The sequence below is a fragment of the Streptomyces sp. NPDC001536 genome (assembly GCF_042894505.1).
Lineage (GTDB): Bacteria > Actinomycetota > Actinomycetes > Streptomycetales > Streptomycetaceae > Streptomyces.
In genome coordinates this window covers 57,672-110,960 of record NZ_JBIAVQ010000021.1, presented here as the reverse complement: position 1 = coordinate 110,960, position 53,289 = coordinate 57,672, and the positions used below count along the sequence as shown (strand labels likewise).

General features: G+C 69.7%; 72 protein-coding genes (1 of these 72 cut by a window edge). 49 read left to right on the top strand and 23 right to left on the bottom strand.

Features of this window, described 5'->3' with window-relative positions:
* The 11 genes from ACFY0U_RS40725 to ACFY0U_RS40675 all read right to left on the bottom strand — a co-directional run.
* On the bottom strand, positions 1–236 hold the start of the coding sequence (locus tag ACFY0U_RS40725; RefSeq protein ID WP_388644915.1) for a hypothetical protein. It extends 739 nt beyond the left edge of the window; only the first 236 of its 975 coding nucleotides appear in the window; its start codon is at positions 234–236; its stop codon lies off the left edge, out of view.
* A 72-nt stretch (positions 237–308) separates the two neighbouring features.
* The gene (locus ACFY0U_RS40720) at positions 309–1,097 is read right to left on the bottom strand and encodes a hypothetical protein (RefSeq protein WP_388644913.1); all 789 of its coding nucleotides are present in this window, start codon (positions 1,095–1,097) and stop codon (positions 309–311) included.
* Positions 1,098–1,131: 34 nt separating this feature from the next.
* Positions 1,132–1,617, bottom strand: coding sequence for a hypothetical protein (locus ACFY0U_RS40715; RefSeq protein ID WP_388644912.1), 486 nt, complete (start codon positions 1,615–1,617; stop codon positions 1,132–1,134).
* Positions 1,618–1,706: 89 nt separating this feature from the next.
* The gene (locus ACFY0U_RS40710; RefSeq protein WP_388644910.1) at positions 1,707–2,093 is read right to left on the bottom strand and encodes a hypothetical protein; all 387 of its coding nucleotides are present in this window, start codon (positions 2,091–2,093) and stop codon (positions 1,707–1,709) included.
* A 62-nt stretch (positions 2,094–2,155) separates the two neighbouring features.
* Positions 2,156–2,932 (bottom strand): hypothetical protein, encoded by a 777-nt coding sequence (locus ACFY0U_RS40705; RefSeq protein WP_388644908.1) that lies wholly within the window; start codon positions 2,930–2,932, stop codon positions 2,156–2,158.
* A 173-nt stretch (positions 2,933–3,105) separates the two neighbouring features.
* The gene (locus ACFY0U_RS40700; protein WP_388644906.1) at positions 3,106–5,283 is read right to left on the bottom strand and encodes a hypothetical protein; all 2,178 of its coding nucleotides are present in this window, start codon (positions 5,281–5,283) and stop codon (positions 3,106–3,108) included.
* Positions 5,284–5,400: 117 nt separating this feature from the next.
* Positions 5,401–5,940 (bottom strand): hypothetical protein, encoded by a 540-nt coding sequence (locus tag ACFY0U_RS40695; protein WP_388644904.1) that lies wholly within the window; start codon positions 5,938–5,940, stop codon positions 5,401–5,403.
* A 30-nt stretch (positions 5,941–5,970) separates the two neighbouring features.
* Entirely contained in the window at positions 5,971–6,225 is a 255-nt protein-coding gene (locus tag ACFY0U_RS40690) for a hypothetical protein (protein WP_388644903.1), read from the bottom strand.
* Positions 6,226–6,378: 153 nt separating this feature from the next.
* A complete protein-coding gene (locus tag ACFY0U_RS40685; protein WP_388644901.1) occupies positions 6,379–7,650 on the bottom strand; it encodes a hypothetical protein in 1,272 nt (423 codons plus the stop codon).
* 103 nt (positions 7,651–7,753) lie between these two features.
* On the bottom strand, positions 7,754–8,479 hold the full coding sequence (locus ACFY0U_RS40680; protein ID WP_388644899.1) for a hypothetical protein: 726 nt from the start codon (positions 8,477–8,479) through the stop codon (positions 7,754–7,756).
* Positions 8,480–8,628: 149 nt separating this feature from the next.
* A complete protein-coding gene (locus ACFY0U_RS40675) occupies positions 8,629–9,129 on the bottom strand; it encodes a hypothetical protein (RefSeq protein WP_388644898.1) in 501 nt (166 codons plus the stop codon).
* Between the two features lie 264 nt (positions 9,130–9,393).
* Between ACFY0U_RS40675 and ACFY0U_RS40670 the strand changes: the two genes are divergently transcribed.
* The 17 genes from ACFY0U_RS40670 (at position 9,394) to ACFY0U_RS40590 (ending at position 18,734) form a co-directional block, all read left to right on the top strand.
* The gene (locus tag ACFY0U_RS40670; protein ID WP_388644897.1) at positions 9,394–9,774 is read left to right on the top strand and encodes a hypothetical protein; all 381 of its coding nucleotides are present in this window, start codon (positions 9,394–9,396) and stop codon (positions 9,772–9,774) included.
* Positions 9,775–9,930: 156 nt separating this feature from the next.
* Positions 9,931–10,533, top strand: a complete 603-nt coding sequence (locus tag ACFY0U_RS40665) for a hypothetical protein (protein ID WP_388644895.1) — start codon at positions 9,931–9,933, stop codon at positions 10,531–10,533.
* A gap of 174 nt (positions 10,534–10,707) precedes the next feature.
* Positions 10,708–11,154 (top strand): hypothetical protein, encoded by a 447-nt coding sequence (locus tag ACFY0U_RS40660; protein WP_388644894.1) that lies wholly within the window; start codon positions 10,708–10,710, stop codon positions 11,152–11,154.
* Between the two features lie 66 nt (positions 11,155–11,220).
* Positions 11,221–11,949 carry a hypothetical protein gene (locus tag ACFY0U_RS40655; protein ID WP_388644892.1) on the top strand — a complete coding sequence of 243 codons (729 nt, stop codon included), beginning with the start codon at positions 11,221–11,223 and terminating at the stop codon, positions 11,947–11,949.
* A gap of 85 nt (positions 11,950–12,034) precedes the next feature.
* Positions 12,035–12,490, top strand: a complete 456-nt coding sequence (locus tag ACFY0U_RS40650; protein WP_388644890.1) for a hypothetical protein — start codon at positions 12,035–12,037, stop codon at positions 12,488–12,490.
* 52 nt (positions 12,491–12,542) lie between these two features.
* On the top strand, positions 12,543–12,785 hold the full coding sequence (locus ACFY0U_RS40645; protein ID WP_388644888.1) for a hypothetical protein: 243 nt from the start codon (positions 12,543–12,545) through the stop codon (positions 12,783–12,785).
* Between the two features lie 36 nt (positions 12,786–12,821).
* Entirely contained in the window at positions 12,822–13,127 is a 306-nt protein-coding gene (locus ACFY0U_RS40640) for a hypothetical protein (protein ID WP_388644886.1), read from the top strand.
* A gap of 137 nt (positions 13,128–13,264) precedes the next feature.
* Positions 13,265–13,603, top strand: a complete 339-nt coding sequence (locus ACFY0U_RS40635) for a hypothetical protein (RefSeq protein WP_388644885.1) — start codon at positions 13,265–13,267, stop codon at positions 13,601–13,603.
* A gap of 94 nt (positions 13,604–13,697) precedes the next feature.
* Positions 13,698–14,282 (top strand): hypothetical protein, encoded by a 585-nt coding sequence (locus ACFY0U_RS40630; RefSeq protein ID WP_388644884.1) that lies wholly within the window; start codon positions 13,698–13,700, stop codon positions 14,280–14,282.
* Positions 14,283–14,606: 324 nt separating this feature from the next.
* Positions 14,607–14,786 carry a hypothetical protein gene (locus ACFY0U_RS40625; RefSeq protein WP_388644883.1) on the top strand — a complete coding sequence of 60 codons (180 nt, stop codon included), beginning with the start codon at positions 14,607–14,609 and terminating at the stop codon, positions 14,784–14,786.
* Positions 14,787–14,866: 80 nt separating this feature from the next.
* On the top strand, positions 14,867–15,709 hold the full coding sequence (locus tag ACFY0U_RS40620) for a hypothetical protein (RefSeq protein ID WP_388644882.1): 843 nt from the start codon (positions 14,867–14,869) through the stop codon (positions 15,707–15,709).
* A gap of 57 nt (positions 15,710–15,766) precedes the next feature.
* On the top strand, positions 15,767–16,327 hold the full coding sequence (locus ACFY0U_RS40615; RefSeq protein ID WP_388644881.1) for a hypothetical protein: 561 nt from the start codon (positions 15,767–15,769) through the stop codon (positions 16,325–16,327).
* A gap of 126 nt (positions 16,328–16,453) precedes the next feature.
* Positions 16,454–17,005: a hypothetical protein gene (locus ACFY0U_RS40610; RefSeq protein ID WP_388644880.1), complete on the top strand. Its 552-nt coding sequence runs from the start codon at positions 16,454–16,456 to the stop codon at positions 17,003–17,005.
* Complete coding sequence (locus ACFY0U_RS40605; protein ID WP_388644879.1) at positions 17,002–17,349, top strand: hypothetical protein; 348 nt, start codon at positions 17,002–17,004, stop codon at positions 17,347–17,349. Before ACFY0U_RS40610 ends, ACFY0U_RS40605 begins: the two co-directional genes overlap by 4 nt.
* Complete coding sequence (locus tag ACFY0U_RS40600) at positions 17,346–17,768, top strand: DUF4262 domain-containing protein (protein WP_388644878.1); 423 nt, start codon at positions 17,346–17,348, stop codon at positions 17,766–17,768. Before ACFY0U_RS40605 ends, ACFY0U_RS40600 begins: the two co-directional genes overlap by 4 nt.
* A 29-nt stretch (positions 17,769–17,797) precedes the next feature.
* Positions 17,798–18,184 (top strand): hypothetical protein, encoded by a 387-nt coding sequence (locus tag ACFY0U_RS40595; protein WP_388644877.1) that lies wholly within the window; start codon positions 17,798–17,800, stop codon positions 18,182–18,184.
* 115 nt (positions 18,185–18,299) lie between these two features.
* On the top strand, positions 18,300–18,734 hold the full coding sequence (locus tag ACFY0U_RS40590; protein ID WP_388644876.1) for a hypothetical protein: 435 nt from the start codon (positions 18,300–18,302) through the stop codon (positions 18,732–18,734).
* Here the strand turns inward: ACFY0U_RS40590 and ACFY0U_RS40585 are convergent.
* A complete protein-coding gene (locus tag ACFY0U_RS40585) occupies positions 18,703–19,056 on the bottom strand; it encodes a hypothetical protein (protein ID WP_388644875.1) in 354 nt (117 codons plus the stop codon). The genes ACFY0U_RS40590 and ACFY0U_RS40585 overlap by 32 nt on opposite strands.
* 120 nt (positions 19,057–19,176) lie before the next feature.
* Between ACFY0U_RS40585 and ACFY0U_RS40580 the strand changes: the two genes are divergently transcribed.
* The 4 genes from ACFY0U_RS40580 (at position 19,177) to ACFY0U_RS40565 (ending at position 21,104) form a co-directional block, all read left to right on the top strand.
* Positions 19,177–19,548 (top strand): hypothetical protein, encoded by a 372-nt coding sequence (locus ACFY0U_RS40580; RefSeq protein ID WP_388644874.1) that lies wholly within the window; start codon positions 19,177–19,179, stop codon positions 19,546–19,548.
* Between the two features lie 95 nt (positions 19,549–19,643).
* Positions 19,644–20,171, top strand: a complete 528-nt coding sequence (locus ACFY0U_RS40575; protein WP_388644873.1) for a hypothetical protein — start codon at positions 19,644–19,646, stop codon at positions 20,169–20,171.
* A gap of 11 nt (positions 20,172–20,182) precedes the next feature.
* Positions 20,183–20,557 (top strand): hypothetical protein, encoded by a 375-nt coding sequence (locus tag ACFY0U_RS40570; protein WP_388644872.1) that lies wholly within the window; start codon positions 20,183–20,185, stop codon positions 20,555–20,557.
* A 67-nt stretch (positions 20,558–20,624) separates the two neighbouring features.
* Positions 20,625–21,104 (top strand): hypothetical protein, encoded by a 480-nt coding sequence (locus tag ACFY0U_RS40565; RefSeq protein WP_388644870.1) that lies wholly within the window; start codon positions 20,625–20,627, stop codon positions 21,102–21,104.
* A 2-nt stretch (positions 21,105–21,106) separates the two neighbouring features.
* Here ACFY0U_RS40565 and ACFY0U_RS40560 read toward each other — a convergent pair whose 3' ends face one another.
* The 3 genes from ACFY0U_RS40560 to ACFY0U_RS40550 all read right to left on the bottom strand — a co-directional run bounded on the left by ACFY0U_RS40560 (position 21,107) and on the right by ACFY0U_RS40550 (position 22,550).
* Positions 21,107–21,499 carry a DUF3307 domain-containing protein gene (locus tag ACFY0U_RS40560; RefSeq protein ID WP_388644868.1) on the bottom strand — a complete coding sequence of 131 codons (393 nt, stop codon included), beginning with the start codon at positions 21,497–21,499 and terminating at the stop codon, positions 21,107–21,109.
* 188 nt (positions 21,500–21,687) lie between these two features.
* Complete coding sequence (locus ACFY0U_RS40555; RefSeq protein WP_388644867.1) at positions 21,688–22,158, bottom strand: XF1762 family protein; 471 nt, start codon at positions 22,156–22,158, stop codon at positions 21,688–21,690.
* Positions 22,155–22,550, bottom strand: a complete 396-nt coding sequence (locus ACFY0U_RS40550; RefSeq protein WP_388644865.1) for a hypothetical protein — start codon at positions 22,548–22,550, stop codon at positions 22,155–22,157. Before ACFY0U_RS40550 ends, ACFY0U_RS40555 begins: the two co-directional genes overlap by 4 nt.
* A gap of 214 nt (positions 22,551–22,764) precedes the next feature.
* Between ACFY0U_RS40550 and ACFY0U_RS40545 the strand changes: the two genes are divergently transcribed.
* The 6 genes from ACFY0U_RS40545 to ACFY0U_RS40520 all read left to right on the top strand — a co-directional run bounded on the left by ACFY0U_RS40545 (position 22,765) and on the right by ACFY0U_RS40520 (position 28,378).
* The gene (locus tag ACFY0U_RS40545) at positions 22,765–23,274 is read left to right on the top strand and encodes a hypothetical protein (RefSeq protein WP_388644863.1); all 510 of its coding nucleotides are present in this window, start codon (positions 22,765–22,767) and stop codon (positions 23,272–23,274) included.
* Positions 23,271–23,774 (top strand): hypothetical protein, encoded by a 504-nt coding sequence (locus ACFY0U_RS40540; protein WP_388644861.1) that lies wholly within the window; start codon positions 23,271–23,273, stop codon positions 23,772–23,774. The genes ACFY0U_RS40545 and ACFY0U_RS40540 overlap by 4 nt, the downstream gene beginning before the upstream one ends.
* A 94-nt stretch (positions 23,775–23,868) precedes the next feature.
* Positions 23,869–24,252 (top strand): hypothetical protein, encoded by a 384-nt coding sequence (locus ACFY0U_RS40535; RefSeq protein WP_388644859.1) that lies wholly within the window; start codon positions 23,869–23,871, stop codon positions 24,250–24,252.
* 565 nt (positions 24,253–24,817) lie between these two features.
* Positions 24,818–25,843, top strand: coding sequence for a hypothetical protein (locus ACFY0U_RS40530; protein ID WP_388644858.1), 1,026 nt, complete (start codon positions 24,818–24,820; stop codon positions 25,841–25,843).
* Between the two features lie 496 nt (positions 25,844–26,339).
* The gene (locus tag ACFY0U_RS40525) at positions 26,340–28,085 is read left to right on the top strand and encodes a hypothetical protein (RefSeq protein ID WP_388644856.1); all 1,746 of its coding nucleotides are present in this window, start codon (positions 26,340–26,342) and stop codon (positions 28,083–28,085) included.
* Between the two features lie 23 nt (positions 28,086–28,108).
* The gene (locus ACFY0U_RS40520) at positions 28,109–28,378 is read left to right on the top strand and encodes a hypothetical protein (RefSeq protein WP_388644855.1); all 270 of its coding nucleotides are present in this window, start codon (positions 28,109–28,111) and stop codon (positions 28,376–28,378) included.
* Here the strand turns inward: ACFY0U_RS40520 and ACFY0U_RS40515 are convergent.
* A complete protein-coding gene (locus tag ACFY0U_RS40515; protein ID WP_388644853.1) occupies positions 28,372–28,500 on the bottom strand; it encodes a hypothetical protein in 129 nt (42 codons plus the stop codon). The two genes, ACFY0U_RS40520 and ACFY0U_RS40515, sit on opposite strands and share 7 nt — an antisense overlap.
* Before the next feature lie 109 nt (positions 28,501–28,609).
* Between ACFY0U_RS40515 and ACFY0U_RS40510 the strand changes: the two genes are divergently transcribed.
* Positions 28,610–29,179, top strand: coding sequence for a hypothetical protein (locus ACFY0U_RS40510; RefSeq protein ID WP_388644851.1), 570 nt, complete (start codon positions 28,610–28,612; stop codon positions 29,177–29,179).
* A 3-nt stretch (positions 29,180–29,182) separates the two neighbouring features.
* On the opposite strand, the gene ACFY0U_RS40505 is transcribed toward ACFY0U_RS40510, so the two are convergent.
* Positions 29,183–29,395: a hypothetical protein gene (locus ACFY0U_RS40505; RefSeq protein WP_388644849.1), complete on the bottom strand. Its 213-nt coding sequence runs from the start codon at positions 29,393–29,395 to the stop codon at positions 29,183–29,185.
* A gap of 455 nt (positions 29,396–29,850) precedes the next feature.
* On the opposite strand from ACFY0U_RS40505, the gene ACFY0U_RS40500 reads away from it, so the two are divergent.
* Positions 29,851–30,699: a hypothetical protein gene (locus ACFY0U_RS40500; protein ID WP_388644847.1), complete on the top strand. Its 849-nt coding sequence runs from the start codon at positions 29,851–29,853 to the stop codon at positions 30,697–30,699.
* Positions 30,700–30,723: 24 nt separating this feature from the next.
* Here ACFY0U_RS40500 and ACFY0U_RS40495 read toward each other — a convergent pair whose 3' ends face one another.
* A complete protein-coding gene (locus ACFY0U_RS40495) occupies positions 30,724–31,353 on the bottom strand; it encodes a hypothetical protein (RefSeq protein ID WP_388644845.1) in 630 nt (209 codons plus the stop codon).
* Between the two features lie 122 nt (positions 31,354–31,475).
* Between ACFY0U_RS40495 and ACFY0U_RS40490 the strand changes: the two genes are divergently transcribed.
* On the top strand, positions 31,476–31,658 hold the full coding sequence (locus ACFY0U_RS40490; RefSeq protein ID WP_388644843.1) for a hypothetical protein: 183 nt from the start codon (positions 31,476–31,478) through the stop codon (positions 31,656–31,658).
* Positions 31,659–31,739: 81 nt separating this feature from the next.
* Positions 31,740–32,360 carry a hypothetical protein gene (locus ACFY0U_RS40485; protein ID WP_388644842.1) on the top strand — a complete coding sequence of 207 codons (621 nt, stop codon included), beginning with the start codon at positions 31,740–31,742 and terminating at the stop codon, positions 32,358–32,360.
* 57 nt (positions 32,361–32,417) lie between these two features.
* Here the strand turns inward: ACFY0U_RS40485 and ACFY0U_RS40480 are convergent, their stop codons facing one another.
* Positions 32,418–33,779, bottom strand: a complete 1,362-nt coding sequence (locus ACFY0U_RS40480; RefSeq protein ID WP_388644840.1) for a hypothetical protein — start codon at positions 33,777–33,779, stop codon at positions 32,418–32,420.
* A gap of 441 nt (positions 33,780–34,220) precedes the next feature.
* On the opposite strand from ACFY0U_RS40480, the gene ACFY0U_RS40475 reads away from it, so the two are divergent.
* Genes ACFY0U_RS40475 through ACFY0U_RS40460 form a run of 4 tightly spaced genes read left to right on the top strand, consistent with a single transcriptional unit; the run spans position 34,221 to position 37,257 of the window.
* Complete coding sequence (locus tag ACFY0U_RS40475) at positions 34,221–35,228, top strand: hypothetical protein (RefSeq protein WP_388644839.1); 1,008 nt, start codon at positions 34,221–34,223, stop codon at positions 35,226–35,228.
* A 32-nt stretch (positions 35,229–35,260) separates the two neighbouring features.
* A complete protein-coding gene (locus ACFY0U_RS40470) occupies positions 35,261–35,815 on the top strand; it encodes a hypothetical protein (RefSeq protein WP_388644837.1) in 555 nt (184 codons plus the stop codon).
* A 27-nt stretch (positions 35,816–35,842) separates the two neighbouring features.
* Entirely contained in the window at positions 35,843–36,532 is a 690-nt protein-coding gene (locus tag ACFY0U_RS40465) for a hypothetical protein (protein ID WP_388644836.1), read from the top strand.
* A gap of 59 nt (positions 36,533–36,591) precedes the next feature.
* Positions 36,592–37,257 carry a hypothetical protein gene (locus ACFY0U_RS40460; RefSeq protein ID WP_388644834.1) on the top strand — a complete coding sequence of 222 codons (666 nt, stop codon included), beginning with the start codon at positions 36,592–36,594 and terminating at the stop codon, positions 37,255–37,257.
* 7 nt (positions 37,258–37,264) lie between these two features.
* Here ACFY0U_RS40460 and ACFY0U_RS40455 read toward each other — a convergent pair whose 3' ends face one another.
* From ACFY0U_RS40455 to ACFY0U_RS40445, 3 genes are all read right to left on the bottom strand, one after another.
* Positions 37,265–37,717 (bottom strand): hypothetical protein, encoded by a 453-nt coding sequence (locus tag ACFY0U_RS40455; protein ID WP_388644832.1) that lies wholly within the window; start codon positions 37,715–37,717, stop codon positions 37,265–37,267.
* Between the two features lie 49 nt (positions 37,718–37,766).
* The gene (locus tag ACFY0U_RS40450) at positions 37,767–39,722 is read right to left on the bottom strand and encodes an FtsK/SpoIIIE domain-containing protein (RefSeq protein ID WP_388644830.1); all 1,956 of its coding nucleotides are present in this window, start codon (positions 39,720–39,722) and stop codon (positions 37,767–37,769) included.
* A 559-nt stretch (positions 39,723–40,281) separates the two neighbouring features.
* Positions 40,282–40,506: a hypothetical protein gene (locus ACFY0U_RS40445; protein ID WP_388644828.1), complete on the bottom strand. Its 225-nt coding sequence runs from the start codon at positions 40,504–40,506 to the stop codon at positions 40,282–40,284.
* A 214-nt stretch (positions 40,507–40,720) separates the two neighbouring features.
* Here ACFY0U_RS40445 and ACFY0U_RS40440 point away from each other — a divergent pair, with 214 nt between their 5' ends.
* The 8 genes from ACFY0U_RS40440 (at position 40,721) to ACFY0U_RS40405 (ending at position 47,481) form a co-directional block, all read left to right on the top strand.
* Positions 40,721–41,260, top strand: coding sequence for an RNA polymerase sigma factor (locus ACFY0U_RS40440; protein ID WP_388644825.1), 540 nt, complete (start codon positions 40,721–40,723; stop codon positions 41,258–41,260).
* Entirely contained in the window at positions 41,257–42,339 is a 1,083-nt protein-coding gene (locus tag ACFY0U_RS40435; RefSeq protein WP_388644822.1) for a hypothetical protein, read from the top strand. Before ACFY0U_RS40440 ends, ACFY0U_RS40435 begins: the two co-directional genes overlap by 4 nt.
* Positions 42,340–42,816: 477 nt before the next feature.
* The gene (locus ACFY0U_RS40430; RefSeq protein WP_388644820.1) at positions 42,817–43,521 is read left to right on the top strand and encodes a hypothetical protein; all 705 of its coding nucleotides are present in this window, start codon (positions 42,817–42,819) and stop codon (positions 43,519–43,521) included.
* The gene (locus tag ACFY0U_RS40425) at positions 43,518–44,480 is read left to right on the top strand and encodes a hypothetical protein (protein ID WP_388644817.1); all 963 of its coding nucleotides are present in this window, start codon (positions 43,518–43,520) and stop codon (positions 44,478–44,480) included. The genes ACFY0U_RS40430 and ACFY0U_RS40425 overlap by 4 nt, the downstream gene beginning before the upstream one ends.
* Positions 44,477–45,721, top strand: coding sequence for a hypothetical protein (locus ACFY0U_RS40420; protein ID WP_388644816.1), 1,245 nt, complete (start codon positions 44,477–44,479; stop codon positions 45,719–45,721). The genes ACFY0U_RS40425 and ACFY0U_RS40420 overlap by 4 nt, the downstream gene beginning before the upstream one ends.
* 68 nt (positions 45,722–45,789) lie before the next feature.
* On the top strand, positions 45,790–46,029 hold the full coding sequence (locus tag ACFY0U_RS40415; RefSeq protein WP_388644813.1) for an antitoxin MazE7: 240 nt from the start codon (positions 45,790–45,792) through the stop codon (positions 46,027–46,029).
* A 3-nt stretch (positions 46,030–46,032) separates the two neighbouring features.
* Positions 46,033–46,419 (top strand): toxin Doc, encoded by a 387-nt coding sequence (locus tag ACFY0U_RS40410; protein WP_388644810.1) that lies wholly within the window; start codon positions 46,033–46,035, stop codon positions 46,417–46,419.
* A 48-nt stretch (positions 46,420–46,467) separates the two neighbouring features.
* On the top strand, positions 46,468–47,481 hold the full coding sequence (locus ACFY0U_RS40405) for an NAD-dependent epimerase/dehydratase family protein (RefSeq protein WP_388644808.1): 1,014 nt from the start codon (positions 46,468–46,470) through the stop codon (positions 47,479–47,481).
* Here the strand turns inward: ACFY0U_RS40405 and ACFY0U_RS40400 are convergent, their stop codons facing one another.
* Positions 47,482–48,807, bottom strand: a complete 1,326-nt coding sequence (locus ACFY0U_RS40400; RefSeq protein ID WP_388644805.1) for a DNA-binding protein — start codon at positions 48,805–48,807, stop codon at positions 47,482–47,484.
* Between the two features lie 266 nt (positions 48,808–49,073).
* Between ACFY0U_RS40400 and ACFY0U_RS40395 the strand changes: the two genes are divergently transcribed.
* From ACFY0U_RS40395 to ACFY0U_RS40370, 6 genes are read left to right on the top strand one after another with little or no spacing between them, the layout of a single operon-like run.
* Positions 49,074–49,625 (top strand): hypothetical protein, encoded by a 552-nt coding sequence (locus ACFY0U_RS40395; protein ID WP_388644803.1) that lies wholly within the window; start codon positions 49,074–49,076, stop codon positions 49,623–49,625.
* A gap of 54 nt (positions 49,626–49,679) precedes the next feature.
* The gene (locus tag ACFY0U_RS40390) at positions 49,680–51,149 is read left to right on the top strand and encodes an ATP-binding protein (protein WP_388644800.1); all 1,470 of its coding nucleotides are present in this window, start codon (positions 49,680–49,682) and stop codon (positions 51,147–51,149) included.
* 27 nt (positions 51,150–51,176) lie between these two features.
* The gene (locus tag ACFY0U_RS40385; protein ID WP_388644797.1) at positions 51,177–51,659 is read left to right on the top strand and encodes a roadblock/LC7 domain-containing protein; all 483 of its coding nucleotides are present in this window, start codon (positions 51,177–51,179) and stop codon (positions 51,657–51,659) included.
* A complete protein-coding gene (locus ACFY0U_RS40380) occupies positions 51,656–52,051 on the top strand; it encodes a DUF742 domain-containing protein (protein WP_388644795.1) in 396 nt (131 codons plus the stop codon). Before ACFY0U_RS40385 ends, ACFY0U_RS40380 begins: the two co-directional genes overlap by 4 nt.
* 7 nt (positions 52,052–52,058) lie before the next feature.
* Positions 52,059–52,655: an ATP/GTP-binding protein gene (locus tag ACFY0U_RS40375; protein WP_388644793.1), complete on the top strand. Its 597-nt coding sequence runs from the start codon at positions 52,059–52,061 to the stop codon at positions 52,653–52,655.
* Positions 52,655–53,242, top strand: coding sequence for a GAF domain-containing protein (locus tag ACFY0U_RS40370; protein ID WP_388644791.1), 588 nt, complete (start codon positions 52,655–52,657; stop codon positions 53,240–53,242). Before ACFY0U_RS40375 ends, ACFY0U_RS40370 begins: the two co-directional genes overlap by 1 nt.
* The last annotated feature ends 47 nt before the right edge of the window (positions 53,243–53,289 follow it).

Here is a 53,289-nt window from a genome sequence, read left to right as displayed (position 1 = left end):
ATGCCGGTGACCCGCGCGAAGCGCACCAGCTCGTACTTCGGACGGTGGGTGAAGTTCGGGCGCTCGGGAAGAACGGCGGTGCCGATCAGCAGGACGTCGCCGACTCCCATGCGTGCCAGGTCGTGCGTCCGGTTCCAGGTGCTTCCCGTCTCCCACGACCAGGAGGTGAGCGGGGTCGTGTCCATGAGCCGGGTGAGTGGGGCGCTGGTGGACGGTCGGACGTAGTTCGCGAACATGCGCGTCATCGTGTGTGCCTTCGCAGTTGAGGGCCCGCCGGGCAACTGCGCGGCGGGCCGGGCAGGGGTGTTTCAGGCGGCGGGACTGGTCAGGTACTCGGCGAAGGCCTCGGCGACCCACGCGTTCTCGGCGGCCAGTCCGATGCCCTCGGGGACGTGGCACTCCCGGTAGTCGCGGTGGTCGTCGATGAAGCCGTACCACGACGAGTCGTGCAGCCATGCGGGGTGCGTCACCGAGTGCCGGTCACCCGGCAGGCAGCGGTAGAAGTCAGCGCGGATCCCGCCGGCCTGGTAGACGACGGCCGTGTTGCCGTCCTCGTCGGTCTCCACGACGGCCGGGATGTCCCACGCGGCGAGCGCGGCTATCAGGCTGTCGGCCGCGGGAGTCTCGTCGACGGGGTGACCGCCCATGAGGCGACGACCCAAGTTGGTGATGTACGGCGTGCCCGTGCCCTTGACCTGCTGTCCGTGGTCGGTGAAGTAGGCGATCAGCCCCTCGGACTCCAGGGCGCCCAGCGTGGGCCAGGCGACGGTGGGGGCGATGCGGCCGCGTTCGTCGGCGGACTCCAGGGCGAGGCGCTTCGACGGCGTCAGCAGCGCCATACGCCCCTTCACGGTGAGCCGGAAGTGGGTGAAGCCCTCGTACCCCGCCCGGCGGGCGGGCCCGGCCAGACGTCCGTCAGCGGCGTACTCGGCGATCCACTCCTCGTCGAGTATGACGTCCAGGGAACGGCCGTTGGTGTCCCCCGGGAGTCGGAAGTCGTCGGCGGTCAGCGCCTCGAACATCTTCCGACGCTGGTAGGTGGTGGGCTCCTTGACGGTCTTCACGGTGACCGGGCGGGCACTGGTGGCGGTGGTCATGATGGTGTGCTCCAGATCGGGGTGGTGGGGCAGGTCAGTTGTGGGAGAGGTGGATGAGGGTGACGACGGCCCGGTTCGTGAGCGGCATGAGCGGGTTGGGAGTCGACCGGTCGGTGAGGCAGCCGTAGGCGCGGAGGCTGGAGGGCACGTCGACGCCGGGGAAGTCCTTCTCGACGTCGGCAGCGCGGAGAGGCGCGAACGTGGCAAGGCTCCACGCCCACACGAGGTGACCGCCGCGCTCGGGATCGGGAACACGCACGGAGATGGCGCCCTTCGGCATCGGCGTGACGAGGAGGCTGGCCAGGTAGTTCAGCAGCGCGGCCAGATCCTTCGGGTCGAAGTCGAGCGGGTCCTTCTCGGGGACGTCCGCGGCGTGGCGGGGCTCGTCGCTGGTGTGGCCGACGACGGAGAACACGGTGCCGTTCGTGTTGTGCACGGCGATGGTCATCTCGTCGTCGCCGGCGTAGGCGACGTCCATGGCGGTGGCGAGCAGGGAAGCGGCGCGGGCACGGCTGGACATGGCTGGTTGCTCCTCATGGCTGAAGTGGGCGGGATGGTGCGCGGCGGGGCGGCGTAGCGTCGCGGCCCCGCCGGCGGATCGGGGAAGGGTCAGGGCTGCGGGGCGGTGAGCCAGCCCGCGATGAACTCGGCGACCTCGGCGATCCCGGGCGTGCGCGCGGTGAAGGCGGTGTGCTCGCCGCCGCAGGGGCCGGTACCGTCGCCGACGACGACGTGCCAGGAGTCGAAGCGGCTCTCGATGGGCTTGTCCACCCATATCTCGTCGCTCGGGTCGGTGTAGACGTAGAGCACGACGTACGGGCGGCGCATGTCCGGGAAGTCGTCGCTCTGGTCGGATCCGATGATCAGCCAGGTGTTCTTGTGGCCCCCGATCAGGGACTCAACGTCCAGGTGCGCGGTGATGCCCCACTCGGCGAGCGCGGCGGTGGCGATCTCGGCGGCCGTGGCGGTGGTGGGGACGGTCATGGTGGAGGGCATGACGTGCCTCTCGGGGAGGGCCGGGCGCGACGTACGGGCCGCGCCCGGCGAAATGGGTGCGGCTACGGGCGCGGGGTGGCGGCGAGAACGTCGACGATCCGGTCCAGGCCAACCCACGTCGTAATGGAGACGTTCACCTCGACGGGGCGCCCGGCGGAGGCGCTGGTGACGCTGACGTGCACGTCGTCGACGGTCAGGTCGGCACGCTCGACAGCGTCCGTCTCCTCGTTCAGTAGCGTCTCGGACAGCCACAGGGCGGGCGCCGCGTCGATCAGCGGCTGCGCGGCCCGCCCGGCTCCCTCCGCCTCTCCCCGGGGGTGCCCCTCGGTAGCTGCGACCACGATCGGGATGGCGGTTTCCATCAGCAGGGACCGGTGGTACAGGCTCACCAGGGCCCGCACGTTCTGGCCGACGGCACCGCGGCCGATCGACAGTTCGCCGTGCCCGTTGCCCGGATGCAACCAGCGGACATACGCGGTCCGGTCGCGCCACGTGACCCTATGCCGGAGAGGCAGAGCCGTCACAGCGCGGGCGAGGAACTCGCGGGCGGGGTCGGCCGCGTCGTACTCCTGCGCGGCCCGGCCGATCGCCGCGACGAGCGTCTCGGGCGAGCTGTCGGCCAGCTCCTGGGACTGCTGCGTACCGTCGGGGAGCCAGTTGGTGACGGTCGTGGTGCCGCCCGGCCCCATACGCACCTCAACGTCACGTCCGATCTCGTCGGAGAAGTGCGCTTCGGGATCTCCGCCACGGTGTACATAGGTCTGCCAGTCGGGCAGCAGCTTCGCCGTGGCGGTCACCATCTCGGCGAACGCGTTGCGGCGCGCAGTCATGAGAGACAAGGAAACTCCCTGGTCGTGTGTGGTGCTCGGCGATTCGCTGTGATCGCCTCACGTGGAAAAACCTACAGTACGAACGGCATCGAGTCCAGGGGGTCACGCGCACCAATTCCCGCCCCTGGAAACGCAGATGGGGCGGGTGCGCCACACATTCGCACCCGCCCCACGCTCACCGGCTACCCCATCGCCTCACCCCCGACCGGAACCTTCACCCACACCGTCCGGGGGCCGAGCTGCGCCGGACTCCAGCCAGCCTCATCCGCCGCTTCGGCGATCCGTGCGGCGTGCTCCTCGGGAGCGTTGTCCGGCACGGACAGCAGCAGCACCCCCTCTTCGTCAGGCTTCCGCTGGATGCCCGGGTTCTGCTTCCACAGCGGGTCAACCTCCGCACGCCACACGGCCGTTGGTCCCAGCGCCCGGACCAGCAACTCGGCGGCCGCCGTCTGTGCCTGGTGACGGCGAGTGCCCATCTGCTCGAACGGGCGGACGTCGTCGACCACGAACCGGTAGACGTCCCGGCCGGCCGCCACCAGTTCGGCCACACGGTGCCGCAACGGCTCGCCGAACCCGTGCGGGTCGACCGACCAGGAAGCGAACCGGTGCACGACCGTGCGCGGTGCCCCGTGGTCGAGCCGGTAGGTTACGGCCGCGTCGAACATCTGGCCGTCCGGGATCAGCGGGCTACGGCGCGGCTCCTCGGCCCCGTACACCACCAGGTGATCCGGCTTCAGGGTGATCAGGCGCCCCGGCCCGTCGAGGGCCTCCACGTACCCGAGCAGTTCCGAGTAGAACGCTGCGTGCGCCTCCTGCTCCTCCGGCAGCGTGATCCGATGCCCGCCGTCCGGCTGAGTCGTCAGGTGGTTGACCTGAAGCCCCTTCTCGTCCTGGCAGATGGCGAACCCGTCCGCGAGCCGGTCATGGTTCTCCCATCGGCGGGAGGGCATGTAGCCGGCCGCCGCGAGCTCCGCCGCCACCATGCGGAACTCCGGCACCTCCGCCAAGTCGTCCGTCAAGCCGGGAAGGCCGTCGCTGACGCGCCCGAGACGACGGTCCGTCTCCTCATCGCGGTTGTCGAGCGCCGCGAGCCGTACGGCGTGCTCCTCGCTCGCGGCCTTCCGCCGGAAGTAGCCCGTGTGGGTGTCCATGGTCCACCCCTCGCGCAGCCAACCCGTCTGGTAGCGCGGCCCGGTCCGGTCCTTCGGCGGCTCGGCGAAGTACACGGCGGGCGCGTACGGCAACTCGTCGTCCAGGTGCGGCAACTCGTCGGGCATCGTCGTCGACAAGCCGACCCGGCGCAGCGCATCGGCCAGATACGGCAGCATGGCCACCTCGGCGGCCTCGCGCCGGTCCTCATCGTCCAGGTCACTGCGCCAACCCACGTTCCAGCGGGAACCCTCGTGACGGGATATCACCCACCCGGCGCGCTCGCCACGCTTGAAGCGCGGCCACAGCGCGATGAGCGTCTTCTCCGCCCGCGTCAACGCGTCTTCGCCGCTGGGCCGGTAGAAGCTCCACCCCATGTCGCCCCGGCCAGTCATGGACCACCCGGCACCTTCCAGGAGACGCCGGTAGAACTCCATCAGCGTCTCCCACCGCCGCGCCGCCGCGGTGAACCCGGACGCCCGCATGCCGTCGTCCTTGCGCAGCACCAGGACCTCGTCGGGCACCAGGGACTCCCGCACCCACACCCCCGTCCCCGTGACTGCCTCCTCGATGTCGAGCACGGTTTCACCGGCCTGCGCGAAGATCCGCCGAGCCTCCGACAGCGGAGACTCCGGCCGCTCCTGCGGCTCCTGGTCCTCGACGATGGGCACGAAGTTGACGGTGAAGTCGCCCTCTACGGTCACGGCGTCGCCCTCCGCGTATGGGGAACGCCCGGTGCGCAGCGCCAGCGCGACCTCCGCCACGGCGGCCACGCGGGCAACCTTCCTCGTGGCGTCGCCGAACATCATGCCGGCGCCCTCGCGCCAGAACTCGCCCGCGTCCCCGAGCAGCGCGGCCGCCGCCGTTTCCGCTTCCCGGTGCGCTTCGACCTGGTCGGGCGCGAGCAGCACGAGGTAGCCCTCATGGTGGACGGTCACCGCGAAACCGGCCTCTTCGAGCAGGCCCCGCATGAGCGTGTGGCGCCCGTGCTCCACAAGACGGGCCGCTTCCGGCGCCTGGTCGCTCTGGTTCCACCGGACGATGACCGGGCCGCCGTGCCTCTCCGGCTCCTTGCCGACGTTCTTGACCGTGAAGCCGACCGCGAGGGCGCTCGGGGCGCGGTGCAGTCCCATGTCGGCATGGTCGGCGAGCAGCCGGGACACGGTGGCGGCAGACGGCTTACGGACGTCTCTGGCGGGCGTTGCGGGCATGGGGATGCTCCTCAAGTCGTGTGTGGGGTGGGGCGATTCGCTGTGATCGCCCCACATGGAAAACCGTACAGTACGAACGTCCCGGGGTCTAGGTGTCCCCGTCCTCGGAACCGGCCGCTACGCCTCCGGCGCCCGCAGCTCGACCCTGAGGATCGTGCCGCCCGACTCCTCGCCCGCCGCGATCCGCGCCTTCGCAGTCTCGTACTGCTCGTTCAGCACCGCGCACATCCGCTCCGCCTCCGCCCGGTCATCCGCCCACGTCACGTCGACGCCCGTGTACGTGTCGACGATGGGGAAGGCGCCGCCGAAGAGCGCGGACAGCGTGGAGAAGCTCTCGGCCACCTCGTAGCGCGGGCTGGCCGGGTCGGTGGGCGGGTCGGCGAAGTACACCATGTATGCGCTGGTTGGGAACGTCACCGCATACCCGGCGGCGGCCAGTGCCGCACCCAGCTCCAGCCGCTTCGCCTCCTGCTCTGGAGTGTCCGCCGAGATCTTCACCGCCAAGTCCCACACGACCATCGGGCGGTCGTTCCGCGACATGACCAGCCACCCGTCCCGCTCGCCGGGGATGTGCTGGGGGAACTGCTCACCGAGTACGTGTGCCGCGTCCTCCATGACGGCCTCGGCCTCATGCCGGGCAAGGGTGCGGAACTGCATGATCAACTCCTAGGGGTGTTGTACGGACGGTCAGGCTGCGGTGAAGACGTGCTTCTCGTCGTCGATGTCGACGCGCACCGGCACGTTCCCGGTCTCCCCGCGCAACGCCTCGGGGATCTCGCCCGGCACCCGGTCTACCGAAAAGCACAGGCCCTCGTCGGGGTCGAGGTACACGAAGACGTACATGCCGCCGATCTCGACGCACGGCTTTGTGTCGGCGTCGACCTCGGGCATGAAGCGGGCGGCACGGTTGAACTCGTCGGCCAGGCGCTGACTGATCTGCACGGGATAACTCCGGTGTTCAGGGGAGGGCGGGGCGCTGCGGCCGCAGGCCCGGCACACGGCCGTGACGGGACGGGCGGCACGGATGAGTGCGGAGACGGCGAACGGGTGGGTACCGCGGGGGCCGGCCAGCATGACGGGCCCCCGCGGCTTGGGTCAGGACTCGGCGAGTGGCACGTAGCGGGAGTACGGCCAGAAGTCGGAGGTGAGCGGTTCACCGGTCGCGGTGACGTAGATGGTCCGACCCTCCGCCTCCGCCGTCGCGAGTCCCTTGCGCACGAGGTACTCGACGGCCCACAGCAGTTGCTCTTGCGCCTCGGAGCCCTGTGGCTGCCACTCCTCGGAGAGCGACGGGCGTGTCTCCAGCCGGTACGCCTTGGCCAGTTCGGGCAGCCACGCGAACCCGGAGTCGTCGGCGAGCACGATGCGGGCCCGAATGCTGCGCTCCGGGCGCTGCACCCACACCACCGTCCGGCCCCGCTCGGTGTTGCTGATGGTGAGCCCGTTGTCGGTCAACGTCCGCTCAAAGGCCTTGAGCATCGCGAAGAACTTGCGGCGTTCCTCCGGGTTGTGCGGGGCGACCACATTCGCCGGGCCGGGCTGGTTGTGGTCGTAGGTCACCATCACGTGGTCGGACGCGAGAGACGGAGCAGACACCGCGAATCCCCACACCTTCGCCGCCTGGTCCCGGACCGCAGCGCGCGGGAGGTATCCGCGCTCTCTAAGGATCTTCGCCACGTGCTGAACGAACTCGTCGGCTTCCGGGGCACAGCCGAGAGCGACGGGGGTGGCCGGTCGCTCCGGGACGAAGACGTCATGGGGAACGCTGAACTGCGCGTCGTCGTGGATGACGGTGTGGGTGATCGTCCACCCGGCGGCGTCCATGACGTCGAGGCACTGCCGCATGAGCGCGCGCCACTCCTCCGCGCCCTCCGCCTGCGGCTCGCACGGCTTGTGTCGGTGGCCACCCGCGTGGACGACGATGCGCGCGTTGCGGTGCTTGCCGTCGGTCGGGTGCACGTGGGCCCCGCGACCGTCCGGGTAGCCCCTCGGCAGCAGCGGTATACCGGCGGCCGACAGGACGGTGCGCGCCATCCGCACGACGGGGGTGTGCGCGATGAACTCCCCGCCCATCGGCCCCTCTCCCGACCGCTCCCACCCGGCGGCCACGAGAGCGTTGCGGGCGGCCACGGTGAGACGGTCCCACTCCCCGCGCTGCTCGTTGACCTCCGGGCGTTCGCTGGGGCGCCGCTCCTGCCCGTGCACGACAGGCACGACACGGACGACGCCGGTCCGGTACTTCCCCGGGTACACGGTCACGCCCGTGAGCGACGTCATGGCGTCGTCGATGACGGTGAGCCCGGCGGCGGCAAGAGCGGCTTCGGCGTCTCGGACGAGGTGGTTGACGGTTGGGGTGGACGTGGACATGCGTGCCCTCCAGGGCGAAGACGTACGGGTGATGGGGAAGCGAGTGGCCGGCCCGCTCCCCGGCCGGTGCGCGGACCGTCACGGCCGGGGAGCGGTACCGGGGTCAGGAACGGTCGGCGCTCGCGTTCGTCTGCTCCAGGCGCAGGCGCGCCAAGTCCTGCTCCAGGCGCAGGCGACGGACGGCCAGGTACTTGCGGACCTCGGGCGCAGCGCACTCCAGCACCAGCGCCAACTCCGCAGCCGTCAGGGGGCGCGTGTAGACCCGAAACAGGCCCCCGTCCTCCCGGCGGAATGCAGCGCAGCGCTCCGGCCGGTACAGCGACTCATCTCGCGGCCACGGGCCCCGCCCACTCGGGACGTGCAGCGGGCGCCGGTTGCCGTCCCCGCCGAGGAGCTGAACCGCGTTGATGATGCGGTGGGCCACCTTCGGCTCCACGAACGATGCGCGCAGCTGGAACACCGGACGGTCGGTGTTCTCGTCCCACATGCCGACGACACGGCCACGGTGCTGAAGGTCGTGCACCTCATACGCCACGCCCGGCTGACGGAAGGGCAGGTCTCCAGCGAGCGACAGGACATGCATGTCGACCATGTCGCCGAAGTGCAGCAACAACGGCCTCCAAGCCATCTGCTCAATCTCTCCAGCCCGGAGGACGTCGTGCCGCGTGGGGTGGAACGGCTGACGGTCGGCAGGGAGCGCCGGACCGTGCGGGCTGGGCACTGCCTTGCTGTCGACGAACGCCCGGAAGTCGGCACTGCACCGGGACATGAACTCAAGACGGGCGAGACCCGGAGAGACGCGGGCGGACGGGCGAGACGCGACGGTCACGGCTGGACTCCAAAAGAGGCATGCAAAACGGGCGGAAACGACGGGTTGTTGCGCGACTTGCGCAGGTTCACGCGCGGGCGCGGGTAAGAGCGCGGGGTGGTCCGGCCGCCCCGTCGGGGGAGTGCGGGGCGGCCGGGGCGCGGGGAGCGTCAGGCGGTGGCGGCGAACGACTCGTAGAGGTCGTCCATGAACCGCTCCTGCGCTTCGGTGAGCGCGGCGGCGGCGGTGCTCGCGTCGACGAGGTAGGCGCGCTGGTTGGAAGCAGCGAGGTAGTCGGCGAACGCCCGGTATTGCTCCATGGAGATCCGGGCGGCGTCGATGGCCTTCACCAAGTCGAACTCGCCGCTGTCGTACGACGTGTTGCGGTAGACGACAAACCAGCTCCCCGGGTTCTTCGCCAGAGCGACGTGGGGGGTGTGGAACGCGCGGTAGACCGCCGTGGCGTTGTGGCGGGCCGTGTCGGATGCGTCGTTGAGCGTCGCGCCGTGGACGGTGGTGACGAACGCGCCGGGGGTGAGGAGGGCGCGGTCGCGCAGTTCCTCGGTGGACCAGCGTGCGGCGGCTTCGCTGTTGGGGGTGTCCATCAGCAGGATGCGGCTGTCGGTGGCGCTGGGGAGGATGAGTGCGATGTACCGGCGCGATGCGCTCATGGGTGTGCTCCTGGAGTGTGTGGGGCCGGATGCCTCGCTGTGTGCATGCCGGGCCGTTGCGTTCCGTCGTTCGACTGGAACGAGAGAAACGTACAGTACGAACGTGTGGCGATGTCAACTCCCCCGCATGGTCGGGATTGGTTCGGGGATCTCTAGCGTTCGTACTGTCTGGTTTTCCAGAACGTGTGATACGGTGGTGGCACACCGCAAGGGAACCGGCACAGCGAACGGCTCCCTTGCCCACACACATCAGGGAGCATCCGAATGCCCAAGGCTCGTACGCACCGCCCCCGCCGCACCGCCGCAGTCCTCCGTGACCGGCGCCGTGCGACCCGCGCGCACCGCGACATGACGGAGCGCGTGAAGGTGAGCGACTTCCTGACCATGCTCGGGATGGAAGAGGCGGACGTCGACCGCTACGGCTCTTGGGCCGGGAAGCACATCGTCAACGCGTACCGGGCCGCCAACTTCGGCCACGACCCCCGCAAGACCCGCAAGCGCACCAAGCCCTGCAAGGGCTACCCCGACGGGCGTTGGATCAAGGTGAACGTCTACCGGGCGTCCGACCCCGCGCTCCCCGCCGGGTGCGCCTCGTACAAGCGCACCGCCCCGTTCGTGCAGGACCTCTACGCCCCCGCCGCGTAGCCACAAGCCCCCGCTACGCCCCACGGTCCGGCCGGACGGCCGCCCCGCCCCTCCCCCGACGGGCGCGGCTGTCCGGCCCCCTAGACCGCCGGGCGGGCCGGCCTCCCCCAGCCACCCGCCCGGCACCCACCCTCACCGCACGAACGGAGCCATCCCATGCCCACCTGCACCGAGTTCACGTCGACCGTCCTCGACTCCCGCACCGCCCCGATGACCATTCAGCGCCTGGCCGTGAAGCCCGGCGACGTCCTCCACGACATGGGCGTCCGCTTCCTGGTGCTCAACGCCCGATTCAGCGACAACCCGCCGCACGGCACCCGGCAGGTGCTCACCGTGGCCGCGCTCTCCCACACCGACGCCATGGGCGTACTCGTGCCCTGGACCATGAGCCTGTCCGTCGACGCCGCGCGCGGCCGGGACGCCACCGTGGAGGCGCCCGAGCCGGACACGCGCCGCTGGTGGGTCGCCGCCACCCTGGACGACCGTGGCCGCTTGGACGGCGCCAACGGCCACCAGGAGGGCGCCGACTGTGAGCGCTGCGCCGACAGGCCGTTGGACCCCGCCCGACGGAACTATGTGCCGTGCAAGGCCGCTCAGGCGCACGCCTGGAACGAAGTGGGCTACTGGGAGGACTCCCGGCACCGGCTGGAGGCGCCGCGCACCTACTACGTGCTGCCCGTGATCGCGGACACCTGGGAGGACGCCCGCATGCAGGCCCGCGACCTGTGCGAGCGACTGCGCACCGTCGGCCACCTGTAGGTCGCGCCCCGGCCCCAGACGGCCGGCTCACCCCCAACCCTCGGGGCGCGGCGTATCGGCCGCGCCCTCTCTTCCCCTCACATCCGTTCGTACTGTACGGTTTTCCTTGCGAGGCGAACACAGCGAATCGCCCACACCACACACGCGTTCCCGCGAATGGAGCCCACGCCCGTGATGTCTCACCACCGCACCCGTGCCCGCCGCGCCGCCGCCCGCGTCAAGGCCGCCGCCGTCCTGGCTGGCCTGCTCGCCCTCACCTTGCTCGCGCTCGCTGCGTCCCTCAGCGACACCCGCACCGCCCCCGCACCGCAGCCCCGCCCGACCATGACCGTCCACGCCGACGCCCACCAGGACGACACCACCGTGACCGCGTACAACGCCGGTTGGAAGGCAGGCGTGGCCGCTCTCGGCGACGGCACCCGGCCCACGTACCCGAACGTCGTCGCCGACGGGAACGACCCGGGCACCGTCGCATGGGCCGACGGCTGGACCGACGGGCAGGCCAACGCACTCGGCGACGACAACCGGGACGGCCGAGTCGACGAGGACGAGTCCGGCTGGGACTGCCGGGCCATGGGCAACCGTCGCTGCGGCCCCGCCCCCTCCCGCGCTCAGCACTGACGCCCGCAGGCACCCGGGCGCGGCACTTCCCGCCGCGCCCCCACCAGACCCGAGAGGAACCACATCGTGAGCACCGCCCCCGCCCCCGTCGACGTGCCCCTGTGGGATGTCATCGTCAGCCGGAAGTCTCTCGGCCCGCTGCCCGCCGACGTCGACCCGGGCCTTGTCCGCGTCGCCCGCGCGGACGCCGTACGCGACGGAGACCTCGTCGTCGGCTACTTCGGCGACGAGCCCGGCCGCCGCTGGATGCCGACCGCGCACGTGGGAGAGCTCTGCTACCGCGCACTGCCCGCCCGGCACCCGGAGGGCTGGGGCGTGCTCAGCCTCGACGGGGAACTGTTCCAGTGGTCGCCGCACGAGCTGGTGCTCATCGTCCCCGCCGACCTGGCCCCGGAGACGTACCAGCCCGGTGACCGTGTCGAGCGGATCGCCGAACGCGTCCCGCACGGCGGGGCGTTGACCCGCCGCTACGCGCACCACGGGACCGTGGTCGGCGTCGACGACGGCACGGTGACCGTGCGGTTCGACGGCGACTGGCTACCCACAACAATCCCGGCCACCCGGGTCCGCCGAGTCGAAGCGGAGGACGTGGCGTACAACCGGGAGGCGTACGGCTTCGCGCACGGCGACACGGTGACCCTGCCGTGGCGGCCGGCCGCCCGGGGCACCGTCATCGACATGTGGCACGACCTGGGCAACGTACTGACGGCCTACGTCGTATGGGAGAACGAGCGGCCCACCGACATACGCGCCCGCGACCTGCACCCCGTCGTCTCGCTCCCCGCTGCCGCGTGACCTCCCGCCGGGCGGACGCAAACCCGCCCGGCCTCCCATGCTCAGCGCTCCCGCCCGTACGTCACGCACCAGGGAGTTGCCCCGCATGACCGCCCTCAGCCGCGCCGCACTGCGCCTCGCACGATCCCGCCTGCCCGACCCGCCCAGCCTGGACGTCCCGCAGTACCTCACCCCGTCCGATGCCCTGCGCCCGCTCACCGACCACGCCCTGTGGGAACTGCGCGAGGACATCGACCGGGAGCTCCACGCCCGCGCGTACGTTGCCCTCACCGACGCACTGCGCTGGCACCTGCGGGAGTCCGGCCTACTCGACCACGACGGGCACCCGGCCGTGGCCGCGACGTTCACCGTGACCTCCCGCCATCCCGACGGCCCGTGGTGGGACGAGACCACCTCGACAGTCCGGTACGCCGACGGGTTCGAGCAGACCGTCGACTTCACCGGGACGACCGTCGACGACGAACTGGTGGAGCTGGTCAACGGGGCCGACGAGCACCCCGAGCCCGGCGACGTCCTCACCGTCCCCCTCCTGACCCTGTAGAGCCCGCCCGGGGCCACACCGCCCCGGGCCCGCACCAAGGAGCCCAGAGCCCATGAGCACGCCGCGAGTGAGCGAGCAGGGGCGCGACTGGACGCGCATGACCCCCGACGAATTCGACCGAGCTGTTCCAACTGCGCCGCTGCGCCTGGATGTTGACGGGGGTGCGGCGCCGATCCCGGCGGTGCCGGACGAGTGCGGCACCGCCCCTCTGTTCGGCGACGAGACGCCCGTACCGCGCCCAGGCCGTAGCGATCGGCGCCCGGCCGCGCCCGTCGACCAGGACGGCCTGTTCTAACCCCTCCCGACCCACACCAGGAAGGCACTGCCCACGATGCACACCGCGCCCCTGACCGAAGAGCAGACGGCCCAACTCGGCGAAGCCGTCGGCAGGATCGCCGTGTTCGCCGCGCGTTCCCTGACGGACACGTACCCGCACCTCGACCGTGAGCGGCTGCTGGAGCTGTTCCTGCGCCCGGTCGCGGTGGACGCGACGGCCGCGCTCTACATGGCCGCGCTGGACAGAGGCGCCCGGCCGGGGGAGGCGGCCGGTGAGGCGGGAGCGGCGCTCATCCGGGGTTGGGCGGAGGCCCGGCTCCAGGCCCGTGAGGAAACGGCCGGCCGGGAGGGTGAGGGCTGACGCTCTCGCAGGTTGGGCGGGGGTGAAGGAAGTTGATCAGGGGGTGTTCCATCCTCGCGCGTTCGTACTGTATGGTTTTCCATGTGAGGCGATCACAGCGAATCGCCGAACACCACACACGAACAAGGAGCACACCCATGCGCAGCGACGTCGAGTTCATCCCGGTCATCGTGACCGACCGCCACGAGCCGCTCGCCGACGGCATCACGCCCGGCCTGGTCCGGATCGCCCCCGCCTCCCGGCTCACCGACGGGGATCTCGTGGTCGGCGCCGCCGAGAACGTCACCTACGCGAGCCTGCGGGCGTACTGCGCCAACCCGACCGCGACGATCGTCCTCGGAGGCGCCTTCTACCGCGAGCCGTACTCGGTCGAAGGCCACACCATCGCCCCGAGCGGATGGGTCGCCCTCGCCTCCGGCGCCTTCGGGTGGCGCTCCGACGACTGGGTTCTCTACATCCCCCGCGACCACCGCTGACCCGTGCCCGCCGGGCGGGAGCGCGCGCCACAAGCCGCTCCCGCCCCGCACCCTCCCACCCTCACGACCCACCAGCCGCACGGAGCAGCACCTCATGAGCCCTGTCACCCACGCCGAACACGTTGCCGCCGACCTGGAGGCGAACGCCTCCTACCGAGACATCTGGCACCACGGCTTCCTCGGCAAGTCCGCGCTGTGGAAGTACGCGGCCGCCGCCGATGCGGTGGCCCTCGAACTGTCCAACAACCCCGGCACGCGCACCCTGATCGCCCTGCGCGCCAACCTCGCCCACCTCGACTCGGGCCGCGCTCCCCGCCCGTCCTCGAAGGCCGGACGCGCCGCCCTCCGCGCCCTGAATCTCCTCGGCCGCGCCCGCCGTCGCGGACACGAGACGGCCGCCAACCTGATCTTTGAGGCCACCAGCGACGTTGTGGCCGACGCTTTCCTGCACGCGTACGACACCCACAGCGTCGAACCGGACGAGATCGAGCGGTTGCACGACCTGCGCCTCCAGGGCCGGTTCCCGTCGCACATCACCGCCGACATCCGCCAACTGGTGTTCCTCGTCGGTGACTTGCTCGCCCTTGCCGACGCGTACGGCTGGGCCGAAGAAGGCGTGATCTACAAGGCCCGCGACGTCTTCGACGACGAACGCCCCGCCGACGCCGACGCGGCATAGCGCACCCGGGCGCGGCCCCACCCGGGTCGCGCCCGACCTCCCGCCACCTCCCACCCTTCGACCGGAGGACACCCATGTCCACCCCCATTGACGACCTCAAGGCGACCGCCGAACGCAGCCTGAACGCCGTCGGATTCACCGCCGCCCACGTGCAGCGCGTCAGCGACACCATGCTCATCGCCACCGTGCCCAACTCCCGCCGCCAGTGGGCGGACGTCGCCCTGAAGTCGTTCGTCTCCCTGCCGCTGTCCGACCACGCCGGAGGGGCCCGGTACGCGTTGTTCCCCCGCACAGCCGGAGGACGCCGAGCGGTACCAGCGCACCGTGTACTTCTTCGCCACCGGCGACGGCGTGCCGGAACGGCTCGTCGGCAAGACGATCGTGCAGAGCGTGTTCGTCACCCCGGGCGACAACACCGAGGCGGACATTCCGAAGAACCTCGCGATCACCATCTTCGGCACCCGCGAGCGGGCCGACTCCATCACCGTCACGCGCCTCGCCTGACCCCCGCAGCGCCCGGGGCCCGAGCGCCCCGGGCGCACCCCTCAGCAGCCCGCACAGCATGCCCAGGAAGGCACCCCCGCGTGACCACCGCGCTTGCCCTCAGCACACCCATCGCCGCCCGCCGCGTCGCCGGACTCCTCCCTGCGCCCAGCCCGCTCACCCCGTGGCGGGCCACCGCGTTCCGTACCGGCTGGACCGACGCCCCCGCCGCCCGTATCACCGACGGCACCCGCACCGTCGTCGTCGCGTTCCACCCCGGGAACTCCACGCTCGCATGGTCCCGGAGGGGCGAACCCACTCTCCCGATCGTCTCCGTTCCGGCGACCGATCCGGCACTCATCGCCCGCGAGATTCTGCGCAGCGTTCTCCCCGAGCTCGACACCGAGCACGCCCCCGCCGACGACGGGGCACGCCCGGCCCGTGACTTCCTCGACAGCCTGCGCGGCTACTTCGCCGACCGGCGCATCCCCACGAACTCGTGGACCACCCTTCAGTGCACCACCGTGCGCACCTTCCAGCGTGGCCCGGCACTGCTGAGCCTGGAGACCCACCAGACGGACCCGACGCTCACCCTGGAGTACGGCGGCACGGGGTTCTTCGGGGGGACGCTCGCCGACCTGGAAGCCGTGCTGAAGCTGATCATGCCCGTCCGGCCACACGGCAGCTACAAGATGCTCGGCGACGAGATCACCGGCGGGATACCGCGCCGCCTCTATGCCCAGTTCGGCCACGCCCACATGCAGCAGAGCGCGCCGTACGGCCGCATGTCCTTCGGCCGGAACGTCGGCCCCATCGGGCTGATCGAGACGCCCGACTACTGGGCCCGAGCCCGCGACCACTCCCCCATGCACGCATGCGTGAGCCGCCTCGGCCTCGACTTCACCCGCTCCATTCTCGACCGCCTCACCGGCGCCGACCACTGATCTGACCCACCTCGCCGCGCCCCACACCAGGGCGCGGCCCCGGAAGGAACCCTGACCATGCTCAACTTCGACCTGACGACGACCAGCGGCCGCGCCATTGCCGAACTGTTCCGCACCTGGTGCTCCATGGGCGGCAACGACCCCGATTCCCCGGTGGACGGCGGCGACTGGATGACGGCCGTGAACCAGTGGTTCGAGTCGCTCGGCCTGGACGTGCACGGCTCCGCCTCCCAGGTCGACGAAACGGCCGGCCAGCACGTCCAGGCCTCGGGACACGGTGACGTCACACCGAGCCAGTACGAGGTCCCAACGAACCTGCTGGAAGACCTGCGCGAAGCACTCCTCGACTGGTTCGACGGAAACTCTGACCATCTCCGTCCGCGCGCCGTCAGCTTCCACATCACGGACGGCTACGAAGACGGTCCGGCTTGGGACACCTCCGGGCCGACGTTCCACTACGACAGCGACCCGGACCGTGAGGAACGCCGCGACATTCCCGTCGATCGTCTGCCCGACGTCGACTTTGAGCGCACCTTCGTCGCCGACGCGCTGATCGAGATCAGTGACTTCGAGCGGCCGCAGCCCGGGGACACGCTGCGCATCGACCTCCCTGCCTGACGCCTCGACCCGTTACGCCCCGCCCGCCGGGGCGTAGCGGATTCCCACCCTGGCCCGTCTCCCAGAGAGACGGCCCCCGCCGATCCCGCCGTCCGGCCACGCCGGACGGCCCGTTCGAGGAGCATCATGAGCACGTCCACCGTCGAGGCCCCGGTCATGACGCCGCTTCGCCAACTCGCCTCCGTCGGCGAGTGGGAGAGCGCCACGAGCGCCGTGTGCGGCGTCGGCAACCGTCTCGCCCGCACCTTGGCGGACACGCTTCGCGCCCTGTACCCGAGCGCTGCCTACCTGGTCATGGAACGGGACGAGCACAACGACGATCTGTCGCCGCACAGCATCCGCGACGACCAGGGCAAGATCCTCTACCGGTTCTCGTACGAGTGGCCCAGGGACGGTTATCCGCCGTACGAGAACCGGCTCCCCGACACCTTCCGGCTCATGCGCGCGGTCTGGGACCCGTACGACCCGGAGAACCCGGCCCACGTTGCCGAGCTCATCGACCAGTTGCAGAGGTTCGGCTGCCTCTTCGATCACATGCCCCACGACCTTCCGGCCCCGGACAACCCCAACCGGCGGGAGCCGTGCCTCCTCCTGTCGGAGACGGCGCGGCCCGAGAGGTGGGAGGCGGGCGGGGTGCTGCGCCCGTACAGCGCGCCCCGGCCCGAGCAGGCCCAGTGACCGCCCGTACGGCGCCGCCCGCGCCGTTCCCGCCCACTCGGGTCTTCCACTACGCCCACGCCCCGGTGCGCGCCCGCGTCCTGCGTGGACAGGCCGTCTGGTTCCTGCGGGACCTGGCGGCCGCCACCGGGGCTCGTCCGGCGCCCGGCCAGCCGACGATCCTGCCCGGCATCGCCACCACCGGCGAGGCATGCCAGCTGCTCGCCGACGCCGGGGCGGCCGACATCGCCGCGCTCCGAAAGTGGCTCGACGAGGCGACCGGCCAGCTCAACGCGCCCCCGGTCCACCGCCTGCAGTCCCTTCCTCACCCGCGCCCCGCTCACATCCGGAGGCAAGTCGCATGACCCCGCTCGACCTCGACGAGCGCACCCGCGTGCCCACGTCGGACTTCATCGTCGTCGCCGTGCACGACGTCGACGGCAAGGAGACGTGCTTCGCGTACAGCGTCGGACTGGCCCTGCGGCCCGGCCGCGCCTACGAACTGGCCTGTACGGGTCTGGCCGGCCCGCTCGCCCAGGTCGTCATCCGCCGCGCCGCCGATCAGCTCGTGCGTGACCTCCTGGACCCCGCCGACGGTGTGGAGCTCGACCAGGTGGTGAACGGCGACAAGGTGCGCTTGCGCCTCGCGAAGGACACCAGCCGGTTCAGCGACAACGGCAGCGCCCCCACCGGGCCGTTCTGGCAGATCCTCCTGCCGGACGCGTGGAGCCGGTTCCCCGGCGACCTCCACTACGCCGACTCCGACTCCCAGCCGCTCCTGTAGAACCTCCTGCCCCTCCTGAAAGGCTCCTCGTGAAGTCCCCGCACTCCATCAACCGTCACCGTCTCCTGGCCGCCGTTGTCGCCGCCGTCGTGGCGTTCACCGTGCTGTTCACGCTCTCCCAGCTCGGCGACGACCTGCCGTCCTGCCCGACCTCCCGCACGGGATCGGTGGACATCGTGCCGTCCGGCGTCCGACCGTGCGTACTGAACGGCCCGGCCGCCGCCGTCGCCCCGGGCATAGACACCGGCTCCGGCCACACGTCCACCTCGACCGGCAGCAGCAGCGGGAAGAAGCCGAACACCTCCTCCGGGACGGCCAAGCAGCCGAAGACGCCCACCGCGCCCAAGGCCCCGGTCGTGCCGAAGGCGCCCGCCGCTCCCGCGCAGAAGGCGCCGCCCCTGACAAAGACCAGGTAGCTCTCCTGCTTCGGGCGAATCCGCCCGAAGCAGGAACCGCCCACCCCGGCGCTCCGCTGCACGTCCGTGGCGGGGCGCCGCCGGATGTCAGAGCACCGAACTAGCATCCGGAAGTATGACCAGCACCGCCCCAGACACCAGCGACGCGCCTACCGAGGAGCAGCAGCCACCAGAGCCGTTCAAGGCCGAGAACTTCCCGCCCGACCTGCTGAACAAGCAGCGGGCGCTCATGGCCGCGTACGCCGCCCTGCAAGCCTTCAGCGCCAACCCCGAGTTGCCGTGGGCTGTCGAGCCGCAGGACGGTTGGGACGACACCGGCTCCGGACGGTGGACGGAGAGTAAGAGGGACAAGACCGGCGGCTGGAGTGAGGCGCAGCGCGCCGAGTACGACCGGCTGTGGAACGAGGTACGGGAGCGCGCGTTCGAGGTGACCTCACACGAGCACTGGGCGGCCGTACGAAAGCACTGCGGGGTGGAGGCAGTGGTCGAGACGCGGCAGGCCCTCAAACGGGCCGCGCTCAAGCCCCTGGACGTCGCGAAGGCGGCCTAGGCATCGACTCTGCGTCCGTCGCGTCCTGCGACGGGCGCTCTGCCACCCTCAGCCCTTCCTGCGGCCACTCGTACATCACCATCCGGACCGTCGTGTCGCCGAGCAGGTCAACCTCCACCTGGTACAGCAGCCGCCCGTGCGGCCACTTCGCTGACGGAGGCCACACCTGCCGCGCCCGGACCCGGGCGTACCGCCACGCCCCGGCCGACCACACCGACAGCGCCGGAGCGCCGACGTTCGGATACACCGTCACCTGCGGCTCCGGCCCGTCCTCCTGCCGCCACGGCCGCGCCTGCTTCGGTTCCGGGATCTCCTCGCTCACGCATCGAGCGTACGCGCAGGTCACAGCCCCGCGACCGGTCGGTGACCAGTGGTGGCAGGACACAAGGCGTCCGCGTGCGACACGGTCCGCGGACCCTGTCCCCGCACGGAAGGACCGACCGTGTCCGAACCCGCCCCCTCCACCAAGCGTCTTGTGCTCCTGGCCGTCGGCTTCGCCCTGCTCCTCATCGGCACACTGCTCTCCGCATGCGCCACGTTCGGCGGCAGCGACGGCACCGCCGACCCGGAGCCGACCAGACCCCCGGCCACCTCTCAGCCCTCGACGACGGAACCGACCACACCCGAGCCAACCAGCTCGGCCCCGGACCCCTCTCCCACGCCGGGCGACTGCTACCGCATCCTCGCCGACGTCGGCGTCGACGAGACCGGGCTGCCGACCCCGGAGGAGTCCACGGCACCGGAGCCGAGCGAGCCCACGGCCGAGCCGACGAGCGTTCCCACGGACCCGCAGCCCACGTCCACGGCCTGCTGACCGCATTCAGCGCCTTGTGTCGCGCCCCGGATGGCATTTCGCCTCCCGGGGCGCGGCCGTTACCGTGGCCGAGATCTGCGGGAGAGGAGAGCGTCATGGTTCGCCGTCCGACACTGGACGAGGTAGTGCCGGTGGCGCACGCTTTGCTCGCAGCTTCCGCCGACGAACAGCCTCCGGCTCAAGCCGTAGCGTCCGCACGACGCCTCGGGGGCGGGACTCGGGAGGGGCAGACACATGTCAACCTGCTGCTCGCCCAGGTCTTCGCGGACATCCTCGACAAGGAGTGCTCGCCCGAGTGGCGCACGCTCTGGGGCGTGCCGGATGTTGTTCGGCTGACTGCGGTCGAGGACGAGCAGAAGTTCATGGAGAACTACCCGCGGGAGAAAGCCGCCCGGGGGCAGCGGGTTGCAACCGCCGACGCGAAGGCCAGGCTGGCCACCGCAGCGAACGCCGCCATCCTTGCGCAGCGATTCCTCAGGGTCCGCCGGGAGACTCCCGAGAAGCTCGGTGAGTTCACCGCCTTCGCCGAGGGCGCCACAGGCCTCATGGTCGATCACGTGTGGGGCGCCCTATGGATTGCCTGCGCGAAGGTGCGTGAACTCGCCAAGGATGGCGCGAACTAGGCTCCTAGGCCATGGGGATGGACATCAGCAAGGCGAGCCTCGCGCTGGCAGCGCTGCAGAAGGCGTTCGAATCGGGCGAGTGGGCTCCCAGCGAGCTGGAGCGGAGGTGTGCGAGGACGATCCTGGAGGCCCCGCCGAAGACCGCGGCGGCCGACGCGCTCGTCAAGGGCCTGCTCACTGTCGGCCCGGATGCTGCCCAGCAAGGTGACGATCGCCTCGCTCAGGTCGTCGTACGGTGCACGGCCGCCCTGCGGCAGAACCAGCCGTCTGACGATCGCGTACGCCTGGTCCAAGACCTGCACGCCCTGCTGAACCTCATCGTTACCGTGCCCCCTGGCTGGCGCAGTCTGCTGAATCGACCCCCGACGCGTAGCACGCGACCGTAAGCCCGCGCACCCCTACCGTGCGCCGCCGTGATGCCGACCCAGGCATCCGCGTGAAGGGGAGCAGGCCGTGTTCAACACGATGCTGAAGCTGCGCAGCGAGATGGTCACCGACCGGGGCGAGCTCGTCTCCGTGCAACTCCCCCTGTCACCGGAGCTGTGGGAACACGACGGTGAACTGTTCCGCGAACAGATGTGGGCCCGCGCTCGTGCCGAACTACGGCACGCCGTCGCCTCCCGCGGCCATGTCCCGGCGGCCGGCCACACCTTCGACGACGCCCCGGTGTGGGTGGAGTACCCCGACAAGTGCACCGTGGAGTGCGTGGGCGGCCCCCTCGATGGGGCACGCGTCCCCTGGACGGGCAACGAGCCGCCGCCGATGCTGCGCCTGCTGGCCCCGCACGATGCAACGGCCTCGTTGCTGCACGAGGACCTGGATGCCTCGCTCCACGAGCCGCTGCCGATCGTCACATACGGCCCGATGACCAACGAGCACGGCTTCTTCGCGCGGGCCGCCGACGGGGCGTGGCGTTACGCGTTCCGCCGGTAGGCTCACGCGGCCGCCACCAAGGCGGCGAGGACCAGGGCGCTCACGTGGGCGGTCTGGTCGACGAGCGGCGCCCCACCTTTCTGGAAGAAGGTGGCGCTGCCGGTGTGCTCCATCCACCACTGGACCGGCCACCGGCGGTCGATGAAGCTGTGCGAGACGCCAACCCAGACGAGGACACCGCCCGCGGTACCCCCGCACAGGTCGAGTTCGAGCGTGATCCTTCCCGCGGCGAGCGCCAGCGCGGATACGGCGACGTGCGTCGCGGCGTGCGACAGGTTCGCCCACCAGCCGGCCGCGCTGCGCAGTGCCTTGCGCTCGGCTTGTCGGTCGGTCTGCAGCGCGTAGTCGGACACCAGATGGGCCGCGTACAGGAGAACGAAGAGAGTGGCGAACATGAGGGCCTGACCTCCTGGTCGGGACGGAGAAGGGAAAGGGCCCGCGCGCCGGTTGGCGTGCGGGCCCGTGGTTCTTCACCCCTCAGTCCGGTGAGTGCGAAGAAGTGGCCTCGGTCGCGTTCGATCGCGCTGGCTGCCAATTTCGAGGCCTGCGGGACTGGGGAGGCGGGTGTGGCGCCGTACGGGCTTCACGGCCCCTGGAACGCCTCCCAGAGGGTCCGGGCGACCTGGTCGTTGCCGTTCGGCGTCCGGGGTCGGCTCGGGCAGTCCCAGCCCCGCCTCGGGGGCCGCTGCGCGATGACCTGCCAGCCCGCCCCGCGCAGGCTCGCCCCGCTCTCCCCGGCCTGCGTGTACGTGATCAGCCGGGTGTAGCCGAGGGCCTTCGCCGCACGCCAAGCCGCCCCGTACAGCAGGCTGTTGGCGTTGCGGACCCCGTCGGTGGCGGTGCGGGTGACTTCGAGGGTCTGCCCGTTGTCGAGCACGCGGGCCACCGGACGGCCGACCATCGCGACGGCATGGAGAACGCCGGCGTCGTCGGCCGCGCCCACGCAGAACACGCTGCCCGCGGGCGGGCGATGGTGTCGGTGCCAGGTCGCGACGAAGGCCTTCGCGTCCTTCTGCCGCACAGGAACCAGGTGCAGCTGGGCCGACTCGGTCACCGGTTCCAGCCCACCCAGAACTGCAGCGTTCCCCAGAAGCCACGGCGGGGCTCACGTACGGGGGCAGTCCGGTCCCTGTGGCTGAGCATGATCACGCGTCGGACAATCCGGAAGTCCATGATGAGGAGGGCCGGGATCAGAGCCCACCACAGGCCGAACCCGCCCAGCGTGCCCGTGACGGCGAAGGCCACGAGCGCCTTCTTGCCGTACCCGGCGAGTGCCGATGTGGCCCCCGCGATCAACGATCCCAGCGCGACGTACCCCAGACCGTGATCCATCTCCACGCCGAGCGCCCGGACCACGACGTGGAGGGTGAACGCGAGGAGCGCCATGGTGAAGCCCTGCGGGAGGGGATGGGGCTGCTTCGGCTCTGCGGGCGGGTACGCGGCCACGACGGGCTCCTTCAAGGCGGGGGCGCCCTGCTGCGCCCCGGACGCCGCGCACTGTCGGCAGACGGCTCGTCTTGTGTCCCGTGCTGGCATCGCCGCAGGCAGGAGGCGACGCAATGCAGCGGCCGCCGGCAGCCTCCCCCAGCTCCGCCCCGTTCCCTCGGTTGCACCCCGCACCAGCGGGGCGGGCGGATCGGAGAACCCTGTGCAGCCCCAGGTGGAACAGGCCATCAAGGAGTGGCAGGAGCAATTCGAGGAGTTGCAGACCGCGGCGGCGAACATGATGCAGATCGCGTTCGCGCCGCTGGAGGTCATGCGGCGGCCAACCGGATGCTGCGACACTCGCCTGAACTGGCAGGACGAGCAAGGCGACGGATCCGGCTACGTGTGCATTGACGACTTCATGCAGGCCACCTTGCAGTTCGAGAACATCCCGCACGCCGTTGCCGGTCAGGCCCTCGACGACGTGTTCGGGATCGGCTGGTTCGAGGGCGCCGATCAGGGCGTCCTGCAGGCCGGTGAAGGCGTCTACTACTGGACCGACGAGACGAACGCCGCCGAGTGGGAGGTCACCGTCCTGCAGGGCGGTCTTGCCAACCTGAGCATCGAGTACACCAACGCCCCCGACATCGCGACCCTGCTCGACGCGCTCACCACCGCGATCGAGGAGCACGGCCAGGACCAGGACGTCGTGGACGAGGAGGGCACTGGCACACTGACGGCATGAGCCCCCGAACGCCCGCCCGCGCCCTCGCGCTGTCCACGGCCGTCTTCGCGGTCGTGATGACGATCGTGGGCGGGCTAGTGGGAGTTCTCCTCGACGGCTGGCAGTCGGGAATCACCCTCGGGCTCGTGGCCGGCTGCTTCACGGTCGTGGGCGGCCTCATCACCTGGCGCCGGAACCTGGCCCAGATCAAGGAGCGTACGGCGCAGACGCAGGAGAGCAGCTTCGAGGACGGCATGGCCCAGGGACTTCTGCTCTGCGTTGCCCAGTACGAAGCAGCTGCCTTCCCTGTGAACGCCGACGGCGTCACCGATGCCGAGCGCACCGCGCGCAGGGACATCGCATACAGGGTCGCTGGCGCGGACGGGGTGCCCGAGTCGGTGCGCAAGGCAGCGGCGTTGGCCCTCGCAGCGATCGACACAGGCATCGTCGAGAATGCCAAGGCGGCCATGCGCGAGTTGCAGCACACGGTGTACGCGCAGATCAGCGCCCCGCGACGGTAGCTCGCTCGGGCGGGCACGTTGCCGTCCTCGCTTCCGACGTTCCCATGAGGCCGACCTGGTGGCCCAGCGGTGGAAGCAGGATCGGAGACCCACCGTGGCCCCCCGCCGCCGTACCGGCCCCACCGACGAAGTCCGCGCCATCGTGTTCACCCGTGACGGGCACCGGTGCGTGCGCTGCGGCTCAGGCCGGGAGCTGACGATCCACCACCGCGTCAACCGCGGCATGGGCTCGTCCCGCGAGGAGTGGATCAACCGGCCGCAGAACCTGCTCACGGCCTGCCACCCCTGCAACATGTGGTTCGAGGACCACCCGCGGGAGTCGTACAGCGAAGGGTGGAAGGTTCGCCGGCCGATGCTGCCGACCGAGATGACCGTCACCTACCCCGACGGACGCCAGTACGCGCTGTTCCCCGACGGTATCCGCGCCCCGGTCACGATCTCCCTCGTGTCCCACCCCAACAGGCCTTCCACCGCGTGAAGTTCACGCGTTTCCGCAGGTCGGTCCGGAGTTGCGGTAGAGCGTAAGTCCGGAGTTACGCCACAGCCGCACCCCGGAGTGACGGCGTACACGCAGACCCGAGGCACGCTCCACCCGAAGACGCGACGCACTCCAGACCGCAACGGAACTAGAAGAAGGGAAACAAGATCAATAGCAACCAGATCAATCCGAAGACCTGGAGAACCCGCGTCCTCGAGACCGCTCGGTCGCGTGCGGGGACGACGGCCGGGGCCAACAAGTGGCCCCGCAGGACGCGCAGAGTCGACGAGCCCGTACGTCGAGCCTTCGGCTTCACCTGGTGGGTGACTGCAGGCGGAGCTCGTTCCGGCTGGCTGCTCACCGGCAGCGAGCGGCGGCCGCGGCGCTGCGGAATCGTCGTACGAGCCGGCGCCCGGGTGCTCTCCATTCGGTGGCGCTGACTTGCCATACCCCCCACGGCGTCCGTACTGTACGGTTTCACAGACCTTACGGCGTGGGGTTTCCCCAGCCTTCGACACCAGCCCGCCCGCCGGCGGCTACTGGGACAGCAGGCAAGGAGACCGTGATGCCCAACACCGTGGCACCGGACGCGCCCGAACTGCAGCGCCCGGACTTCGACAAGATCCGCCAGGACGCAGCCGACGAACTCACGGCCGAGCTCGCCGCCATCGCCTCCGTGCAGGAGCGCCGCGCCCGTGCCCACGAGCTGTACCGGCAGATCCTCGACTCGCTCGCCGTCGTACGGCCCGAACGTGACCGGCTGATGGTGTCCCTCGCCCTCTACGAGCGCCCCCGCGCCGTCCACGAGTCGGCCGGCTGCACCCGTGACATGCAGCGCCGCACTGTGCGCGCCGCTCTCGGCCTGGGGGAGTCCGCTCCCCTCCCGCCCGCCCGCGAGTGGGCCGACCGCGGCCGCGCTGCGGGCGTGCCGTACGCGGAGGACGCCGCGGCGAAGCTGCCGACGGTCGCCGTCCAGCACGAGACCCTGGTCGCCCGCCGCCGCGTCGTCCGCGACCTGCTGTTCAACAGTGAGCGCATCGTCCTCACGCGCGCCGACTTCAAGGCGATCAAGCAGCAGGCGTCCGATTCGGTCCGTGAGGAGCTCGAAAAGATCAACGACCCGGCGGCCCGCCTGGAGACAGCCTCGCGGATCGCCTGGGACGCCGACGCCGATTACACGGTCGTCGCCCCCGAGCGCGACCGGTGCGCCCTGTCGCTGGAGTTCTACCAGGCGGCCCGCGCCGTCGATCAGGCGATGGGAGTCGGCCGTACGGCCTTCACCGAACTGCGTCGCGTCGCCCTCGGCCTCGACCGCAAGACGGGACACCTGCCCGCGGAGGACGAGAAGGCGCTCGTCGCGGAGGCCGCGGACATCCCCTTCGTCGAGGACGCCGCGGACCGTCTGCCCGACCTTGCCGTGAAGGCCGCGGCCGCGCGCGCCCGCCACCTCACGGCGGCCGCGATCCGCAACGAGGCAGCCGCTCGACTCGAGGGCCGCCCCGGCTGGAACATGAACAAGATCGCCGAAGTCACCGGTATGCACGTCGACTCGATCGGGGCTAAGGTCCGCGCCGTACGGAAGAAGGGCTGAACCGTGGCGCGACGCCGGGGCGACGGACCCCTGATGACGTTCATCAACCTGCTGGGCATCTTCTGGCCGCTCATCCTGGGCGCATTCCTGCTCGGCATGCACTTCAAGTAGCCGCAGCACCGGGGCGGAAAGAACTTCCGCCGCGGTGTAACACTCCGGGCACCTGCCACGTCTCCCCAGATGTGAAGCACTCGACCACACGCTCATGGGGGCCCGCACTGCCCTCGCGTCGAGTGCCCAGCTTGTTCGCCGACCGGTCCGCTCCAACCGGTCGGCGAACACCCAAGCTCCGGCGGTAACCCCCCGTCGTGTCCGGCCCCACTCCCCCCCCGAGGCCGGACACGACGAACCCCGCCGGCCGCCCGGCCGACTCCCCCAACCCCACCCGCCGGGCACCCCCTCCGCACCGTGCGGGTCGGGACACAAACCCCCTCCGGCCTGCACGGTGCGCCCCATGCGAACCGCCGCCCCACGCCTACCGTCCCGGCCCACCGCCGTGACGCAGGCCGCCGCCGTCCGCGGCCGGCCCGGGGTGAAGTCGAACCTCTCCGCCCAACTCGCCGACGACCTCCTCCGCGCCCCTGTCCCCCTGCGCCGCCAGGCCCTCAAGCACGACGTCGGCGCCGCCGAACTCCCCCACCTGCTCCGCGAAGTAGAACGCGCCACCGGCAGCCGGTTCGGCCTGTGGGCCGACTCCCCCTCCGGATTCATTGAGGACGTCCTCGGCGAGACGATCTGGTCGAAACAGCGGGAGATCGTCGACTCGATCGTCGACTACAAGCGCGTCGCCGTCCCCGCGGGCTTCGGCGTCGGAAAGACGTGGATCGCAGGCCGGTTGACCGCATGGGCCGGAGCCGTGAACCCGCCCGGAACCATGGTCATCGTCACCACGGCGACCAGATTCCGGCAGGTCAGAAACCAGCTCTGGCCCCACATCCGCAAGGTGATCGCCCGCGCGGGGCTGCCCGGCCGGGCCGACACCACCCAGTGGAAAATCCCCGATGCCTACGGCAACGAAGTGCTGGTGGCCTACGGCTTCTCAGCCCCGGAGCATGACGAGGCCGCCATGCAGGGCATCCACGGCACGCCCAAGCTCCTCATGATCGTCGACGAGGCCGGCGGTATCGCGCGCACCATCGGCCAGGGCACCAACAACTTGCTGACCGGCGACGCGAAGATGCTGGCGATCGGCAACCCGGCGATGGACGACCCGCGCAGCTGGTTCGAGACGCTGTGCGAGGAGGGCGAGGACCCCGAGGAGGCCAGCACCGTCACCATCCCCATTGCCACCTTCGACTCCCCTGCCATCACCCGCGAACGCGTCCCGTACTGCCGGGACTGTCCCGACGGCGTCCCCAAGCACTCCCTGGCCATCCACCTTCCCGATCAGGACTGGGTGGACCGCACTCTGCGCGAGTACGGCGAAGACCACCCGTACGTGATCGCCAAGGTTCACGCCCGGTTCCCCAAGGGCGGCGGTGGCAAGGCGATACCGACCCTGTGGGTCGAGTACGCCCAGCAGGTCGAAGACCCCACCGGCCCCGGCTACGTCCGCCTCCGCGACCTCGGTCTGAAGGGCGAGACCGCCACCCACACCGTCAAGCGCGGCGCGTGGGTCCGCCTCGGCGTCGACATTGCGGCTGACGGGGGCGATGAATTCACGATCTACCGGATCGTCGGTGACGTGATCGAGCACCGTCACCACTCCAGCGGCGCCGAGAACGACAACCAGGTCAAGGTCGCCGCCCGGATCCTGGAGGAGATCGAGCAGGCGCAGCGCCTGGCCGATGCCCTCGGCTCCACCGCCCCCGTCCGCGTCAAGATCGACCAGAACGGCCTGGGCCACGGCGCCGTCGGCATGCTCAAGACCTGGGCGGAGAACGGCCGTCATCGCGCCGAGATCGTCGGCGTCATGGTCAGCGAGTCCCCCGGCCACGACGACCCGGGCGCCGTCATGCGCCCCTTCAAGAAGCGCGACGAGATGTGGCTCGCCTGCAGGGCGCTCCTGCAGCCCGACCCCGGCACCGGAGTCGGCCGGCTCCGGCTGCGCACCGACCGCAACGCCGCCATCCAGCTCACCACCCCGAAACTCGGCTACAACAGCGGCGGCCACACCGTCATCGAGTCCAAGAAGGCGATGCGCGCCCGCGGCATGAAGAGCCCCGACCGCGCCGAAGCCGTCCTGCTCGCCGTGTACGAGCCCGAGCCGATCTTCCGCCGCGGCGGCGGCCTCATCGTGTAGTACCCCGGCGCTACCGTGAGCCCATGATCGAGCTCACGCCCGGGTCGTTCGAGGACATGAAGGCCATCAGCCGTGCCTGCGCCGAGCAACTCCGGCACCTGCCCCCGATGAAGCTGCTGCCCGTCCCCGCTGACTGGCCCGGCCCCGTGGTGATGTACGGCGAGGACGGGACCGCGTACGCCGTCTTTACCCGCGACGACCTGCCCCGCGACGCCGGGCCCTCACTGCTCCTGCCGGGGATGACCCCGGGACAGGAACTCAAGGGCCCGGTCGGCGACGAGCCTTCCTACTGAGTCTCCTCGACCGCCTTACGGCGCTCGGCCTGGCACTTCGGGCACAGCTCGCAGGGCACGGAGCCGCCCTCGACCGCGTGGGCGTGCTCGTGCTTGCACTCCGCGCAGAACACGTACGGCATCACAGATCACCTCCTTCACCCCTTAAGCCGGGGCTCAGGGCGCGACGGACAGCACGCAGCGCGAAAATTCGTGGTCGGGCCTGTCAGTGGCGGCCGCCATGATGGGGGTGTGGACTACAGCCTCGTGATCGCCGCCGCCCAGGCCGCCGGGCCCTGCCCGCCGGGAGACGAACCGAACTGGGGGCGCCGGGTGCAGGCCCTGACCGTCGATCTGCACATGATCGCGCAGCAGGCCGCGCAGGACATCGACCGCCTGGAGGCCTCGGCGCGGTTCGTCGCGCTCCTGGAGGACATCGAGGTCGAGGAGTCCAGCCGTCGCGGTCTGCTCACCCTGCGGACTCCGGCCGGGGACGTTGAGCACATCCGTACCGAGCAGCAGGAGACGGATCGCGGCCGCGAACTCATCGCGCGGGCCCGCTCCCTGAAGGGCCGGTGGGTGGTGGTCTTCCGGTACAACGAGAAGGCCTCAGCGACGAAGAGCGTGCGTATGCTCGCCCACCTCATGGACGTGGGCGACGGCGCCATCTCCGTGAGCATGGCGAAGAAGATCCTCCTGGACCACGCCGACGGTGTTGTGCCGCGCGCACAGGCCGCGTGGTCGGAGGCGGGCCTGCCGCACTCCGGTGCCATCTCCGTAGAGCAGTTGGAAGCCGCGCGCGCCAAGCTGCAGGAGCCGTGACCACTACCCCCGGCGGTCAGAAGCGCGGCGCCGGACCGGAGGTGTGGGCGCTGGGGGCTCGGGGGTGCCCGTCATCAAGTCCAGCAGCCGGAAGGCCCGGTCGCTGTTCTCTCGGGGTGCGTACAGCGCGGTCCCGAGCAGTACTCCGAAGACGATCAGCTTGAAGGCGAGGAGCGCCGAGTCGGTGCCTGCCGTGCGTTGGACGGTGGTCTCCACCAACGTCTTCCTCTCGTTGAGTCCGCGCCGGGGTGCCGGAAGCGCGGGATTGCCGGTCGTCCAGCGTAGGAGCTGGGCGGCAGTCCCGTCGGGCAACTGGCCCCGAGCGCCCTGGACCTGGTACTGGGGAACGCCGCGGTGTAACACCCTCGGGCTCCACCCCGTCTGTAGGGGTGACGCGCCCCCGGGGGACTTCACTTCGAGCGGTTCCCCGCGGGCGCCGACCAAGTGCGCATCCAGGATTACAGCAAGAAGCGCGGCAGGGTCCCCAGCGGGGCGCAGCCCCGCCTCCGGGCCGCCCCGGGGTCGCACAAGGACCGTACCGGGCCTGCACGGACCGTCTTGGTCCGACACGGACCGAAACGAGACCCGCAGCTGGCCGGGGAATGGGGCAGCTGCGCGCTTCTTGCTGTAATCCAGAATCCTGGGACTGGATTCCCCGTACGCTGTCGGGCATGTCCCAGCTGAACCCGCGCACCGCCGACGCCCTCGCCGCGATCGGCACCTTCATGGAGGTCCAGCAGGAAGCCGGGTACGCCTTCGGGACCGTACGACTGCGCGGCACGATCCTCGCCGAGTACCTGGAGTACATCCTCAACGAGGAGAAGCTCCCCTCCCTCACCGCCGAAGAGCTCGTCCAGACCGAGCGAGCCGACGCCTGGTTCGAGGCCGCCCACGCCGGCGAGACCCGCCGCCGCAACACCCTCACCGGCCCCGACGCCGTCGCCGCCTACGACTACCAGCGCGCCCGCATCCAGACGTACAACACCTTCGTCGAGTACCTCGGCCTCAACCTCCGCCGCCCCTACCCTCCGTCCGGGCACGGCGAACGGCTCGAACCCGAGCAGGCCTACAAACTGCTGCGCACCCTCGCCGTACGACGGCCCACCGGCGCCAATGCCTCCACCGCCATCCGCACCGCAGCCGTTGCCGCCGTATCCGCCGCCACCGGCCACACAGTGCCCAAGCTCCAGCCCCTCGACGTCGCCGACGTCGACCTGGAGCGCCGCCCCGTCCCCGTCATCACAATCGACGAGTTCGATCACCCGCTCGACAAGCACACCGTGGAGATCCTGCGCCGCTGGCTCGACGTGCGCGCCGGCATCGTCAAGGAACTCGAAGGCACCGACCCCGGCTTCCTGTGGATCCCCACGAAGCCCGGCCGGGCCCGCGCCGGCGTCGAACCGCCCAAGCCCGGACTGACCCGGGCCGCGGTGCGCACCCTGCACTCCGCCCACCGCACCCTCGTTCTGCAGGTGGTCGGCGTCCCCCTGCGCCCGTCCGCGCTCCTCCCCCGCCGCTGAAGACCGGGGCTGTCGTTTCGCTGCTCAGCGGCCGCGATTCCGCCACGCACGCATGACGTCTACTGGCGGCTCAGGGCGCGGGTCGAGACGAGTGACAAGGTGTTCCGTCCAAGTGTGTCCGCCTTCGCGAGCAACACACTCCAACTCCAGCTCCACCCGTATTGGTGTGACATGCCTGTACTCAAGGTCGACGTGGATCGGGGCATCCGTGCCAACCGACATACTGCCGAGTTCAAGGCGAGGCACTCTGGCGTAGCTGTCTCCGCCGTATTCGTCGCGGCTCAGCTCACCTCGTAGGCCTTCGACGTAGTCTCCAGACACGGTGACCGCAACGCTGCTCAAGGCAGTCCCACCGACCTGCTTGATGGTCAGCTCGCCCCTCGGGAAGTTCACATCCTCCAAACTCACGTACCCCGGTTCGACGGTGAACTCAGGACGGCGAGCCTCGATGCGCTCCGCCTCCTCCCCGTCCAGCTGCCTGCGCATGAGCTGAACCTGCTCCTCTGCGGCGACAGCCTGCCTCTTCGCTGAAGTGGCAGAGTCATCGGCGAGAACTGCCTGCCGCTTGGCGATCCGGGCCTGCCATATCGCTATGCCAGCGGCTACGGCACTGATCACAGCACCACCGACCGCCGCACCAGTCCCTGCGTCCAACGTCTCCCCTTCGGGCTATCCGGTATCGGGCGCAACCGTACCGGCGGTCTGGGCTCCGGCCCGCTACTTTGGACCTGGTGAGACCACGGATAGGGCTCTGAGGCGCTGCTACCGTCGGGTTCATGATGGAGCTGTTCACCGACGCCGATAGGGAGCGCATCGCCGCGGCCGCCGAGCGCGACGGCCAGGCGCCAGCCGAGTGGCTGCGTGCCGTCGTACGGCAGCGGCTGGACGCCGAGGACCTCGAGGACGCGCTCGTCGGCGCGCACTTCACCGTCGCCACCCGCGCGGCCGCCGACGGCTGACCGGTCGCGAATCGGTCTTCGTTCTGCTGCAGAACCGGCGCAGGGGCTCCCTATGCCCGCCCTGTCCCTGAAACTGCACCCGTGCACAACGCTCTCGACATCATCGCCGACCACGGCGACACCATTCTCCAGGTCCTCGGCGGCTTCCTGATCGCCTTCCTGACGAACTGGCTGACCAACCGCTCCCGCGACCGGCAGGACCGCGCCGCCGAACTCGCCACCCTCCAAACCCAGGTCGACGCCCTCATCATCGCGGCGGTCGCCGTCCGAGCCGCCGCCCATATCAGCGAGACCGTCTGGGAAGGGCGCAAGGAGCGGTTGCGGTCGATCGGCATCGTCGCCCTCGGGGCGGTCGGAGGGTGGGCCAGCGCGGGTACGCAGGGGGTTTCCGAGAGCTGGCGCTACGCGGCAGGGATGCGTGATGCCGCCCAGCTCATCAGCCGCGAGAACCACGCCCGCAAGATCGCTCTGGCCAGCCTCCAGGGCCCCATGGTCCAACTCGGCACGGCCGCGACTCCCCTGATGCATCACCGCGACGAGCGCCTGGTCCAGGCCGTCGACGAGGTCATGGCCGCCGCCGGGGCGATCGACGACGACGCCCGCTTCGAGCGCGCGTTGGCCGCCTTCGGGCAGGCCGCCCGCGCCGCACTGCACCCCACGCCGTCGCTGTGGGACCGGCTGCTGCGGCGCCGGACACAGTAGGGCCCGGTACCGACGGGGGATGCGGTACCGGGCTGTCTTCACCGTACAGGCGATCGGCTACTCGAAGTCGTAGCGCTCCAGAACCGGTTCGGTCGACCTCGACATCAGGTAGTGGTAGACGGCCTCGATCGTGTCAATCGGGTGCCGTCCCACCTTCGTGGACGGCTGGAACGGCTTGTCTGCGACCTTGCTCCACCCGCCGAGCTCATCGGCGACCTTCGAGAACTCGTAGGTCAGGTTCTCGGCGACCTCCACGTACCGCTTCGGGTGCTGCGTCCACTGGCGCAGTACCCCGATGACGGAAGTGACGCACTCCTCGCTGTACCGCTTCGGCTTCTCGTCGAGGTCGCCGCCGATCGTCCACGCGAGCCGGTGGATCGCCTCCGCCTCCCAGGAGCCCTCACGGCCCGCGACCAGGGAACCGCCCTCGTAGCCGCCCGGCGTGGAGTTCCGGCTGTACTCCACGGACAGCCGGAACAGGGCGACGAGCACCGAGCCGGCCGCCTTCACCCCGGCGTCGGCAAGCGCCCCGCGCAGCACCAGGTCGTCGCTCGGGTCTCCCTCGCCTACCGGTCGCAGCGGCCCGTGCTCGGCCTCCAACTCCTCGCGCGTGAGTGGCTCCGAAGGGCGGCCCTGCCGCAGCCCGGCCCAGTCGACGACGTACTTGACCGGTTCCTCGGACGACGCAATGTGCCAGCCACGGTTGAGACGGTCCACGTACCGGTACGTCGGACGCGCCGCAGCCTCCGGCTCCTCGTCCACCAGGCCGCTGTCCTCCTCGTCGCCGGGGACAAGGGACGGGTGCACATCGGTGGTGACGAACGAGGCCTCCAGGCCGCCGGCCTTCTCCTTGATCTCCTCGGCCTTGTCCGGGCCCAGCGGCAACGCCTCCGGCGCGGCAGCCACGTCAGGGAACTCACGGGCGAGCTCGGCGGTGACCACAGTGATCACGTCCTGCACCAACCTGGCGGGCTCGGCACGGTCAAACGCACCGTCCACGCCCTTCCACGGCCGCGCGGCGGCCACCGCCACGAGCATGGTCAGCATGTCGTGCTCCTGCTGCTCGGGGTCAGGCATCCGCGTGGGCAGAGGCCACACGTACGCCAGGGCCCGGTACCAGCCCTCCCCTTCACGCACGAGGTACGCACACGCGTCAGCCACGGTCTGCGCCACGTGCTCGCCGTCGGCGTCACGGGCCACCGTCGCGGTGAGCATCACGGGAATGGAAAAGAGCTCGCGGTCGTCACCGGCGTACGCGTAGGGGGACTTGGGGATGCCGGGCGGAGGTTCCTGCTGTCCGCCAGCGCGTTCGGCATCGTTGGCCCGCATCGCCTTGGTGTACTGCGCACCCGCGGTACGGCTCCGCTTGCGAATCTCCCGGGCGCGCTTCCTGGGCTTTCGCGGCTTGTTCGACGGCACGTCTCACTCCATGCAGCAGCGAGCCCCACGCACACGCTGCGCTGAGCAGACGAGTGAAGGCGTACGACCACGATGCGTCGACGGACGGCTTGGCCTACTGACGAAGGACCGGCGTGGGCGGAGCCTTCTTCAGCGGTTGGAGGTCGTGTCCCCCACCGTCAGCATATCGGTCCCGCTCCGCACGATGAGCCCCAGGGACGGCTCAAATCCCCACTCCCACAGGCCTCGATCCAGTATTCTGGGGGCAGGTCGACCTGTTGCAGACGACCTTGGCCCGAGTAGTCCGGCCCGTGACCGGACGGCGAAGACAGCCTGAACCTGCACAGCGGGAATCAGCAGCTCAGAGGCCATCGGCATGATGCCGTACGGCACCTTTCAGGTTCGCCCTGTACGCCAGGCGTGCTCGGGTCACGGGACTGTGTGCGCTGCGAGGGGACGACCGTGGGAGACAAGAACCGGGCGCTGAAGGCTGCTGCCCGCAGGTACATGGAAGAGTCCGGCGAGACGTCGCTGCAGGCCGCCATGCGGCATGTTCGCCGTGAGTACGAGCAGGGCCAGCACGGCGACGACGAGCCCCAGGAGCGGATGGGCTTCGAGGAGGCCGCCTACGCCGACGAGTACGAGTACCGGCCTCGGGTGATGGGCACCGGCTACTTCGTCGCGTGGGGTGTGCAGGAGCTCCTTGGCCTCGGCCAGGTCCAGCAGCTCGTTCAGCACGCCGAGAAGAATGGCCAGCCGGGCACCCCTGACCCGATCACCTGCCACTTGTGCGACAAGGTCATCGACGTCACCCGTGAGGAAGTGGTGCACGTCGGCATCGCTCTGCGAGAAGTCCAGCCCCCTGGCGCGCAGAAGCCGACCGAGCTGCAGTTCCCCGTCTGGACGCACGACGGGTGCGGGCACACCCGCGTCTGGTCCTGGTCCCAGCTCACCCTCGCCCGGCGCCGGCGCGATCTGCCGATCGACACGGCGGACCTCCCGCCCAAGCAGCACCGCCGCGGCCGGACCCCGACCGAGGACTACTACGTCTTCACCATGCCTGAAGACAGCCCGCCCGTGATGTACCTGCAGCCCGGCGACGCCCACCGGCACGGGCCGCTCGGCTTCCGTGCCGACCGGCTCTCCGACGGCCTTCCGCCGCTCGACCTGGAGCGTGACGAGCCGCGTTCCTTGCCCGAGTGGTCAATCGCCGCCGACCGTACGGGGCTGCTCTACATCGAGCGGCAGGGCACCGGCCGCTGGTACCAGCCGCCGACCCCGTGGGCGCCCCCGCCCCAGTGGCTGGCCGCCGCGCACTACCACCAGGGCGCCATCTTCCTGACCGCTCCGGCTGCCTCGGTCCCCACGGGGAAGCTCGACGCGGGCACCAGCAACCTGGCGGACCTGCTCGCCGTAGGCCGCGACGACCTGCTGTTCGGGGCGGTCATGACCGTCACCGGTCTCGCCTGACGCTCCCCCGCCACGCCCTGAAAGGCGCCGTCATGCCTTCATCCGTCACGGCTGGCCGCAACCTGTACTGGGACATCGTCCAGCGCCGCGCCGCGGACTTCTACGGCATCGCCCAAGCCCCGGACAGCCAACTTCCGGCTGTGCTCCCTCTATTGCTCCAGCACACCGCCGAATTCGGTCTCCCCTGCACTACCCACGTAGCCCAGATGGTCCTCGCGGCCATCGTCCATGAGGATTGCCCCGCCGACTGCCGTACGCCGCAGGGCACCGTGGACCTCGACGCCCTACTCCCGCCCGACACGTCCACTGCGACCGTCGAGGCCGTGCTGAAGGCCGCCGAGACTCAGCACGGCCTCTTCGACATGCCCCTCGCCGAGGGCATGTCAGCCGCAGAGGAGCAGATCGAGGCGACCGTGCGCGCCCGAGATGCCATCCAGGACGCGCTGCGTGCCGTCCCCGACGGGACCGCGGGCCGCGGGCGCATGATCGAGCGCTTCTGGGAACTCCGGGACGATCCCCGGGCCCTCATCGCCGTCTCCTGCGTGACCTTCGCCGCGGTCCAGGCCGTCGTCGCGCGCTCCCACTGACCCCACCGAGCCGAAGGGCAACCGATCTTGAAGGACGACCTCAAGTACGAGACCGACGCCGAGGTGAACACCACCGACCTGATGTCGGGCAAGAAGATCACCGTCGACGAGATGGCCGTGGAGGTGTTCGCCATCGAGCTGAGGCTGCGGCAGCTCGCGCGGGCCGCCGAGGTGCCGGACACGCCCGTCGAGCTGTCCGACACCATCGACAACCTCCGCTCCTGGGCCTCCAGCCTCCGGACGACCGGCGACGCCCTGAGCTTCCTTGCTCGCGTCGTCGCCGGGGATGTGCCGCTCTCCACCACCTTCCTCAACGCCGGTGACCCGTGGGGCGCGGCTGCCCGCGGTACTGACCGGGCGGACTACGGGGGCCCGGCGATCGTGCCCACCCACTGGCAGTTGACGCGCTTGGCCCAGGACGCGAAGCGGGCGCCGACGACCACCACGTACCCGGAGGCCATGGCCGGGGTCGGGCTCGGCTGGGAGTCCAAGTCGGCGTCGATCCGCCGGCGGCGGGAGCGGGATGCGGCGGTCGCCCGCGAGGTGCTGCTGATCCGTTGCGAGCGGTGCGGTTCCAGCGACGGGGAGCAGTGCCGTACCAACAACGGCCGCGTCTCGGAGAAGCCGCACGCCGGACGCCAGCGCGAGGCCGAGGCGACTGTCGACGGGCGCTTGGGGCATCTCGGTGAGAACCCGGTCGCGGTGCCCAACGCCTGATCCGGTGAAAGGCCATATGGCGGCCGTACGCACTCGCGGCGGCCGCCATACTCGTGTGCATGGACAAGACGCCCAACACCCCGTACGAAGCGCTTCTCGGCCTGCCTGCGCCCTCTGCCGACGTACGCGCGGAGGCACTGCACTTCGAGGCGGTGGGCAAGGCCTGTGACTTCTGCGCTGGCGGCATGATCGGCGCGGCCTCGCAGCCCGCGGTGTGGGCGTACCCGTGCGGTGAGGCCGTGAACAAGGTGTCGATGGGCGAGTCCGGCGCCACGATGGACTTCCCGATCCAGGCCGGCCTTTGGTACGCGTGCGAGCGCTGTCACCGCTACATCAAGGGCAACGGCTGGTCTGCGCTCGCCAAGGAGATGGGGTACCCCGAGGGCCACGCCGGAAGCGACGCGTGGCAGGCGTTCCGCGTGGCCCGGAAGAAGGGGCCCGGCTACCGGTGGCCGCTTGTCGACTCGAAGACGCCCGACGTGTACCCGGCGGCCGCGAACGCCTGGCGGGACACCGTTGCCGAGTACGACGGCGAGGAAAGGGCGGCGCTGGACTCGGTGACGCTGGTCACCGTCATCATGGGCACGCTGTATGCGCGGACGGCGAGCGAGGAGACCGTGGAGTACCTGCGGGACACGGTGGGACCGGACCTCGTGACGAAGGTCCGGTCCCGGTTGGGCAACGAGATGCACATCGCGCTGTACGCGGACGTCGCGGCCGCGTGAACTGCACCTACTGGATGGGGTGTTCGCCGAGCCAGTCGTCCAGGTCGTGTGCCGTGCCGAACACCTTCGGCCGGTTGGTGTTGAAGTCGTCGGCGCCCAGGTCCTCGCCGACGGCGTAGCCCTCTTCCATGGTGTCGATGAGCGCGTAAGCCTCGGTCCAGAACTCGGGCCCGACGCTCTTCTCACCGTTCATCGCCGTTCGCAGGGTGCGCGCGGCCTTCACGGCGGTCGTCATCTTGTCCCAGCAGGTGCCGGCTTCCTTCGTGCACTCGCTGTCGAGGTACATGGTCCCGGCCACGTCCTGGAACGCCTTGCTGGCCTCGCTGAAGCTGGGCGCTGCCGCAGACGCTGTCGGCGACTTCTTCGCGTCGGCCTCCGCGTCTCCCCCGCACCCGGACACTCCCACTACGGCCGCGATGGCGAACGTGATGCTCGCGGCGGCCCCCCACCCCTTGATCATGTGCAGATCATGCCACGGCCCCGCCAAAGCGGGGCCGTGCAGAGCTGAGTTAGCCGCTGACCGTGGCCGAGTTGCTGCCCGCCTCCGCGGCCGCGACCTTGGCGACGCGTCGGGGAGCGGCCACCCACACCTTCGAGCGGTCCCGGGTGCCATGCGGGACGACGTACCCCTGCTCGGCCCAGACCGTGAAGGGGTCGCTGATGCCTCCGCGGGAGGCCACCCCGTCCGGCTTCAGCGCCTGGAGCTCCTTGATCGTGACGCCACGGGCGCCCGCCTTCTCCACGGCCTCCCAGAGCTCCTGACGGTTGTCGGGGACCTCGCTGCCGTCGGGGAAGGTGGGTACGGCGCGCAGGAACGGCCGGCCGCCGCCCGGTCCGGACGGCGGATTCGGGGGCGTGGGCGGCTCCGGCGGGGTCGGGTCGTCGTCCGGCTCGTACTCGTGCGCCGGGTGCGGACGGGCCTCCGCTCCGTCGTCGTCCAGGGCGTACCGGTGGGTGGTCGCGCCGATGTCGTCGGCCGTCATCAGGTAGGCGCGGGCCTCGATCGGCTCCTGGTGCTCGCGGTCCCAGCGCAGGAACTTGCCCGGCGCGTCCAGTTCGTCAAGGGTCCAGCCGTCGCCGTAGGCGCCCGGCCCGTAGATGAGGTTGGCGGTGGTGGACTCCTTGGCGCCCAGGCCGATACGCACCTGGTACTGCTGGCGGCCGTCCGTGGACCCGCCGAACACCTTGTTGGACGGGGACTGCGTCGCGCACACCAGCGTGATGCCGACGAACCGAGCGACCTGCAGAAGGGACTCGACGAGCTTGGCGGCCGCCGGGACCTTCCGCACGAGCTCGGCGAGTTCGTCGATGAAAACAAACCAGGCCGGTCCGTGCTCGCCGGGCACCCACTTCTTGACGGGCTTCCCCGACTCCTCGCTCAGGTCGCGCAGTTGCTGTCCCCGCCGCTCGACCTCCGCCCAGATCATCTTGAGCAGCTGCATGGCGCGGCTGGGGCTGTCGGCCAGCCCAAGGGCACAGCTCCGCCACGGCCCCAGCTCAACCGCCCCCGGCTTGAGGTCGATGAGCAGGAACTCGGCGTCCCGGCAGGCGGCCGCCCAGGCAATGAGCACGTTCAGCAGGCCCGACTTACCGTTGTCGGTCGCCCCGCCAATAAGAACGTGGTTGTAGAGCATGGCGATCTGCACCAGCTCGCCGTACGCGTCTACGCCGAGAACAGCCGGCTCCGTGCACGTCGACGTCGACGGGCCGGGCCACAGGATCGGCTCGGCGAGCGGGTCGGTCTCGTACAGGGTGACGATCAGCTCGTTGTCGTGCTCGCCCTTCGACAGGCGAACGCGGCCGGGGAGCCCGAGGTTGTTGGCGAACTGGTCCCGGGCCGCGATGACCTTCTGCGGGGCGGTGTTGCGGCCAGCGGGGAGCTCGACCGTGGCACGCCATCCGAACGGGGTGTAGTCGAGGGAGGTCACGTCGACCTGGGCGACGGACAGCATGGCGACGAGGGCCTTGACGAGCTTGGTCTCCTCGCGGGTCGCGCCGGTCAGGCTCGGTGCTTCGGTGTTCGTACCGAGACCGTCGACGGTGACCCCGGCCTTGGCCGCCTTCACCTGCAGCGCCAGGCGCTCGTGGCGAGACTTCGTCAGCCACGGGCCGTAGACGGCGTACGCGGCGCCCCCGGCCAGGCCGGACACGATGAGGGACGGCACGGACGGACCGGTGGCGGCGCCGACCCACGTGTTGGCGAGAGCGATCGTCCCGCCGACGCCGACGTTGGCGATCTCCTTGTGCTTGGTGGCCAGGCCCTTCCAGCCGAGCGCGGCCGCGCCCAGGGTGGCGAGACCGTATGCGGCGTGCTCCTGCCAGGTGACCCCGGTGACGTGGTGCCACCAGGACATGGCGGTCAGGCCGAGGTCGGCGGCCGCCGGCGCGAGTTCGAAGCGGCGGCGGAACGTGTAGCGGGCGACGGCGAGACCCGTCGTACGGGCACGCCCCAGGGACGGGGACATGAAGGCCTCCGGCAAGTGACGTGACGGGATGCGAGCGCAAAACCCCAGGTCGGGGGCGCGTCACGTCACGTCAGCGGCAGCGTGGAGGCCGTAGGGACGTCGTTCAGGCGGATCGTGCTGTGCAGCATCGCGGGCTCCCAGTCGTGTGCGGCCGGGGGTGGGTTCGCTGTGTCCCACTCCGGCCAACAGCCCACGGAGGGCTGCGGTGTTGATGATCAGGGTAGCGCGATGGCTTCGATCGGAGCGTGTGTGAGTTCCGGCACCAGGTGCTCGAGGAACGCTTCCTCCAGCGTTCCGAGGGTGGGCGCGGGTGGCGTCGACCAACCGCAGGCGCACAACGCGGCGACTCCGCCTTCGTCCGGGTAGCGCCGGGTCACGGGACGGTGCTGCCTCCACGCGTGGCTGTGATCGGGGCACACGTACAGGGCGCCCGCTCCCGGCCCGGCTACGCCCTTCCAGCCGTCCGGCCAGGGCTGGACCCAGTCGAACACCGCGGGGCAGGCCGGAACGAGGCAGGCTCGCAGGACGACGGGGCTCAACGGCTGTACCGGGGCGTACATCACGCGGCGGCCGCGAGAAGCGGGACGAGGTGCACCTTCTCCAGCTTGGCGCGGTACACCTGACGGCGGCCGCGGTGAACAGCTCGGCGGGCGAGGCACAGTTCGCCGGCGGGGACGTGGCAGTCCGGGCAGGCCACGCTGAACGCTCCGTGCTGATACAGGCGCAGGGTCTCGTACAGCCCGTCCAGGACGGGGTCGGTGATGGTGCTGGCCGTGTGCAGCATGATGCTGGTCCTCGTGCTCCGTGAGGTGATCCGACTTCTACTCCGAGGAGACGGGCCAGGGCTCCGACTCATTACACGGCCGCTCAACTTTTGCTGTCAGCGGTGTAACGCGGTGGGGCCGGGTGTCGTCGTTGTGGTGAAGGGGGCGGCCGCCGGGCGCCCTGCGGTGGTACTCGGGCACGTGCCCGACCGGAGGCACGGGAGCCGAGGAGCTGTGAGTCATGGGACGGCGAAGCCGGAATCGTCGCGGTATCCGCTACACAGTGAATGCTTTCGGGCCGAATATCCAAAGCTGCTCGGGTTCACCATGCAAAAATTCCGGCTGTCTAAGCCGGATGCCGAGGATATCGTGATGAAGCTGGCGGCGGAGTCCTGCAAGCACGAATTCGCGGACGTGGAGGAAGTCAGGAAGTTCCTCTGGAACCGGATCATCAGCCGCGGCATCGATTTCATCCGGGCCCGGAACCGGGTGGGCGACCTCGTGCAGGCAGTGGGGGCCGCGGTGGCGTGCGCCGCAGACGAACGCCACGGAGACCCTGCGGCGTCAGTGCCCGATCGCCTCTTCGCCTTGGAGGTACTGGCCCAACTGCCCGATAAGGAACGGGAGTACGCGGCACTGATCCTCTCGGGCCTCGCCCCCGAGGAGTTGGCGGAGCAGCTCGGGATCAAGCCAGGTACGGAGCGCGTGCGCAGGCATCGCCTCACCGACAAGATCAACACCCTCGTCACGGAGAGCCGGGAGGCGCAGCGATGACCAACGAGCAGATCCCCGACTTCACCCCCGCTACATCGTCCGAGGATGTTCGTCTCATGCAGTTCGGAATTCGCCCCGACGATCTCAAGGCTCGCATTTTTGAGGACGATGTTAATTCCATTGCTCTCGATTTCCTGCACGCAGTGGCGGAACATTTTAGTATGCCGTTCGAGCCTGCCGAGGTATCTGACGAGGAAATCAATGAGAAGGCGGCACTCATCTTCGGCGAGGACTTTCCCGAAGAGTCAGAGGGGATCGAGGAGCCTGGAGAAGAGGAAGAGGGGACCCCCGGGCCCGATGATGCCTCGGGGAATTATTGGTTCACCCCCTTCGAATTCTCCCTGCGCCTGCCATTGAATGTCCTGAACGCACGAGACGAGGCGACAGCGTTCTGGTTCTTGCCGATGCGTACCGATCGAGAAGCCACGCACAGCAAGTTGGTCAGCTTCCCGCACGCTTGGAGGCCGCGTCGGCACAAGCGGTCGTTCCCCAACCCACTGATGGCGCGAAGGGATCGTCCAGCAGCCGAACTCGACGTCCACTCGGAGCACTGGCTCACTACGCTGAAGGGACCGAGCAGCCAGATCGAGGGGCTCAACGAGCATCACCTGTTCGTGTTGGCACTGCCGCAGCGGCTCGATGCCAACGGTCAGCTCTGCAGGCGCTGCTCTCCCGAACAGCCTTCCAGCTCTGGCAAGTTGGCCCAGGGTGGGTCAGAGACCCTGCTGGTGCTGTTCGACTCTGCGTCTCTCAGCACCGCCAAAGTCGCGCCCTGGAAGCAGCACAGTGCAGCGGTTGGCGAGTACCAGTGGCGAAGCCTGGACAGGGGCCGTAGGTGGCTCAAGGAGGTGGCAGAGCTCTTTAGCGAGCGACGGGAGGTAGCCCGCAGCGAGGTAGGAGCGGTGCTCTGGCTGACTGACCCGCAGTCGTCGACCGACTCTCCTGGCGCCGCTGCGCTAGTCCCTGTGCCTGAGTGGCTCCAACCTGCCCGAGACCACTTGCCGCAACTGTCAGAGCTTTGGGATTCAACGCTGCGAAATCATCTTGCGCACGAAATAAACGATGCTTGCAGGAAATGACGCGCAGCAATTACGCACTCAACATTTCCTTGAGGGAGGTTCGTAGATAAGTAAGTAAGTTAGAGCGTGCCGTAGACGGCACGCCATTCGGCATGTCAACGGCCAGCCCTCAGCGGATGGATCGCGGCACGAACACCCAGCGCGCAGGATGACCGCAGGGCGTACGAACAAGCGCCCTAACGGGTGCTTTTCCGGCGAAGCATCAGAAAAGCGACCCACGGAACGGGCCCCAGGAGGGCCGAACGCGGGCATCCGTGGGTGATCGGGTCGCCGATGTCACGGGAGGCCGTCAGCGGGCCGCACGACGTCGCGCACCCGCCCCTACTCCCCCGTCCGGGCTAGTGTCGCCTGCTTAGGCTCGCCTTACCTCCTATTCCTGGCAGAATACGAGGTACTGAGGCAGGGTCACCGGGACCCGGCGTCAGCAAGGTTTCAGGCCTTGAAAGTTGACAGTGTGAACGAGCGAGGAGCGCGCGCGTGACCCTGACCGAGTTCGACCCCGACACCCGGATGCCCGTCGCCGTACGGCACGAGAGCGAGACCGGGTGGGGCCGAAAGCTCCTCGCCGAGCATGGCGTCGCGCAGTTGGAGGAGTACGTCGTCGCCGACCTCGTCGAGGAGGTTCCGGAGAACTGCCCGGCCGCCGCCGGCGGGATCGAGACCGTCACCACAGTGGACGGCGACGTCACCCAGGTCACCGCCTGGGCCCGGTGCACCGCCGCGGCGTGCGTCGCCACGGGCGCGGCGCTGGACACCCTGAACACCGAACCGTTCGTCCATCTACTGGCGGCCAAAGACCTGACCGCGGCCGTCGCCGCCTGCCGGGCCCAACTCGCCCTCCCTGCCATGCAGTTCACCGACACCTCCGCGGATGCGGCGGTGGTGTGGGCGTACCGCACCGGGGTGCTGCGCGAGGTGCTGATGTACCTCTCCTTCCAGGCCCTCACGTACACGGCCCACGGCGAAAGCCCGGCCGAGGCGCGGCTGCACACCGCAGTGGAAAGCGTGCGGGCCCGCGGCGCTGCACTTGGCCTCGACCTCCGCGGCGGCCCGTCCGACCTGGCCCAGCTGAACACTGCCGACGACACCGTGTGGGAACGCACCGCCCGCGCCCTGCACACCCTCGTCGCCGACCTGGCCCCGCTCGTGGAGCAGCACCCGGTCCGCACGGGCGCGCGGTGACCGCCGACCCCCCGGCGGACATGAACTATCCGCCGATCCGGAACGGCATGGACTACCTGCGCAGCGTCGTCGCCCACCTCGACCGCGAGGAGCCCGGCGAGCGAGATCTGAAGTACGCCGTCCTGCACCTCCAGGCGGCCACCGAGGTCCTCCTCAAGGCGCTCCTGGTCGCCCTCGACTGGACTCAGGTCTTCAGCAAGCCCGCCGAAGCCGATCAACTCGCCTATGAGCAGGGGGAGTTCAACAGCTGCCGGATCGAAGACGCGATCAAGCGGCTGCGCGGCCTGGGTGTGGAGATCGCGCCGGAGGACAAGGGGAACATCACCCACCTGGCCCAGCAGCGCAACCGCCTGCAGCACTTCGGACTGACGGCCGCCGCCCCGGCCATCGAATCCCGCGCGGCGCAGGTGCTGGACTTCCTCATTGCCTTCGTCGGCGACCACCTGCGGCCGGGCCTGACCGGCGACGACGCGCAGCACCTGGAGCAGGAGATGCGCCATGTGCGGGAGGCGCTGCCGCGGATCCGCGGCTACTCCGCGATCATCATGGAGCGGATCGCGCCCGAGCTGGCCGGTCGCGAGTGGTACACCCTGCGCTGCCCTGACTGCGCGAAGTGGGCTCTGCTCGCCGAGGGCGGCGCGGTGCGCTGTCTGTTCTGCGAGACGGACTGGGACGCCGAGGCCTTCCCGCTGCCGTACGTCGTGGGGGTGTTGGGGCACTCCTGGCGCGAGTACCGCAAGGACCCCACCGGGCCCGCCGCGCAGTGTCCCGAGTGCGGCGCCTACGCCCTAATCGGCGGGGCGCACGTGGCCGCCCAGCCGGAGGAGGACGTGCAGTACTGCTTCGGCTGCTCGGAGGTCTTCAACGGACTGGAGCCCTGCCTGCGCTGCGGCCAGCTCTACCAGCCGGGCCCGGACCACGTCGCCATCTGCAACGACTGCCTAGGGAGCATGGGGTGAGCACCACAGCGACCAAAGCGACCGAGCAGGACGACGTCGTCGACGCCGAGCTCGTCGACGACGAAGCATCGGTGCGACTGCTGCCCGCAGGCGTCGCAGGGAACGGCCCCGCGGCGTTCCGGATCACCCGTGACACCCTGCTCGTCGAGGGCGAGCTCCCGCCGAATGCCGACCGGCAACCCACCTTCACCGCCCGGGATTTCACGGTCCCGAGGACGGCCAAGGAGCGCGCTGGCCGACGTGGTGCCCGCAACACCCGGGTCAACCGCGACTCGACCCGGGAACGCTTCGCCGCCTGGTGCGCGCGCGAGGGGCGTATCGCGCAACCGTCGACTACCACGGCGAACGTCGTCGCCTACTTTGATCACCTGATGGAGGTGGGCAAGGACAAGGACGGCAGCCAGTACAGCCCGGACTCCCTGCTCGCCTACCTCTCCCGGATCATCACCTGGTACCCGAAGGGCGAACGCCCGGACGCCTCCCTGGTCCGCGACATGATCGAGGACTACCGGCTGGAGGACTACATCCCGGCTGGCGGTGAGCGGGAGCAGGCGGCCGGCCTCACCTTGAAGTACCTCGTCCCGGTGCTGGGCAAGATCGACGAGTCGACGCGTATCGGCCGCCGCGACGCCGCCATGCTGGTCATCGGCTACGGCAAGCTCGCCCGCGGCATCGAGAGCGCCGACCTGCTGGTCAAGTCCGTGCGCGTCGTCGACACGGGTGTGTGGGTCTTCACCGCCAAGTCCAAGACCCGCCGCAAGGGCAAGGGGAAGTGGCGGTTCATCCGCGACCGCGCCGACCTCCAGGTCGTTCGCCGGGTCCGCGCGTGGATCGCCGACCTGCGCGAACTCGGCGCCGATGCGCCGAATCTCCCCTTCTTCCGAGCCTTGACGGTCAAGGGCGCGCTCAAGGGCCGTGGCAACGCCACGGTGCGCGGCCTGCACCTCTCCGGCCGGGCCATCAACGAGATCGTGAAAAAGCGCGCGACCGCCGCCGGCGTCGAGTACATCAACGGTTTGAAGGTGACCAGCCACTCCCTGCGGGCCGGGCCGAATACCGACCTCAAGCGCGCGAAGGTGTCGCTGTCGGAGCGCAACGAGGCTGGCGACTGGGGTGCACGCTCCACCCTGGCCGACACCGACTACGACCGCCCAGACGACACTGTGGACGTCACGGACAAGGACCCCCTCGACGCCATCCCACTCTTCGGCCGGTTCGAGGAGCAGGCCGAAGAGGTATAAAAGCGCAGGTCACAGCCTCTTTCTGTAGTGGGTGGTGTGAGCCGGGTTCCACACGTCATACTCGACCCATGGCGGACATCGAGATCGACCGTGTCACCCGGGACACGCTGGAGGCCCTGGCCGAGGCCGAGGGGCTGCCCCTAGCCGACTATCTAGCGAAGGTGGCCGAGGAGAAGCACCAGGAGAACGTGCTGGCCGAGGGCGCCGCCATCTTCCGCCGGGTGACCGGTGACCCCGCGACGGTGGCGTCCTTCGACGCCGAGTTCGGCGGCCCCGCGCAGGTCGACCGCGCCCCGCGGGCGGCCTGACCTGTGCCTGGTGAGTACTACGTCGACTACCGGTGGTTCCTCGAGCGCCAGGCGGAACTGCTCGACGATCTAGCAGTCAACGACTACTCCGTGTTCGTCGGCCTGGCGGCCCGCCACAAGGTCGACCCTCCCCGTCACGACCAGCACCATCCAGACGCCTTCTGGCGGGCCGCGGTGATCCTGGAGGAGTGCGTGGTGCTGCGCCCGCTCCCAGCCCGCAACGAGCTGTACGGCTACGGCTTGGCCCTCGCGTACCTGGGGATGCACGGGGAGCAGATGAGCACGAAGTTCGAGGTGTGGCGTGAGCTGATCGCCGACATCCGTGCCCTGCGGCTGGACTCGTACGGCATCGCTGAGCGGCTTCGGTCGCTGCGCCTGCCGTCCACCTGACCGGTGGCCGCCCTGTCGCCCTCCGACCGAACAGGGCAGGATCGGCGCATGAGGATTCTCGTCATCGGCGGAACTTGGTTCCTGGGCAAGGCCATAGCAGAGAGCGCGCTATCACGAGGGTGGGATGTCACCACCTTCAACCGTGGCCGATCCGGACCCGATGTACCTGGAGTTGAGCCCGTACATGGAGACCGGACGGTCCAGGAAGACCTGCTGAAGCTCTCACAACGTGGCCCGTGGGACGCGATCATCGACACGTCCAGCTCGGAGCTCGCTCCCCGTGACGTCCGCTTGGCCACCACCATGCTGCAGGCGTGTGCACAGCGCTGGATCCACATCTCCACCGTGTCCGTATACCAGGGGTGGCCGCATGAGCCGCTGACAGAGGATTCTCCGCTGTTGGAGTGCCCCGCCGACGCTGACGAGTCGTTTGGGTACACAGGCGAGGACGGCAGCCCAACGAAGTACGGCTTCCAGAAGGCTGGCGGTGAGCGCGCTGTCACGGAGACTTTCGGCGACGGAGCGGTGTTCCTGCGGCCGGGTGTGATCCTCGGACCCGGTGAGTACGTCGGCCGACTTCCGTGGTGGTTGGAGAGGGCGAAGCGCGGCGGACGCATCGTTGCTCCTGCTCCACCCGAGCAGCGTATTCAGCCGGTAGACGTCCGCGATGTGGCTGCCTTCGCCCTACAACAGGCGGCCTCGTCAAGCAGCGGCGGCTTCAACGTGACGCATCCCGAAGGGATCTCGTTCAGCGGCTTTCTCGACGCGTGTCTGCGGGCCACCGAGGGCGACGGTACACCGCTCTGGGTGGACCCGACCGTGCTGGCGAGTCATGGGGTGAAGCAGTGGACCGAACTGCCGTTGTGGCGGACCTACGCCGGAGTGTGGGCGGTGGACTCCCAGCGTGCGGTTGATGCGGGTCTTCGCTGTCGTCCCCTTGCTGACACCGTTCGGGACACGTGGCAGTGGTGGGCGGCGGATGGGCGTCCCGTGGACCACCCGCGATGGGCGGAACACGGGATCGCTGCAGAGAAGGAGGCGCAGATCCTCGCCTCCCTGTGATCAGGGACCGATAGCCAGGAGGGGCACGGTCGGGCCGAGGCGGTACGGCGGGGAGACCCGGGTGTACTCCTCGATCTGTTCGCGCAGTTCCGTGGGGAGTTGCGCGCCGTGATAGCGCGGCCCGGCAAGGTGCCTTCCGATACGGGCCGTCCTCACGACGATCCCAGTGTTGCGCTGTTCGGGCAGCACTTCCCAGATCGGCGCCAGAGCGGCGGCCGCACCCTCCACGTTGTCGGACAGGAGCCGGGCGTAGGCGAGGTCGGCGGCTGCACCTGCACGAACGTGGGTGGACTGTTCGCTCTGCGGCCTTTCCCCGAGGAGAGCGAGGGCGCGGCCGGCCTCCGTTTCGGCCTGCTCCGCATCGCCCATGAGCAGTGCGGTCGTGCTGTTGGACATGGCCAGTCGATCCTCGGGGAACCCGAATTCACCACCCACGGCGTCGTGCAGGTCGTCGCGAACGTCCCGGCCGCCATCCAGGGAAAGCTGGATGGCACGCTCCGCCGAAGCGACATCGCCGAGATGGGCGTATGCACGAGCTGCGATGGCGTGAAGTCGGCGCTGAGCGATGTCGCCTAGACCGGCGTAGGAGAGTGCCCGTTGGGCCTTCGCCAGGGCCTCGTTCGGTTCGCCGGAGTGGTAGGCGATGTACGCCAGAGTGCCGTCGGCGTAGGCCTGCAAGGGCGCGAACCGTGTGCTCTCGCCGTACACGGCAGCGGTTCGAGCCAGCGTTCGAGCGCTGGGGAAGTACCCCAGGTCGAACGCCGCAACCGCGAGGAGAGCGGCCGTCTGGCCGTTGAGGATCATCAGGGTCTGCTGCTGGACCGGGATCTGCGTCCGGTCACGTTGCCGCTCGACCTCGCGCCGGAGGCCGTCGGCCGTCTCGTACGCCTTCGCCGCTGGCATGTTGTGGTAGCTCCGGGCGAGGCTCACCACTTGGTCACGCAGTTCGTCGATGGTGTTGTCGGAGATGGACGCCGCGGCGGTCGCATCGGCGCCGTCGTGGGCTTCACGTGCGGTCATCTGAACTCGCTCTTCAAGGTCAAACGCGGGTGCCTGGGGATCGTCCAAAGGCGGAGGGCCGAACAGTTGCTCTGCCATGTAGCCCGGCCACATCGCCTCAAGGATTTGGCAGGTCTCCGGTCCGGGTAACCCGACGAGCTTGCCGCCGGTCCAGCGCCGGAACTGCGTCTCCCCGCATGTCGGGTTGTTGGGGCTGTGCCCGAAGAGGCGGACGGCGGTCTGGTTGAACCTCTCGTCGAACCGCCGGTAGGTGAGGTTGTCCCGATCGCACAGCTTCGCGAGCAGTGTCCTCGGTTCGATTCTCATCCCGCCCCCAACTTTTGCGGCGCCGCGTCGGGGCGGCTTACGGATCGATCCCTTCCTTCGAAGGGGATCCCGCTTACCCGGTTCGCGGCAACACGTCCCGAACAGAAGCCACTTCAAAGCTACCCCGGGGCCACGTCCGCCACCCGGAAGTGCTGGAGAGGCCATGTGCCAGGCCATGGCAAGGCCACGTGATCAGGGTGAACGCTAGATCACCAACCCTCGCTGAGCGTGCATGACCGAGCACAATGTGAACTTGGGAGCGTCCCGTGAAGCCGCCGATCCAGCAGTCCGACACCTCGACCAGCGCCGCAGTGGTGCCCCTGACCGACACGTCGGTCAGCGAGGATCCGCGGACGGCGACCGTCACCCTGTTTCCCCCGCGACAAGAGGAGAAGCCGGCCTTCGAGTGGAGTACGGCGCTGTTGGCGAACGGAGGGGCGGGCCCGAACGCGCGTCTTCGGGCTCGACCCTGGCTCAGGACGGGCCACTGGCGCGGCAATGCGGACATTGCGACCCGCGTCGCCGACATGCTGGTGGACAACGCCGTACGGCACGGAGGGCCCTTCACCGACGGCTGCGTTTCGCTGCACCTGATCGTGTCTGAGGACACCCGCGAGCTCCTCGTCGAGGTGGACGACGCGAACCCCGAGTTCCCGGACTTCGAGAAGGTGGCCAACCAGTCCGGGGAGCCCAACGGCAGGCCGACCGGGCTGTGGTGGGTGGCTCACTACCGAGGACGCATGTCCTGGGACGTGAAACGCGACGTCGACGGCACGGTCGTGGGCAAGACCGTACAGGCCATCCTCCCCGTCACCTGATCCGCACCGGTCGCCTCGCACATCCCCCTGCTGGAACCCGATTTCGAGGACCCCATGCCTTCCCCCCAACCAGCCGCTCGCCCGGCCAACCACCGCCGCAGACGAGGCCGCCGCTCCCGGATAGACCGCTACTTCCTCGACGAGGTCGCCGGCGCTCTGTACGCCCCTCTGGCTTGCGTCATCGTCCTGACGAGCGTCACCATCCTTACCGCCTGGGCATTCAACTTCGCCCTTGTGCAGATCTCCATTGGCCTCGCGGGCAGCGTGATCGTGACGGTGATCGTGGGCGGCGCCCGCGTGCACGCCGTAGCAGCGTCTCTGCAGGCCAATCGCGACGCCGACTTCGAGCTCATCTCGGAAGCCGTAGCGGCCGCGGAGAAGAGCGTCATCTGGACGGCCGAAGAGCTGTGCCGAGGAAAGCGTCCTCTACTCCCTAAAGAGTCTCACTGGGAAGGCAGCGCGCCGCTCACCAGAGTCCTGGAGCTGGTCAGCAACCTGCAAGTGCAGGGGGCCGCCTCTCTCCTGCGGGTGCACGACGAATCGCAGGCGGCCGTGCTGGTGACGATGCACCAAACGCTGACACGGCGTCAGCACGCTCTGATCGGGGAGATGCTGGAGCACCTGACGCTGTTGCAAAAGGCGACGGACGACGCAGTACTGCTCGACCGAAGCTTCAAGATCGACCATCTCGCGACGCGGCTGCGCCGCATGGTCGAGAGTGTCTCCGTCGTCCTGGGTGGCAAGTCCCTGCGTGAGACCCGGGCTCCCGTCCCGGTCTCCACTGTCCTGCGCGGCGCGAAGTCGGAAACCGTGAAGTATCCCCGTGTCCAGACCGCAGGCGGCGACGTCGGCGCCACTTTCGCACTGCCCGCCCACGTACATCCCGACGTCACGCACCTGCTGGCCGAGCTCATCGACAACGGCCTGGACAACTCGGATCCGGAATCCAAGGTCACCGTTCGGGTCCAGAAGGTGGCCCACGGTTTGGTCTTCGAGGTTGAAGACCGAGCGCTACTCCTCATGGACCCTGCCAAGCGAGACAAGCTCAACGAGCTGTTGCTCGCCCCGAGCCACGCCGTCATCGCAGATCAGGTCCGCCACGGCAGCCTCGGTCTCATCACCGCCGGCAAGATCGCCGAGAAGTACGATCTCAAGGTCTGGCTGACGATGAACCCGACCGGGGGCACCACGGCCAACGTTGTCGTCCCCAACCACCTCCTCGTCCCGATCACCCCGGTCATCGGAACGATCTCGGTGTCGACCGAACCGCCGCCACCCGTCCGCGAGTTGGCACACGCGGGTGCCCCCGGACAACCACCACCCCCCAGCCCCGGCGCCGCCGTCCCCTCACCGCAGCCTGACACCAACGGCGTGGACCGGCTGCCGCGGCGGAAGCGAGAGCAGGTCCCAAGGCCCGACGCGGGGCCTTCCGTACCGCCCCCGGCCGCGAACCCCCAAGCGGGCGCCGACTGGCGCTCCGGCCTACGGGCCGGACTGCAAGGCGAGCAACCCCCCACCCAGTAGCCCTGATCCCCCATGGAGTTTTCCGTCATGACCCACGACGTGCCCCCCGAGATCTCCCCCAGGGAGGTCCAGGAGCAGATGACACGACTGCTGGACGAATTCGTCAAGGACACCACCGGTGTCACCCACGCGTTGCTGGTCGCCCGGGACGGCCTCAAACAGGCGATCGTCTCGCATATGGACGAAGACTGGGCGGACGATGTGGCCGCGGCCTTCTCCGGGGTGGTGAGTCTGGCCAGGGGAGTCACCGGGCCGACGAGCAAGAAGATGCCGGCGGGCCAGGTGCTCATCGAGCGGGATGACACGCTCTTCTTGGCCACCGAGGCCGGTGAGGGAAGCGCCTTCCACTCCGACGGCAAGACCGTCGCCACCATCTTGGTCGTGCTCACCCGGACGGACGCGAACATCGGAACCGTTGGATGGGAGGCCGGCCGCCTGGTGCAGCGGTTCGCCCCCTTCATGACCACCCCTGTTCGCGTGCGTGATGGTCAGGACGCCGGTGTCGAATGACCTCCCGCCCCGGTCCGGACGTCCCCGCGGACGACACGGACAGCATCGCGCGGCTGTACGCGTTGACCGACGGGCGTACGCGGCCCCGTCACACCCTCAGCATGCACACCGTCCTCGGGGCTGGTCCTCGCTCACCGCAGGGCGTGCCCGAAGAGAGCGTGCAGATCATCGAGTTGTGTCGGCAACGCTCGCGCCCGCTCGTCGAGTTGGCGGGCATGCTCGGCCTGCACGTCGCTGCGGTGTCGGTCCTGGTCTCCGATCTGATCGACGCTGGCGCCTTGAGCCTGCCTATCCCGGAGACGCCCGGCAAGGCTCGCGACAGGCAGCAGCTGCTCGCGCTGAGCGCCGCACTCAGGCGCCAGTGGCCGCGGGCAAAGGCGAAAGCCGGGTGACGGCGACATGACGCAGCCATCGCATTCGGCCGAGCGCGTGATCGTCAAGGTGGTCATCGCCGGGGGGTTCGGGGTGGGCAAGACCACCGCGATCGGCTCCATCAGCGACATCGAGCCGCTGCGGACCGAGGAGGTTCTCACCGAGCAGAGCGCGGCAACGGACAGCCTTCACGGGGTCGAGCGGAAGACGCACACCACGGTCGCCTTCGACTTCGGCCGGGTCGGCTGGGACGATCCCGACCCCATCGAGCTGTATCTGTTCGGCACGCCGGGACAGCCTCGCTTCTGGGACTTCTGGTACGACCTGTCCGAAGGCGCTATCGGCGCGGTTGTCCTGGCCGACACCCGCAGGATCGAATCCAGCTTCCACGCAGCCGACTTCTTCGAACAGCTCGGCTTGCCCTTCATCATCGCGATCAACCGTTTCCCCGACACCGCCCCGCGCACGCTCCTGGAAGTCCGTGAGGCCTTCGACGTCGGCCGCGACGTGCCGCTGATGTTCTGCGACGCGCGCAACCCCGACTCGGTGGCCTCGGTCCTCCTCACCCTGATCCAGCACGTCGCTCAGACCCGTTCCTCCAACTACTCCCTCTTGGACGCCTGATGACTCTTCCCTACGCCCTGGGCACGTCGAGCCCCTCGCAACTCCAGGTCCAGGCATTCACGGACGACCCGGCCACCGAGTTTGCGGAGATGGCCACGCGCCTCACCCGCTTCAGGGAGCTGGGCATCCCGATGGAGGGGCAGGAGGTGCTCGACGACCTTGCCACCGACATGGCCGCCAAGAGCGGCTTCCTCTACGCCATGGTGAACGCCTTCGCTGAGGAGCAGACGTTCCTGGGCTTGCACAACCCCCCGAGAGACGCCGGGTATCCCATCGTCGGCCGCACCATGAGCCGCAATCACGGCTGGTGCCCCGAAGTCATCCAGCGCGGGCTTGGTCTGCCGCTGCCGAACGTGGCCGCCTCCCCCCGGTTCCAAAGCAACCACGTCGTCGACGCCATCGGCATCCAGTCCTACTTCGGCGAGCCCCTCATCGACGAAGCGACCGGCCTCGCCCTGCTCACCGTCTGCATCATCGACCCGGAACCGCGGACCCTCGCCGACGCGGCCCGGGTGCAGACCATCGTCCGGAACACCACCCGCGACGCCGCCAGCATCCTCAAGATCCCCATGCTGCCAGCCTCCTGACGTACGCCCCGCGCAGGAACCCCCCACACGCGGTTCCGGCCGCCGCC

Excerpts from the sequence above, each read along its gene's own strand:
- ACFY0U_RS40720 (WP_388644913.1), bottom strand. The coding sequence starts at position 1,097 with ATGACCACCGCCACCAGTGCCCGCCCGGTCACCGTGAAGACCGTCAAG.
- ACFY0U_RS40695 (WP_388644904.1), bottom strand. The coding sequence starts at position 5,940 with ATGCAGTTCCGCACCCTTGCCCGGCATGAGGCCGAGGCCGTCATGGAG.
- ACFY0U_RS40405 (WP_388644808.1), top strand. The coding sequence starts at position 46,468 with ATGAGGATTCTCGTCATCGGCGGAACTTGGTTCCTGGGCAAGGCCATA.
- ACFY0U_RS40640 (WP_388644886.1), top strand. The coding sequence starts at position 12,822 with ATGCACACCGCGCCCCTGACCGAAGAGCAGACGGCCCAACTCGGCGAA.
- ACFY0U_RS40675 (WP_388644898.1), bottom strand. The coding sequence starts at position 9,129 with ATGAGCGCATCGCGCCGGTACATCGCACTCATCCTCCCCAGCGCCACC.
- ACFY0U_RS40665 (WP_388644895.1), top strand. The coding sequence starts at position 9,931 with ATGCCCACCTGCACCGAGTTCACGTCGACCGTCCTCGACTCCCGCACC.
- ACFY0U_RS40660 (WP_388644894.1), top strand. The coding sequence starts at position 10,708 with ATGTCTCACCACCGCACCCGTGCCCGCCGCGCCGCCGCCCGCGTCAAG.
- ACFY0U_RS40380 (WP_388644795.1), top strand. The coding sequence starts at position 51,656 with ATGACCTCCCGCCCCGGTCCGGACGTCCCCGCGGACGACACGGACAGC.
- ACFY0U_RS40435 (WP_388644822.1), top strand. The coding sequence starts at position 41,257 with ATGACCAACGAGCAGATCCCCGACTTCACCCCCGCTACATCGTCCGAG.
- ACFY0U_RS40615 (WP_388644881.1), top strand. The coding sequence starts at position 15,767 with ATGCTCAACTTCGACCTGACGACGACCAGCGGCCGCGCCATTGCCGAA.
- ACFY0U_RS40530 (WP_388644858.1), top strand. The coding sequence starts at position 24,818 with ATGCCCAACACCGTGGCACCGGACGCGCCCGAACTGCAGCGCCCGGAC.
- ACFY0U_RS40570 (WP_388644872.1), top strand. The coding sequence starts at position 20,183 with ATGGGGATGGACATCAGCAAGGCGAGCCTCGCGCTGGCAGCGCTGCAG.
- ACFY0U_RS40710 (WP_388644910.1), bottom strand. The coding sequence starts at position 2,093 with ATGCCCTCCACCATGACCGTCCCCACCACCGCCACGGCCGCCGAGATC.
- ACFY0U_RS40590 (WP_388644876.1), top strand. The coding sequence starts at position 18,300 with ATGACCAGCACCGCCCCAGACACCAGCGACGCGCCTACCGAGGAGCAG.
- ACFY0U_RS40575 (WP_388644873.1), top strand. The coding sequence starts at position 19,644 with ATGGTTCGCCGTCCGACACTGGACGAGGTAGTGCCGGTGGCGCACGCT.
- ACFY0U_RS40600 (WP_388644878.1), top strand. The coding sequence starts at position 17,346 with ATGACCCCGCTCGACCTCGACGAGCGCACCCGCGTGCCCACGTCGGAC.
- ACFY0U_RS40630 (WP_388644884.1), top strand. The coding sequence starts at position 13,698 with ATGAGCCCTGTCACCCACGCCGAACACGTTGCCGCCGACCTGGAGGCG.
- ACFY0U_RS40415 (WP_388644813.1), top strand. The coding sequence starts at position 45,790 with ATGGCGGACATCGAGATCGACCGTGTCACCCGGGACACGCTGGAGGCC.
- ACFY0U_RS40375 (WP_388644793.1), top strand. The coding sequence starts at position 52,059 with ATGACGCAGCCATCGCATTCGGCCGAGCGCGTGATCGTCAAGGTGGTC.
- ACFY0U_RS40610 (WP_388644880.1), top strand. The coding sequence starts at position 16,454 with ATGAGCACGTCCACCGTCGAGGCCCCGGTCATGACGCCGCTTCGCCAA.
- ACFY0U_RS40445 (WP_388644828.1), bottom strand. The coding sequence starts at position 40,506 with ATGCTGCACACGGCCAGCACCATCACCGACCCCGTCCTGGACGGGCTG.
- ACFY0U_RS40490 (WP_388644843.1), top strand. The coding sequence starts at position 31,476 with ATGATGGAGCTGTTCACCGACGCCGATAGGGAGCGCATCGCCGCGGCC.
- ACFY0U_RS40520 (WP_388644855.1), top strand. The coding sequence starts at position 28,109 with ATGATCGAGCTCACGCCCGGGTCGTTCGAGGACATGAAGGCCATCAGC.
- ACFY0U_RS40650 (WP_388644890.1), top strand. The coding sequence starts at position 12,035 with ATGACCGCCCTCAGCCGCGCCGCACTGCGCCTCGCACGATCCCGCCTG.
- ACFY0U_RS40560 (WP_388644868.1), bottom strand. The coding sequence starts at position 21,499 with ATGTTCGCCACTCTCTTCGTTCTCCTGTACGCGGCCCATCTGGTGTCC.
- ACFY0U_RS40370 (WP_388644791.1), top strand. The coding sequence starts at position 52,655 with ATGACTCTTCCCTACGCCCTGGGCACGTCGAGCCCCTCGCAACTCCAG.
- ACFY0U_RS40450 (WP_388644830.1), bottom strand. The coding sequence starts at position 39,722 with ATGTCCCCGTCCCTGGGGCGTGCCCGTACGACGGGTCTCGCCGTCGCC.
- ACFY0U_RS40670 (WP_388644897.1), top strand. The coding sequence starts at position 9,394 with ATGCCCAAGGCTCGTACGCACCGCCCCCGCCGCACCGCCGCAGTCCTC.
- ACFY0U_RS40715 (WP_388644912.1), bottom strand. The coding sequence starts at position 1,617 with ATGTCCAGCCGTGCCCGCGCCGCTTCCCTGCTCGCCACCGCCATGGAC.
- ACFY0U_RS40500 (WP_388644847.1), top strand. The coding sequence starts at position 29,851 with ATGTCCCAGCTGAACCCGCGCACCGCCGACGCCCTCGCCGCGATCGGC.
- ACFY0U_RS40685 (WP_388644901.1), bottom strand. The coding sequence starts at position 7,650 with ATGTCCACGTCCACCCCAACCGTCAACCACCTCGTCCGAGACGCCGAA.
- ACFY0U_RS40385 (WP_388644797.1), top strand. The coding sequence starts at position 51,177 with ATGACCCACGACGTGCCCCCCGAGATCTCCCCCAGGGAGGTCCAGGAG.
- ACFY0U_RS40400 (WP_388644805.1), bottom strand. The coding sequence starts at position 48,807 with ATGAGAATCGAACCGAGGACACTGCTCGCGAAGCTGTGCGATCGGGAC.
- ACFY0U_RS40540 (WP_388644861.1), top strand. The coding sequence starts at position 23,271 with ATGAGCCCCCGAACGCCCGCCCGCGCCCTCGCGCTGTCCACGGCCGTC.
- ACFY0U_RS40455 (WP_388644832.1), bottom strand. The coding sequence starts at position 37,717 with ATGATCAAGGGGTGGGGGGCCGCCGCGAGCATCACGTTCGCCATCGCG.
- ACFY0U_RS40470 (WP_388644837.1), top strand. The coding sequence starts at position 35,261 with ATGCCTTCATCCGTCACGGCTGGCCGCAACCTGTACTGGGACATCGTC.
- ACFY0U_RS40645 (WP_388644888.1), top strand. The coding sequence starts at position 12,543 with ATGAGCACGCCGCGAGTGAGCGAGCAGGGGCGCGACTGGACGCGCATG.
- ACFY0U_RS40390 (WP_388644800.1), top strand. The coding sequence starts at position 49,680 with ATGCCTTCCCCCCAACCAGCCGCTCGCCCGGCCAACCACCGCCGCAGA.
- ACFY0U_RS40460 (WP_388644834.1), top strand. The coding sequence starts at position 36,592 with ATGGACAAGACGCCCAACACCCCGTACGAAGCGCTTCTCGGCCTGCCT.
- ACFY0U_RS40635 (WP_388644885.1), top strand. The coding sequence starts at position 13,265 with ATGCGCAGCGACGTCGAGTTCATCCCGGTCATCGTGACCGACCGCCAC.
- ACFY0U_RS40700 (WP_388644906.1), bottom strand. The coding sequence starts at position 5,283 with ATGCCCGCAACGCCCGCCAGAGACGTCCGTAAGCCGTCTGCCGCCACC.
- ACFY0U_RS40515 (WP_388644853.1), bottom strand. The coding sequence starts at position 28,500 with ATGCCGTACGTGTTCTGCGCGGAGTGCAAGCACGAGCACGCCCACGCG.